We start from the raw sequence: 57,671 nt of genomic DNA, 5'->3' as shown, positions 1-57,671 counted from the left end.
GAAGATGAGGTACGGGGGGAGGACGGATGCCAGTCGTTTTTGATAGAAGCGTCTGAGGTCGAGGGCACCCGGATATGTGTGGTACAGGACAAAACCCGAGATGAAGATGAAGAGCGGGACCGCAAAGTGGGAGAAGATCCCGACCGCCATCCCGAGCGTCGTCAGCAGGGTGAGAGAGTCCATCTCCATAAAGTAGGTCGAGACATGGATGGCGATGACGGCGAGGACCGCCAGGGCTCGTAATATCGTGATCTCGTCGAAGTATCGCATCGGCCGCCCCCCCGTGGTGTCAGGGCCGTGAGGCTATACTGCCAAAAGAGGTGATATAGTTTTTGGGTGCCCGGGGATGGGGCGGGGGGGGAAGAACGGTTCTGATCCGGGTGCAGGGGGATCAGGGGACAGGAGGCTCTCGATATGATCGATCCCGTGACTCCCCGCCTGCCCCCCAGGGATGCCGGGCAGGAACCGTCTATCCAGACAAGAAGATATTCTCTTTGAGATAATGGCGTCCTGCCGAGCGCCCGCACTCTTCGGGGATGAGAATGCAGAAAACCATCGGAGCAAAAAGGAACGGGCCTGAAGGGATTTGAACCCTTGGTCTACGGATTAAGAGTCCGTCGCTATGCCTGACTAAGCTACAGGCCCCTATGCTTTGACTCTCATATGTTAGTTGAACTCGCATATATAAGTTGCGGCGATGGTTAATTATTCGGTCACGACCCACCTGTTTCTAATGGCCGATGCAGCTCAGCCCGGGTCGGCCGGGAAGATAAAATACCTCATCTGCGGCTGCGGGAGCATGGGATACAATATCGTCGAGGAACTCCTCAAAGAGACCGACTCGATACTGATCCTCGATCGAGACGAGAAACGTGTCGAAGATCTCCGCGACCAGAAATATGAAGCAATTGTCCGCGAACTTACGGCGCCGGAGACGCTCGACGACCTCCCCGACCCTGAAGTGGTCTTTGTACTCACCAACGACAAAGACGCCAACCTCGCAGTGGTCAAGAACGCAGAGGCCAAATACCCTGGGGCGCACCTCATCGCCCGCGCCACCGACCCGGTGAGCAAGGATATGCTTGCCAGCGCCGGTGCCGACGTCGTCCTCTACCCTCAGGAAGTCGTGGCCAAAAGCGCCGTTCACCACATCAGGAGACTTTCAGCATCCAGGATTGCACGGAAACTCTACACTCTACTCGGATCATGGCAGGGCACCCTCGGGATCGTCGCCCATACCAACCCTGACCCTGACTCGGTCTCGAGCGCCATGGCGCTTGCGGCGATCGCCCACGAGGCGAGCGGCGGCGCCCTGGAGACCAGGATCCTCTACGACGGGAACGTGGGCCACCAGGAGAACCGCGCCTTCGTCAACCTCCTGGACATCACCATGGAGACGATCACCCCTGAGAACCTGGCCGAATGCGACCACCTTGCGCTCGTCGACTCCTCGGCGCCAGGGGCGAACAATGCCCTTGAACCAGAGACGCGGGTCAACATCATCATCGACCACCACAAGAACGGGTCCCACGACCTCAGCGCCGTGGAGTTCGTCGACATCAGACCGCGCATGGGGGCGACGGCGAGCATCATGACCCAGTACCTCCAGGAACTCGACATCCCGGTGGGCAAGAAGGTGGCGACCGCCCTGCTGTACGGGATTCGGGCCGACACCAGGGACTTCAGGCGCAACATCACGCCCCAGGACCTCAACTACGCCGCCTTCCTCCTCCCGCTCACCGACAAGGAGATCCTGGACAAGATCATGTCGCCGGCGGTCTCGCAGGAGACTCTCGACGTGCTCGGGAACGCGATCAAGGGGCGGGAAGTCGTTTCAGGGTATCTCTTCACGAACGTGGGCTACCTGCGCAACCGCGACGCCGTCCCGCAGGCCGCCGACATCCTCATCAACCTCGAGGGCGTGAACACCGCGATCGTCTACGGGATCACCGACACCCATATCATCATCTCGGCGCGCAACCGCGACATCAGGATCCATATCGGCAAGGTGCTCGAGGAGGCCTTTGCCGGGATCGGGGACGGCGGTGGGCATGCCAACATGGCGGCGGCGGCCATCCCGCTCAACTATTTCTCGCTGGTCAAGGAGAAGGAAGACCTCCTCGAACTGGTCATCGACCCCATCCTCACGAAGTTCAGGCGGATCGTGGGGCTGGAAGACGAGGCGAAGCATGAAGTTTGAGGAGTGGGAGCCACTCTACGAGGAGATCCTGGACTACTTCGCCTTTGACCGGGAAGACGACGAGGAGGCGGCCAGGGTGCTCGCCGGCCTTCTCCCACGCGACGACCTCCCGGCGCTTCGTGCGCTCATCGAAGGAGAGACGGTCACGGTCTGCGGGAACGCCCCCTGTCTCCCCGACGAGATCGGGGAGATCGAAGGGAAGGTGCTCGCCGCCGACGCCGCCGCCGAGGTGCTCTTTGGCCGCGGGGTCAGGCCCGACGCCGTCTTCACCGACCTCGACGGGGCGACCGACGTGCTCCTCGAGATGAACGAGGCCGGGACCATCGTCGTCGTCCATGCCCACGGCGACAACATCCCGCTCGTCCGCCACTGGACGCCGCGGTTTGGCGGGCCCCTGGTCGGGACGACGCAGGCCGCACCCTTCGGGCATGTCCACAACTTCGGCGGGTTCTCTGACGGCGACCGCGCCGCCTTTGCGGCCCATGCCCTGGGGGCGGCCGAGGTGCGCCTGGTCGGGTTCGACCTCGACGACCCTGACGTCGACCCGGTCAAGCGCGGCAAACTGGCCTGGGCGCGCCGTCTCCTCGCCCTCCTTGGTCATGACCTCTGAGGCATTTATTCTGGACGGGTATGTGGACGAGCCGGCCTGTTTCGGCGTCCCGCCCTATATTTCTCCGTATATTCGCTACTGCGCCGGGGTGCTCAGGGACCACGGGTATGCGGTCCGCTACACCACCATCGACGCCGTGCGCGAGGACCCGACGATCCTCCTTGCCGCCGGCAAGGCCGCCCTCCTGCTCGTCATCGCCGGGGTCACGGTGCCTGGCAAATATCTTGCCGGTACGCCCGCGACCCTCACCGAACTCTCCCAGATCGGGACGCTCCTGCGCGGCCCGACGACGGTGATCGGCGGGCCGATCGGGTTTGGGTATGCCCCGCAGGGCGGGGCGAAGGCGGTCGAGGCGGCGGTCGCAGGGTTCGACCATCTGCTCAGGGGCTCGCCGGCGTCCGCCCTCGACGCCCTCCTCTCTGGCGGCGAACCTGAGGGGACGTCGACCTATGCCGAGATCGACCGCTGGAGCGTGCTCGGCGCCGGGGTGGTGGCCGCCCACCCGATGTTCCCGCGGGTGATGGTCGAACTCGAGACCGCCCAGGGGTGTGCCCGTGCGGCATGCGGCGGGTGCTCGTTCTGCACCGAACCCTTCTACGGCCTCCCGCGCTACCGCTCGGTCTCAGGGCTTGCCGCCGAGGTGGCGGCCCTCCACGAGGCCGGGGCCCGCCACTTCAGGCTCGGCCGACAGCCCGACCTCCTCGCCTATGGGACGAGCGGCGAGGCCGAGTTCCCGCGGCCGCGCCCCGACCTCATCGAGGCGCTCTTCACGAAGGTGCGGGCGGCGGCGCCAGACCTTCTGACGCTTCACATCGACAATGTCAATCCTGGCACCATCGCCCACCACGAGGAGGCGAGCCGCGCCGCCCTCCAGGCGGTCGTCGCCGGCCACACCCCAGGCGACGTCGCCGCCTTCGGGATGGAGACCGCCGACCCGGCGGTGATCGCGGCAAACAACCTCAAGGCCCTGCCCGACGCCGTCCTGCGGGCCATCGAGATCGTCAACGAGGTCGGCGGCGCACGCAGGAACGGGGTGCCCGACCTCCTGCCAGGGCTCAACTTCGTCTGCGGGCTTGCCGGCGAGACCCCGGCGACCTACGAGTTGAACCGCGCCTTCCTCCAGCGGGTGCTCGACGCCGGACTCATGGTCCGCCGGGTGAACATCAGGCAACTGATGCCCTTTGCCGGGACCAGGGCCTACGAGGAGCACACTCTGGGCCAGCATGCCCGCGAGTTCCGGGGGTTCAAGGAGTGGGTGCACACGCACTTCGACCTCCCCATGCTCAGGCGGGTCTTCCCGGCCGGCACCCTGCTCAGGGACGTCGGGGTCGAGAAGCCGGGCAAGACAAGTTTCGGGCGGCAGATGGGGTCGTACCCGATCCTGGTCGGCCTCCCGCTCGAGGTCGCCGCCGGCACCGCCCTCGACGCCGTCGTCGTCGGCTGGGGCCACCGTTCCATCACCGCTCTTCCGACGCCGATTCCGGTCAACACCCTCCCGCACACCGCCCTCCGCTGGATACCCGGGCTCGGGAAGAAGCGGGTGGCGACGGTGATCGCCAAACGGCCCTTCAAAGACCTTGCAAGTTTCAGGAAGGTCGCCGGGGAGACCGGGGTCGAGGCCTACCTCGTCTTCGAGTGAGGGGCGTCGCGACGTGATCTCTATCTATGATGATGACCTATACCCTCAGTGGCCTCCAGGCGGCGCAGGGGTTCTGCCCCTGTGGGAGGCCACTTTTTCTTTCGGGATTATGGAAGAACCCCCCAGGTCTGAGGCTCTGCCTGCCATGCCCGCGCCCCCCTGGAGATCACATCAATTGGATCTGATTAATTTTCGATAACATATAGAAATGATTAAATCTATCGATTCAGTATCCTCATCATGGCTCTAAGCATTGTTGAACGGATAAAAGGGTTCCTCATGAACCCGGTAGATACCTTCCAAGCCACAAAAGACGACGACCTTGGTGAGGTGATCACGTATTTCGTCGTCCTCCTCCTCATCAACGCCGTCCTCAGCGGACTGCTGATGATGGTCGGGGTTGGGGCTTTCGCCGACGTACCCGGGATGGGGGCCGGAATCGGCGTCGCTACCGTGATCGTGGCGATCATCGCGGTGATCGTCGCCGGCATCATCGGCATCTTCATCGCCGGGCTGATCCTCCACCTCTTTGTCCTCCTCCTCATCGGCGGGAACGGCGTCGGGCAGAGCATCAAGGCCATGGCATATGGCGCCACCCCCGGCATGCTCCTTGGCTGGATCCCGATCGTCAATCTCCTTGCAGGGCTCTGGTCGGTGGTCCTCTATATCCTCGGGGTCAGGGAACTCCACGAGACCACGACCGGACGGGCTGCGGCCGCCGTCCTCCTGCCGGTGATCATCATCTTTATCCTGGGATTTGTTCTCCTGGCGGCGGTCGTCGCCTACTTTTCGTTCGCCCCGGTGGCCTGAGACCAGGCCCCTTTCTTTTCTGGCGGCAGGGTCCCCTCGTGGAGATGTGGAGGGGTCAGGGGAATGTCTGCCGGCTGAAAATCCGGCGGCTTTCTCGAATCTGCGGGGGTCGGCACGCTCCCCCGCGCCCCCTGCCACACACACGATAGAATCGAGGACAGCAAACCCCTCGTCATGGTCGTCTATGCTGCCTTCCCGGGCCTCTCTTCATCCCAGGGGTCCTGGGCTATCCCTGCTGAACCCGGTCGACACCTTTCTCATCCCCGCCGCCCCCCCCCTCTCCCAGGGAGATGATCCACATGAACGAACCTCCCCTTGCCGGGGTCGGCGAGCGGTGTTTGTCGAGGCGTTCAGGCTGACGATCCGCCTTCTTGCCGTCTCTGGGGCCGGGGGCCGCCGAGTACTTCAAGGCCGACCCTGCCCTCGTCGACGCCTCCTTTGTGGTCCGCCGGGCGCGGGTGGCGGTCCTGGTGCGCAAGGAAGGGGCGTGAGATCCCCTCATATCCTCACCGCCCGATCTTTTTCACAAAATAGTATTCATGGACGAGCACCTCCCTGAGCCACTCGACCTCGTCGGGGACCTCGCCCCTGGTGCAGATCGTCCTGACCAGGTCGCCGTCGTCGTCAAAGCACCGCCCATCCGGGAAGACGAACCCCTGTCTCTCCCGGTCCCATTCGGCGCCGCCCATAAAGGCCCATGCATCGACGTCGACGTTCTCGATCCCTGGGCAGGGGACCCAGACGATAGGCTGGTCCCCGGGCTTCGACTCGCGCCCCACGATCTCCCCGACAAGCCAGGCGCCGCTCGGGTAGATCCCGAACCGGCACCCGTACGGCGCCGCCCAGAAATCGGCGAGGGCGCTCCCCTCGGCGGTGACGACGGTCGTGACGTACTGGTCGAAGAGGACCTCCTTGATGGCGTAGGCCAGGCCCTCGTGGGTGTAGTAAAATCCGTCTTCAAGCCATGCGCCTTCATCCGCGTCCTCCTGGTGCTCGGGCGGGACCAGTCGTTCGAGGACCCGCTCTGCCGGCATCTCTGAGGTGTGGAGGTCGTCTGGCATCACATAGGTTCTCTCGATTACCGGCCTCTCAGGGGAAGTGCATACCCGTGCAAAAAATATGTAGTCCATCTCTGTCATGTCTCCCTGTCCCGGGCTCTGTAGCCGTTCGACCGGTCAGATTCACTGCATAGATGTGTTGATGGGATTGATACTATGCTCGGTGGGGGAAGGCGGGGGGGACGTGCAGGTTCTCAGAAAGGGTGTGGATCCTTGTTCTCCTGGATCTGTCTCCCTCACATCTCCGGCAACCTCTTCGTCCTGCGGATTTTATTCAGGAAAAGAGATACAAAATGCACGGAAAACATAAATCCAAACGATTTGCATTTCTATCATGTCACCTGACATCGTCGAAAACGCGAGAGGGTTCATCATGAATCCGGTAGAGAGTTTCAGGAATACACAAGGTGACGACCTCGGCGAGGTGCTCATATATTTCGTCGCCATCCTCGCGGTGAACGCCGTCCTCATCGGACTCATGACGATGGTAGGGTTCGGGTTGTCGTACGCCGATATCGCCGGCATGGAGAACCTGCCCGGGTCGGAGGCGGTCTCCAGCGTCGGCGCCGGTATTGAGGCAATCGTCGGGACATGTGTCGGCGAGATCGTCGGCCTCGGCGTCATCGCCCTCCTCGTCCACATCCTTGTCGCTCTCCTCGTCGGCGGGAACGGCATCGAAGCGACGGTCAGGGCCCTGGCGTACGCCTCCACCCCCAGCATGCTCTTCGGGTGGATCCCGGTTCTTGGTCCCCTTGCAACGCTCTGGACGGTGGTCCTCGCGGTCGTCGGGATCAGGGAGTGCCACGAGACCACGACCGGGCGGGCGGCGGTCGCGGTCTTTCTGCCGGTGGTCGTCCTCTTCGGGCTCTTCATCGTTTTCGTGGTGATGATCGCCGCGGTGGCGGTCGCCGCCGGTGCGATGGCCTGAGGTGAAGATGGAAGCGCGGGGAGGATCATCTCCTCTGGTTTTTTGTCCGGGTGGCGAGTGGGTCTTTGACTCTTCTTTGAAATGGAAATGAGGGGGGTCCTGGTGAGTCGGGATGTTGCCCGTGGCCGGGATGAACGCACCTGATGGGTGCGGCGTTGGTGGGTGCGATTGTGCGGGAGCGATGGGCCGCCGCTTCAATAGTATGAGATCAGGACTGCAATCTCAGGGGCACCAGCCTGGGGAGGTCTCTTCGCCGAGGGGCGTGCCGCGCCCCGGCACGAGCATAGGGGAAGGCGGTTGAATCAGACTCAAACCAAAAAAACTGAGGGTTCTCTTCGCCGGGGGGCCGCCCCGCCCCCCGAACCCCCGCACGAGGATAGGTCGAGGACGGCAATCTCCTCTTCATGGTCATTTTTTGTGCCGTCCCGGCCCCATCGTGGTCCTGGAGGTCAGGGGACGCCGCGCCCCTGGCGTGAAGGTGTGGGAAGGCGACTGAGTTCCCCTTGCACCGAGAGGAAGTGAAGATTTCTACAGAGCCATTTATTCAAACCTTTTCCAGACCAATGCAACGATATGGGTTTATAAGAAGAAAAAAAATGAATTAAACCAGACAGAGGCCTGAAGAGGAAACTGTATGGCAATGAGCAAGAAACAACTGGAAAAGCAGAATAAAGTGAAGAAGGCCAAGGCAGAAGCTCTCTCAAAGGAGGCGGCCGGGGGCAGCAAGGCCGCCAAGAAGAAGCTCAAGAAACTCAACAAAAAGATCAAGTGAGCCTCTGAAATTTTCAACTATTTTTCTTTTCTTTTAAGGGCCGGAGCGTGAGCGGACAGTCTCGGCGATGGCGAACACGGCGCCCGCCCCCCTCCGGTACCTCGCCGATTCCGGACCGCGGATCGCGGACAAAAAGGAGGCACGCCGCTCAAGGGCTCCTCATTCTCCGCGTGATCAAGGATGAGCTTCCGAAGGCTGTCAAGTATCAGCAGGATAATACGATCTCAGGGAGCAGAACCTGTATGGACACGACCGTCCTTTCCGTCCTGAAGGTCGAAGGAGAATCTAATATCGAATGCCTGGGCAAAGAAGTCGTTGATATTATCATAAACGGGTGCGATATCAGGACAAAGTGATATTGGAAACCCGGCAGCGGAGCCGGAAAATTGCGAGAACCCCTGGGACTATTCTCGCCTTCATTTTGTCTTTGATCGGGAGCAGTATATCTCTGAATTGTCGGCCCTGTAAGATCTGTAGAAACCCTCGCCTTTTGTGTGGGGGATGTGTGTTACCCGGCTTCCCCCCTCTTCGGCCGGGGGCGAGTGCCGCCCGGATCCCCGGGGGCCACGATTGAGTCGGGAAGGCAGAATAGATGACCATGACAGGTGCGTTGCCGTCCACGACCTATCGTGTTCGCGGGAGGCCCGGGGGGCGGCCAGCCCCCCGGTCGAGGAGAGCGTGTAGAATTTCTGGAAGGAAGCACTTCAGTTCGAGGAGATCTTCAACCCTTGAGTGTTTTGGGATATGCTCGTGGTGTGGTCCGGTCACGCCATGATCACCACGATCGTTTCCCATCGATCAGGCGCCACAGGTCGGTCAGCGTCTACGTCCAGGGGAGGACAGTGCCCCTCTGTCAGGACCGCCCGCCCGGAGAGCGGAGGGGGTGGTCCCCTCCCACTCACGCCAGGGCGGCGACCCCGTCGGCCCAGGTCTCGATCGCGTCGCTGATCGCGTCGTCCTCATAACTTGAGATCCGCACCGAGGTGCGGGAGAAGGCGACGAAGTAGACCTCGCCGTTGGCGTCGTGGCACCGCAGGCGACAGGCATACGACTCGCGGTCGGGATCGGCGACCGCGTGCCCGCCGACCGCCGACTCCAGGGCGGTGTTGCCGAGGAGTTCGGTCTTCGCGGCGTCGAACCCTGCAAGCGTCGGGGCCCGTGCCGAGGCATTGCCGATGACCCCGCCGAACTCGTCCTCGTAGACGATCCGTGCGGTGTATGCCTCGGAGGCCTTCTCGACGCCGTCGTGCGACTCGCCGGCGCCCTCCCACGGGGTGCACCCCCACGGGTTGTTCGTCAGGACATTCTCGATGATGCCGTTGAAAGTCTCGGCATCGACGACCGGTGCGGTAAGTGTCCGCACCGACGTCTTGTTGGTCGTGGACAGGACAAAGTCTGCCATTTTTCTCACTCCTGCCAGGACTCCCGGGATGTCACCGGCACACGATCATATTACTCCAAGTAATATTAATCTGACTTGAACGCCATCTCTCTCCCAGGGATGCATGATGGCCGCCGACGAAAACGACCTGCGCGAGACGATCATCAAGACGCACCAGGACGTGCAATGGATCTGCCGGAGCCTTGCGCAGATGGAGAGGCACGACGCCGCGACCGAGGAGCGCCTGCGGGCCCTCGAAAACTGGCGGAGCGAGCGGGCCGGCGAGGAACGGCGCGAGCGGGGGGCCGCCGCCTGGGCCGGCGGGGTGGTGGGGGGGATCGTGGCGGTGATGCTGCGGGCGATGGGGTGGGGATGAGGCCCGTGCATATCGCCGGTGGAATTGGAGAGGGTTTACCATGACAATGATCCAGAAGATCCTCTTTTCACGTTAGGATGAGGGTTTGAACTCTTCATATCACGTAGGAGCCAATACGCAGAGGATAAAAAAATTCTTCTGATGGATCGGCCGCGTCCATCGTCGAGATTCCCCTGCCATCTCGCACCCCCCTGACTCCCACGGACCGGAGATAGGTGGGGGCGGCGAATGGAACACGATCCCCCCTGATTCTCCTCTCTTGAAAAGGGAGAGAGCACGTGACGAGAACGTTTCATCCCATATGCGTGGACCCCGGGGGTTCATGAGCAATTCTACCCCCCCAAAAATCAGACCTTTTCTCGAACAAGTGAGAACTCGTCCCTCTCGCGAGTGACGAGGGCGGAAGGAAGACTGCCACTGATGGTCGAGGGCATCCCAGAACTCTTCAGGCCCCCCCTTTCAAGAGATCGCGATGGAGGTGGAGAAAATATCCTCCTCTTTTCGTTGTGCACCCATGCCTTCATGCCTGCCCGCCCCCCCGGTGGAGGAGAGGGTTCAACGTTCCTCGAAGGAAGCGCTTCGGTTCGAGGAGATGGCCACCCCGGGAGCGTTTTTGGATATGCTCGATCCTGAAACGCCGATTGACCCCCCTCTCTCTCTTTTCGAACCCCCCTGGTGCGGGCGGCACATCTCACTTCACGATCATCACCGGGCAGGCGGCAAGCTGCGCCGTCTTCTGGCTCACACTCCCCATGACGACCCCCTGGAGGGCCCCAAGCCCCCGGCTCCCGATGACGACCAGGTCGGCCCCGACCTTCTCGGCGGTCGCGAGGATCTCGGCGGACGGGTCGCCCATCTCGACCTCCAGGGAGTAGGGGACACCCATCCCCTCGATGAGGTGGAGGACCGGGCCCGCGACCGTCCGGGCGTCCTCCTCGAGGAGGGCGTGGACATCGTAGTTCGCCTTCACGATCCTGGACTGGGCAGGCGGGGCGGCCACGTACACGACCGCGAGCACGGAACCGGGCAGGGCGGCGACCAGACCTGCGGCGGTCTCGGCCGCCCTGATGGCATTCTCCGAGCCGTCCACTGCAAGAAGAACCATATGAAACATAACAACCTCTGAACGCCGGGAGCGTCTCTCTGTGGGATAGAGAGCAACCCGCGGGCATAAAACCATACCGAGCTCGACCAGACCCGGATACGTTAAACCCCACGGAGGCGTATATATACTGCCATCTGCGACCCGGCCGCACCGCACCCTTCCCTGCCCCGCGCCGCCGCCGGCACCCGAGGACTGACCGTGAACCTGCCAATCACCCTGAATCTGCCCGCGCTTAAACAGGCCTGGGTCTCCAACCTCCGCGGCGACACCCTGGCCGGGATGACCGTGGCCCTGGCCCTCATCCCCGAGGCGATCGCCTTCTCGATCATCGCCGGCGTCGACCCGATGGTCGGGCTCTACGCCTCCTTCTGCATCGCCGTGGTCATCGCCTTCGCCGGCGGACGCCCTGGCATGATCTCGGCGGCCACCGGGTCGATGGCCCTGGTCATGGTCGTGCTGGTCCGCGACTACGGGCTCGAATATCTCCTCGCGGCGACCCTCCTCACCGGCGCGATCCAGGTCGTCCTCGGGCGCCTCAAGGTCGGGCGGTTCATCAGGTTCATCCCGTACTCGGTGGTGCTCGGGTTTGTCAACTCCCTGGCGATCCTCATCTTCCTGGCCCAGGTCCCGTTTCTCCTCGGCGGATCCCCGGCCGTCTACGTCATCGCGGCGGCGACCATCGCCACCATCGTCCTCCTCCCCCGCCTCACCACGGCCGTCCCGCCGGCGCTCGTCGCGATCGTCGCGGCGACGGCGGCGGCCATCGCCCTTGACCTCGACGTCCTCAGGGTCGGCGGCATGGGGACGATCACCCAGGCCCTCCCGGCCTTCCATCTCCCTGCCGTCCCGCTCACCCTCGAGACCCTGCTCATCATCCTCCCGTACTCGGCGACGCTCGTCATCGTCGGGATCATCGAGTCCCTCCTCACCGCCTCGATCCTCGACGAGATGACCGATACCGGGAGCGACAAGGACCGGGAGGTGCAGGGCCAGGGGCTTGCCAACTGTGTCGCCGGGGTCTTCGGCGGGATGGCCGGGTGCGCCATGATCGGGCAGTCGGTGATCAATATCAAGTCCGGGGGGTCGGGCCGGCTCTCCACCCTGGTCGCCGGGGTCTTCCTGATGGTGCTCATCATCGTCTTCGGCGACCTCGTCGCCCAGATCCCGATGGCCGCCCTGGTCGGGGTGATGGTCATGGTCGCGGTCGGCACCTTCGAGTGGCAGTCGATCCGCGATCTCCCCAAGATCCCGCGGGGGGACGCGGCGGTGATGCTCCTCACGGTCGCCATCGTGGTCGCCACCCACGACCTTGCGAAGGGCGTCATCGCCGGCGTGATCCTTGCCGCCCTCATCTTCGGCTGGAAGATCTCGGTCATCTCGGCGACGGCGGCCACGAGGGAGGACGGGGTGAAGGTCTACACCGTGAAGGGCCAGCTCTTCTTCGGGACGATGGCGGCATTCCTGGACCTCTTCGACTATGCCGGCGACCCCGAGCAGGTGCGGATCGACTTCTCGCACTCGCATATCTGGGACCAGTCAGGGGTCGAGGCGATCGCCCGCGTCGTCCACCGCTACCAGCAGCAGGGCAAATCGGTGTACGTCGTCGGGCTCAACCCTGAGAGCCAGGAGACGTTGGACCGCGGGTTTTCCTGAGGCACGACGAGAGGAGAGACGAGGGCGGCCAGGCGACGGTGTTTCCCTCTGGTGTCGTGTGCGGAAGGGGGAACAGAGGTCCACCCCCTCTGGAGACCCATGGTCATGTTAAAATCGCGTACGCGTGAACCGGGGGTAGGTGCACTCCAGAAAGATCTCAGGGCCATCTCTCTCCTCGTGCGCCGGCACCCGTCCTCGCGGCTCTCCCCCCGAACCATTTCGAAAGGTTCTCGTGGTCCCCGGCCCTCTCCTCATACATCTGAGAATTGTAGAGATGAATGGGAGATGGAGGTCAGATGTTTTCGTGGACGTGAATGCGAGCACCCGCACGAGCACCGGCAGCTCGCCGAGATCGTGGCCCTGCTCGAAGCCGCCGGAGGCGCGGCCGGAGGCGTGGGCGTGGGCGCGGTCGCGCTTCTCACCGGCGTCAGGGTCCCGCACGGCGAGATCGACTGCGCCGTCCTCACCAGGCGCGGGGTCGTCGTCCTCGAACTGAAGGCCTACACCGGCGAGATCTACGGCCAGGAGAACGGGACCTGGCAGGTGAAGACCGCAGACGGCACCCTCGTCCCCCTCCTGGCCGGGAACCTCATGGCCCAGCTGGAAAAAGAGCGCTACGCCCTCATCGCCGCCCTCGCCCCCCTGGTCCCCGAGTACATCAGGGACTTCGACGGCACCGAGGTCCTTGCCCGCAAGAGCCGCGCCGAGATCGTCGCCGCATGGGGCTATTTCGGGGGCGGCAGCACCTATCCGCCCGGGCAGGTGGACCCTGGCGCCTACCCCTGGTTCGATATCGTGACCCCCGAGACCCTGGTCCCCCGCCTCCGCGAGGTCGACGGCCCGCTCGCCCGTCTCCCCCGCTACCTCGACCCCGCGGTCCATGACCTCATGGCCGCCCTCGTCGACGCCCTCCACCTCGACGAGTACGAGTTTGCGACCGGCGAGGTCGTCGTCCCGGCGCCTCTTCTCCCTGCCGATACGCCCCCGGCAGTCCCTCCTGTCCCCGCCCCTCAAGGGCTGAACGAGTACCACCCGGCCTCGCGCCGCCACGCCCTCATCCTCCTCAAGGGGCAGCTTGCGATGATGGACGCCAACCTCGAGGACGAAGGGACCGAGGTCCCGCCAGGCCCGCAGCGGATCCGCGGGATCGCAGGTTCAGGCAAGACCCGCTTGCTCTGCCAGAAGGCGGCCTCCATGCACGTGCAGCACCCTGACTGGGAGATCGCCCTCGTCTTCCAGACCAGGGCACTGTATGCGATGATCGAAGAACGGGTACGCCGTTCGGTCGCGGGCTTCGGCGGGGTCTGGGACCGCACCAAACTCAGGGTCCTCCATGCCTGGGGGGGCACACGAAGAGAGGGGTTTTACAGTGTGGTGGCGATGGCCCACGGGATCATCCCTGAAAACGTCCGCTCGCTCAGGCAGAAACGGGTCGCCTACTCCCTCCCGCAGGAAGCCCTCGCCTACTGCTGCGCCGACCTCATGGACAGGACCGAGGTCGTCCCCCTCTTCGACGCCGTGCTCATCGACGAAGGCCAGGACCTCGTCGTCGACGACCCGGGCCTCCTCCACCAGGGACGCCAGCCTTTCTACGCCCTCGCCTATGCCGCCCTCAGACCGGTCGACGAGGCCCGCCCGGCTCTCAGGCGTCTCATCTGGGCCTACGACGAGTACCAGAACACCACGACGATGCGGATCCCGACCGCCCCCGCCCTCTTCGGGAACGACCCCGCCCTCAGGCGCTGCGTCTTTGGCACCTATCCCTCGGGGATCAAGAAGAGCGTGGTCATGCGCTCGTGCTGGCGGACGCCGGGCCCGGTGATCACCGCCGCCCACGCCCTCGGGATGGGACTCCTGTATAAAGGCGGGATGATCGCCGGGCCGCGGCGGCGGACCGAGTGGGAGGCCCTGGGCTACCAGGTCGAAGGGGCGTTCCGGTCGCAGCGCCAGGTGACCCTGAGCAGACCGCGGGAACATTCGGGCAACCCGATGCCGAGGATCTGGGACGGCCCGCTCCTCGAACTCAGGACCTTTGCGAGCAGACAGGAAGAACTTGCGTACGTGGCCGAGGCGATCAGGGCCGAGATCCAGGACGAGCACCTCGACCCCTCGGAGAGCATCCTGGTCGTCTCGATGCTCGACGAGGCGGCGCATATCAGAAAGATCGCCGAGGCGATCCACGACGCCGGGGTGAACGTCTACATCTCCTCGGCCCCGGCGATCAACACCTTCTCCTTTGCCGGGCACGAGGCCGACCCCGACCGGTTCAGGGCCGAGTACGCGGTCACGGTCACCGGGGTCAACCGGGCGAAAGGCAACGAGGCCGACCATGTCTACTGCGTGAGTCTCGACTATGTCGCCAGAAACGATGCGAGCGTCGCCCAGAGAAACCGCCTCTCGGTCGGGATGACGCGGACGCGAGCCTGGGTGACCCTGACCGGGACCGGGGACTATCCCCTGTACCGCGAGGTCGAGGCGGTGATCGCGGCCGGCGAAGCGGTCACCTTCACCTACCGCGACCGGGCCGAGCAGACCGGGACCGAAGACGAGGACGGGTCGGTCTCGTACCAGCAGGAGTTGACCTGAGTCTCCCCTCACCTGACGAGGTCGTAGAGGTCGTCGTAATGTTCCGGGCAGAAAGTCCCGTACTCAGGCGAGGGGATCGCGTCCAGTTCCACGACCGAGACCATGGTCTCGCCGCTCGGCACCCGTGCCCTCGCCCCCTTCCCCTGGACGGCGTCCAGCGCCCGCGAGGCATCGCGGCGTATCGCCGCCCCGCCAGTCTCCTTTGCCTCCTCAAGGACCTCCACCGAGCCCGGGGCAAGGGACCTGAGCACAGGGAGGACCGACTCGAAGTAGACCTGGTCGTCGTACCTGAAGAGTTGGATTGCCGGGGCGGTCACGACCTCTCCTATCTGGACCAGGAGACGGTTGACCTTCATCCTCAGGTCGGGGGAGGCGGCGGCGTCGAGACGCTGGAGGTGCAGGAGCGGGATGACCGCCCTGACCCCGAGGCTTGAGAGACGTGCGCCCGCCGCCTTCATGGCCGGGTCGTCGTCGGCACAGGTGAGCACGGTGCGGAGAAACTCGACCTTCTCCCCGAGGTCAGGGTCAGGGACCCCGGTCAGGACCCTCAGGCAGAGGGCCTGCTCGCGAAGGTCGCCCCCCTCGGCCCGCTCGTACAGGGGCTCGACACACTCCTCCCCGGTCGCCTGGAGACATATCGCCGCCGCCCGTTGGCGTTCTCGGTCAGGGGCGGCGATCAGGAGGTCGACGAGGTCGTCGATACCCGGCGGGGTGCTGTAGATCCCGAGAACCTCCCTGACCAGGATCTGATAGTCACGGCGGCTGTTGAAATCATACGGCACTGGATCGAAAATACGTGAAATATCGGATGGCATATACTCTTCCATTCTTCCAGGCCGATATATGTCTTTTTATTTTGATCAGAGGGGTATTCACTCATAGTTCGTACAGGCCCTCTCGCCACCACTTCCCACTTTCGCCCCGCCCACACGCCACACCCCTATATACCCCGGCGGCCACCCCTCCTCCATGACCTCATATCTTCGCGTCGCCGACGAGACGCTCTTTCGCGACCCCGACCTCTTCGAACCCGACCACCTCCCCGAGATCTTCAACCACCGCGACACCCAGATCGAGGAGCTCGCCTTCGCCCTCCGCCCCACCCTCCACGGCGCCCGCCCATTGAACACCATCCTCCAGGGCCCGCCCGGCACCGGCAAGACCACGGCGGTCCGCCTCCTCTTCGCCCAGGTGCGGGAGGCGACGACGCGGGTGGTCCCGGTGCTCGTCTCCTGCCGGACAGAACAGACGGCCTATGCAGTCTTTTCCAGGATCTATCTCGCCCTCTTCGGCCACCCGCCCCCTGCCCACGGGCTCTCCAGCCCGCAGGTCCTCAGCGGGATCGGGCACGCCCTGGCCCGCCGGGGCGAAGTCCTTGTCGTCTGTCTCGACGACGCCTCTTTTCTCGCCCCGCAGGGAGTGCTCAACGACGTCCTCCTCTCCATCCTCCGCCTCCACGAGTCATGCCCTGGCGCACGGACCGGGGTGGTGATGACCGACGCCTCGATGGACCCTGGGCTCGCCGCCACCGCCCTCACCCCCTCGGCCTGTTCGAGTCTCCAGGCCCGCACGATCTTCTTCCCCCCCTACACCGAGGAGGAGGTGCGGGGGATCCTTGCCGACCGCGTGCGGGTCGGGGTGTACCCCGGGGTGGTGGCGCCGGCGGTCCTCGACGTCGCGGCGGCGCAGACGGTGCGGCACGGCGACCTGCGGGCGGGGTTGCGTCTTGTGAAAGAGGCGGTGTATCGTGCCGAGCGTGCCGGACGCTCGGAGGTGGTGCCCGAAGACGTGACGGCGGCGGCCGGGCGCTCGGTACGTCTGGGGCTTGCCGGGGCGGTGGGGGGCCTCCTTGCCGCCGACCGGACGGTGCTCTCGGTGCTCGTCAGGATGGCGGCCGAGGGAGATGAGACGACCTCGGGACTGGTCTATAGGGCGGTCACGGCGCTCGTGCCGATGAGTTACTCGACCTTTTACGAACGGGTGCGCCGGCTTGAGGAGGCCGGACTGGTCTGGACGCGGCGGCGACAGAAGGGCCGGGGGTGGACGCGAGAGATCGTGGTCGCCGACGGGGTGGCCGAGGCATCTGTCAGGTCGCCCACACTGCCCATGCCGAGGGGGGTCGCTGAGCCCGAGAGGAGATAGCCTCCGGGCGCTCGGCACCATTATCGTCCACCCGGCCCGATGCATACCCAGATATCGTGCTCAGTCTCGAACTTGTCCTTGTCGGTATTGCGGTGCTCTTTCTCATCAGTATCATCGCCAACAAATTTGCAGAACGCCTCGGCGTCCCGGCCCTCCTCATCTTCCTTGCCGTCGGGATGCTCGCGGGCTCGGAAGGTCCTGGGGGGATCCCCTTCGACGACCCGGGGCTTGCGCAGACTGTCGGGATCGTCGCCCTCGCCTACATCCTCTTCTCTGGGGGGTTCGACACCAGGTGGGAGGAGGTCAGGCCTGTCCTCTGGCAGGGGATCGCCCTCTCGACCGTCGGCGTCGTCCTGACCGCCCTGCTCCTCGGCGGGTTTGCGGTCCTGGTCCTGGGGTTCCCGCCCCTGACCGCCCTCCTCCTCGGGGCGGTCGTCTCCTCCACCGATGCGGCGGCGGTCTTCTCGGTCCTGCGGATGGCGCGGGCGCGCCTGAAAGGGCACCTGCGGCCCTTGCTTGAGTTCGAGTCTGGGAGCAACGACCCCATGGCGGTCCTCCTGACCACCGGGGTCATCTCCTTGATCCTCACTCCCGGCGCCTCGATCTTCTCACTCGTCCCGATGTTTGTGCAGCAGATGGCGGTCGGGGGGCTCATGGGGTATGGCCTGGGGATGGTCGTCGTCTATCTTATCAACCGCCTGAAACTCGAATCTGAAGGACTGTACCCGGTGTTCACCTTCACGATGGTCCCGATGACCTATGGGCTGACCTCTCTCCTCGGGGGCAACGGGTTTATTGCGGTCTATATCGCCGGACTGGTCGTGGGCAACAACGACATTGTATACAAGAAGAGTCTGATCAGGTTCCATGACGGGATCGCCTGGCTCATGCAGATCCTGATGTTCCTTGCGCTGGGGCTCCTCGTCTTCCCTTCGGCGCTCATCGCGGCGGCGGTGCCGGGGATGCTCACCGCCCTCTTCCTGCTCCTGGTCGCCCGCCCGCTTGCGGTCATGGTCACCCTTCTCCCCTGGAAGATGCCGGTGCGCGAGAAGGCCCTGGTCTCCTGGGTCGGGCTGCGTGGAGCGGTGCCGATCATCCTTGCGACCTATCCTCTCGTGGCCGGGGTGCCTGGTGCGGAGACGATCTTCAACATGGTCTTCTTCATCGTCCTGGTCTCGGCGCTGGTGCATGGGACGTCGATCCCCTCGGTCGCAAGGTGGCTGGGGCTTGCGGCCCCGGTGGGGGGGACACACCGGCTCTCCCACGAGCTCGAGGCCGACCCCGACGCCCGGAGCGCTTTTCTCGACCTGGTCATCCCTTCCGGGGCGGCGTCGGTGGGCAGGCAGGTCGTCGACCTCGGGTTGCCGAAGGGGGCGCTCATCATCCTCATCCAGAAGGGTGCCGACCGGTTTGTCCCGAGCGGGGGCACGGTCATCGAGGCCGGCGACTCGCTCCTCCTCCTGACGACCGACGACCTTGCGGCGGCGGTCCGGGCGACTTTGCTCGATCCCGAGGAGGGAGGCGGTGGGGAGGGGCGGGCCGGTGTGCGCCGGGAGGTCGGCAAGGGGGCATGACGGGGGCGCCTCCTCAGTGGAAAAAAAATCTGTGATTTTTCGGCTCTGTAGAAGTTCTCTTGATTGGATCTCTTATGCGGGGGACTCGCCGCCCCCCGGCCCCTCCGCCCCACGATAGATAGGTCGAGGACGGCACTCCCTCTTCATGGATTTTGCATATGCCTTCCCGGCTCACTCTTCATCCCGGGGGTCCGGGCGGCACGCGCCCCCGGCGTGATTGTGTGGGAAGGCGATTGAGTCGCCCTTACACCGAGAGGAAGTGAGGGGCTCTACAAAGCCGGACGGTTATCTCTGGCAGGGGGCGTGCGGCCTCCCGGCCCCTCCGCACGAGGATAGGCAGAGGATGATCATTGATTGTGCCTTCCCGGCCCTCTTCTTCATCTGGGGTCAGGGGGAAACGAACGAGAGTGAGTTCAAGAAAATCTCTGATCTTTGAAGTGTGCGTGGAGTGAAGATAAGACGACGAAGTCTTTGAGTGCGGGGGTATGCGTTTCAAAAGATGAGTGGACGGCACCATGGACCCGACGCGGCCCAGGGACCTTCGGCTCCTGGTATTCTTATCAGAAGGGGTCATCCCCACACGCTCCTGCCCTCCTCCTCATCGATTGAGGCGATGGATGCCAATGAGGAGATCCCGGCTCTGTAGAATCGGGCATGAACCTTTGGTTCTGAGGTGCGCTACGGCGTGTGGGCGGGACCCCAATCCTCGCGACAGGACCTTTGAACGGTCTGGTTTCATCGCCGCCCCCTGGCTATCCTCGTCCGTGGGGGTCCGGGGGCAGCGCCCCCGGCGCGAGATTGCGGGAAAGTTTTCTATCCTCCGTGTATCGGTGAGACGTGTGTCACCCGCCTTCCTACCCCTTTGACCTGGGGCGCGTGCCGCCCGGACCCCCGGGATGGCGATGGGGACGGGAAGGTGGAGTTGAGATCAGGAAGACAGGACACACTCCTCCGCCACTCTTCATCGACGGGGGGGTCAGGGGGACGACTGGACAGAGTCGAGAAAATCGGCTCTGTAGAAACCCTCACCCAGTATGGGTACGACCGAGAGGAGGATAGGAGTGGGAAGGCAGGATGGACGGAGATAACAAGGGGACTGCAGTTCTCGACCTATCGTGTGAAGGAGTGTGAGCGGAGCGAACTTGAGAAGATCTCTGATCTTCGAGCAGTCGAGAAAGCCGGATGATTTCGAGTGGCACGCCCCCGCCAGAAAGAGACATCCTAAGGGTTTTCTACAGAACCGAAAATCTATGATTTTCGAGCCGTTGAGAAGACTCTGAGGTCTTCGAATGGCAAGTCCCTTGGTCGAGGATCGCGTGTAGAATTTCTGGAAGAGAGCACTTCGGTTCGAGGAGATCTTCAACCCCGGAGAGTTTCGGGATGCTCGAAGAGTGGCAGGCGGTCGATCTACATTGGATGCCCTTCATCAGATCGGGACGCTCTCTGATCTTCTGGATACAAAAAAAACCGACATTGGAGAGGTGAGGATTGGAGTATTGCCCCTCTCCAATTGCACCGGTGATGTCGGCATCCCGACGAAATGGCATTATCGGGCGGTGCATGGAACACCCATTGATTGATGGTTGCTCTGGAGATTTGAAAACGAAAATCGTACGTCTCTTCTCTGTCCGCACTTTTTGCGTTCGTGTCCCACCTCCTTCATGAGTGATATGCGGGGGCATCACGCCCCACAATTGACCACTTGTTTCTGTGTGCTATTATATATGTTGGGATATGGCGCCGGGGTGGGTCAGATCTCCGCTGTTTTTTCTTCTCGCGCTCTCCTCGTCAGGACGGCGCTCCTGCCTGGCACCGTCCTGATCGCGGTTGTCTCTCTGGTTCGTTTCCCTTTCTTCGTCGCGCGCGCTTTTTCCTCTCAGAACGGGCAGAAGAGGAGGGAGATGATCAGCGTGAGCACGATCCAGAGGGCGAAGAGGATCTTGAGGAGTATGCCGTGTTCGGCCCCGGCGAGAAGGCATACGATGAACATCAGCCCGAATATGAGAACAAGGTCCATGAGGTTTCATTCTTTTCTGGTTGGAAGGGGGTGCCGGTCGGGGCAAGGGACGGAGAGGGTTTTGATCTGTGTGAAGTTCTCGTGTTGGCGGCGATTTCGACATGGACTTGGTGATGCTGACATATTCCAGGCTTCAGTCTCTCCTGGGTTATCTCGTCAACTGCGACCATACCGCAGGGGTCGAGGGCATGACTCACTCTCTGGCTACAATCTCGTCCCGGATCTCTCCGAGGAGGAGCACGCCGATCATCAGGAGGAGCACACCTACGAGGCTCCCGACGATGAGGGTGATCCCCGCGGGGAGGACTCCCCCAAGGTCGAAGAAAGCCACGATGGCGACAATGCAGATCAAGACCACACTTGACGTCTTTTCATCGATCATGATTGGAGATGACTCGCACGGTAATATAAATTCATCGAGATGGTCGCCATAATCATCACCTCTGATGGTATCGAATTGAAAGATATGGCCCCTTCGCCCTCGCCCCTCTGCAATCTGCAACGAGTCCCTGCTCATCTCCATGCAGATAGCGGTGCAGACAGACACTGGCGGAGATGGGTTTCGGCATGGTCCTTGCATGCATCGAGGCGGTCAAAGGCACGGTGCGCGACACTCCGGGAGCGTCGATCATCGTAAATCTCTCTGGCGGGCCACGCGAGATCCTGGTCGCCCTCACCGTCGCGTCCGTAAGCCATGCGCCACTGATCGCTCAGTTCACCTCATATTCAGATGTGAGCCGGCACCTCTCTGCGATCGATCTCCCCTCCCTCACCTCGCCGCTCAGGGGCCGGGAGCTGGAGGTCCTCCAGGACATCCAGGACTTCGGCCCCACCTCGATCTCAGATATCGCACAACGTGTGCAGATCTCTGAAAGTTCAGCCTCGCGATATTGTGCGCGGTTGCTCTCGAACCGATTGATCGACCAGACTGCACAGGGGAAGAGCAAATGCGCACTGGTCAGGCCGTCTGCGAGGGTGGTCCTCTCGATCTGTCGGAAGCCCTGAGCCGGTCGGGGAGAGATGGGGGAGAGCACCCGCGCGAGGGTGTCTGCCTGGTCGTTGCATACAATCGCCGTCAGAGGGGCGCCGGTCAGGATCGGGTCCGCTCACCCCACCCCTCGCCCCGTGTTCCCCTCCCGCACCAGTCCGGCATAACACCGCTCGCAGAGCACCACATGCCCGTCGGCCGAGCGAAAGACCGCCCGGCCCTCGCCGCAGACACCGCATCGCCCCAGGTCGGTGCGCACCCGCGTGAACTCCCGGTGGTCCAGGACACCGGGGAGCAGGACAGGCGGGCGTGCACTGGTGCACCGGATTGCACCGGGGTGCACTCTGGTATTGTCGATGAACGGAGAGGATGTATGGCCGTGATTGTGGATCACCGACCTCTCGCCAGGTTTTTCCCCGTCACGTGCACCCGCACCCCGATCGCACACACCCATACCCTCAGACCCTGACCGATCAGAGGCGGGGTGTGTGCTCCCGATCTGGTGCAATCTAGTACTATGAGAGAGAGAGATCTCTCTCCTCTCTTTAGAATAGGTACTCTGGGGCCGTTCCTCCGTCTTCTTCTCCTGCACATCTGCGGTGCCATCCCGGTGCATCCTGGGTGCACATGTGCCATCGTCGTCATCGTCGCCGTCGTCTGGCAGGTCAGGGTCGAGCCAGACATATGCCCCCCCTGTCCACCGCCGGTAGGCCACGAGGTCGAAAGAGAACTGGTGCTCGCGCCTTCTGACCATGGAGCCGTCGACCTCCTCGGAGATGAGAGTGTCTGCGAACCCGACCGCCGGACACTTCTCCAGGAGCCCTGAGTAGGTCGAGCCGCCGTTGTTGTAGCCGTGGAGGATCCGGCGGGTCTGGTGATACGAGAGCCCGAGGGCGTCCTGGAGCATCCTGACCGTGAAGACGTCCCAGCCCATGGTGGCGACGGTCTCGAGGGCGGCCGACTCGTTCTTCGTCAGTTTGGTCTCCTGCCCCCCGGCCTCGCCGTTGATCGCGGCGTAGATCCGCGCCGCCGTCTCGAAGTCCTCGCGACTTGCCCGGATCCCGCCCTCGTAGGGCTCGCGCTGGAACCGGTGCAGCAATGCCGAGGCCTTGACGAGGTCGAAGAGGATGCCGGGGTTCCGGCGGTTGGCGGCCGAGGAGAACTGCACGGCCTCGGCGTACGGGATCGAGACGTGGAGGCGCTCCTCCTTGAGGACCTCCCAGACCGCCTGGCAGACGGCGAGGGCCGGGTCTTCGGCGTCCTCGTTCTCTGCCTCCTCGGCCTCCTTCTGTTTCCGGTGCCTGAGCACCCGCTCGTCCTGCTCGGTCGAGTCGTCGATCCAGGTGGTGAGCATGCGGTTCATCACCTGGTCGTCGCCTGAGTCCTCGACCTTGGCAAGCCACCAGACGCAGCGCTCTGGGATGCGGCAGACCTGGAGTTTGCGGTCGGTGGTGAGGGTCTGGTGCTCGATCCCTTCTCTGAAGTTGGCGGTGGCGGCCTTGAGCACCTCCTGGAGGTCGTCGGAGAGCGAGACGTCGTCGAAGAGGAAGACGGTCCCTGGCCGCAGGTCTGTTTTGTAGTAGAGCGCTTTGTCAGAGACGGTGCCTGCAAGACGATACGCCGCCGGGACCTGCTTGAGCATGGTGGTGCAGGCGTGGCTCTTGCCTTTGCCAGAGTTCCCTGAGACCGAGACGTGCAACCCACTCGTGTTCTCGACCGACTGCGAGGCCAGGGACATCACCAGGCACTCGGCGACGATGCGGTCGCCGACGTGCTCGCGGGCGAAGGTGTCGAGGAGGAAGCCGAGGGGGTCGCCCTCGGCGAGGACCGCCATCGCCTCCTCCCTGAGCGCCGGGTCGGGATCTGGTGCCGGCGGAGGAGGAGGAGGGGGTGGAGCCTCCTTCTTCCGCCTCCTTGTCTCGTACTTCCCGCGCAACTCAGGCCACCGCTGCGTCCCGCCGCCGCACGAGGCGTGGTGGCACCCGGCATGGATCGCGCCAGACGGGAACTGGACCGCGAAGGCCCCGTCATGGTGGGCGCTACTGAACGGGCAGTCCTCGAGGACGTAGAGCGTCCCGCCCTGCCAGGGTTTGGCGGTGCGGACGCCGATCCCGTGCTCGCGGAGCCAGGTGCCGAGGTCGAGGGGCTTCCCCCGCTTCGGTGCGGGCGGCGGTGTCGGGGCGTCGACCGGGAGGAGGGCGGCGACCTTCATGAGCACTTCATCGCCGACGACTTCAGGGTGCTCGGGCACGGCGAGGACCTGTGCCCGCCGGTGCGGGCGCTCGGTGGTGTGGTCGCCCTTGCGCGAGGTCGTGCCGTAGAGTTTCCAGATCCTGGCGGCATTGTAGTTCGCCGTGTCGACGGTGACGACCTCGTCCGAGAAGAGGGCGTCAAGGGTGACGAGCACGGCCTTCACCAGGGCGGTCGCCGCCTCGTCGTTGGCGAGGTCGATCCGATACAAAAGATGGGCGCCGTTGCCTGAGTCGGCCTTGATCGGATCGGAAAACCCCTGCCCCGCGAGCCAGCGAGCGATCACCCCGGCACGCTCCAGCGCCGCCTCGTGCTCATCCTCGGTCGAGGAGACCCCGCTCGGGCGCACCGGATCGAGGTCTATGGGGAGCCAGCGGCGGCGGACGATGTCGGCGTCGGCGGTGGTGGGGTCGCTCCTGGTCAACCGCATCTTCACGCGGTTTGCCCGCCTCGCGAGCAGGGCCGGGTCGACCTTGTTCAGGGTGACGTACGTCCCCTTCATCTCGGGATCGGCATCGAGCGCCGCGGCGGCGTTCGCCAACTTCGCAAAGTCGTCGAAGTAGCCGGAGTGCGTGAACCGGTCGGCAAGGGCACGGAGTTCCACGACGCCGCCCTCAGGGAAGAGGGCGGCGAGGGCCGAGGGGATCATGGACACCCCTCCGGGATCAGTGGGAAGAGCGGCGCCGAAGCCGCTTCCCCGCGGACAACCCGCTGCACGCTCACCAGCGGCACGATGAAGTGCCCGGCGACCGTGAAGACCGTCACCGCACGTTCAAACACGTTCATCGCCGCGTGCCCCACGATCATCACCTGCCCGCTCATGTCGCCGTCCGCCTCGCTCGTCACCTCGACCGTCGTCACCGGGACCGTGCGCCCTGAAGAGAGGAGGGGCCGCACGTCCTCGGCCGCGACCAGAAAATGCCGATCGCCAAGGAAGAGGTGGAGCCCGCCATCGGCGCCAGGACAGAGTCTCCCGTTCATACCGTTCATGCCTCCCCCCTCCGTGCCATCACCGTCACCGCGTAGGAATGCCTCCCACTCCGTCGCACATACACCTCGTCGAGCGCCCTGCCACGGCACCTGACCGCTGAAGCCACCACCGTCGGGATGAGGTGGAGCGGGATCAGATCGATCGTCTTTATATCCCTGGAGGCCAAGGATGAAGTGGCAGTCGTCGCAGATCCGGTGTTGGCGCACAGGTGGTCACGGGGGCTGCCGTCCGTTTTGTCCTGTGCGTGGTATATCGCAGTCATATCCTTCGAGCGGTTCTTCGTCCCCGAAAACTCCGGAGACCTTTGAGAATATTTTTCCATAGTTTTTCGTTCCTCCAGTGCGGACGCCGCCGTCTCGTGCACGCCGTCGCCGCACTGAGTAGAGCGAGGAAGCGGCCGGATAAAAAGACGAGGTGAATGGGGGCTGGAAGTCTGGAAGTCGAAGAGGGGAGCGGGAATTTCTTCATGAGAGGGGTGCGGGGGTCTCGTGCCGGGGGACTGCCGCCCCCGGACCCCTGACGTGGCGATTGGTCGGGGATCGCCGAAGGTGGATCTGAGGAGGGTCATCTGATATGGATCGGGTGCCCTGCGGTCTCTGAACAATCTTCATGAGAAGTGTGCGAGCATCTCGTGCCGGGGGACTGCCGCCCCCGGACCCCCGACGAATGGCGATTGGTCGCGGATGGCAGAGCAGTAGATCTGATGAGTATTCTCCAGTTTTGATCGGGGCGCTCGCCGTCTCCGTCAATCTTCATGATGGGGGGCTCAAGGGTCGCAAGGCCCCACGAACCCCGTCGAGGTGCGATTGGCCGGGCATCGCTGAAGTCGGATCTGAGGAGGGTCATCAATTCTGGATCGAGTGCCGGGGGACACCGCCCCCGGACCCCCGGCGGATGGCGATGGGTCGGGGATCGCTGAAGTCGGATCTGAGGAGGATCATCTATTCTGGATCGGGTGCCTGCCGTCTGCTTCAATCCTCATGAGAAGGGTTTGCCGTCATTCTCCCCATCGTGTGGCGGGGGGACCGGGGGGCGGCGAGCCCCCCGGCAGAAGGTTCGAGAGGGGGTTCAGGCTTCAGAGGGTTTTTGGATATGCTCATCACGAGACGTGTACGGCCGTCTCTCGCCGGGGGACTGCCGCCCCCGGACCCCGGCGGATGGCGATTGGTCGGGGATCGCTGAAGTTGGATCAGATGGGTGTCATCTGTTCTGGATCGAGCGTGTGCCGACCCCGACCAATCTTCATGAGACGTGTGCGAGCATCTCGTGCCGGGGGACGTGCCGCCCCCGGACCCCGGCGGATGGCGATTGGTCGGGGATCGCTGAAGTTGGATCAGATGAGGGTCACCTGATTTTGATCGGGGGCGTACCGTCTCCTGTCAATCTTCATGATGAGGGGCTCAAGGGACCGACAGGTCCCATGAACCCCATCGCGAGAAGAGGTCGCCCCCTCATTCCTCTCCGAAGAATAGAAACCTACTATATATATTATGAAATTCCAGATCCTCATAGACCCCCATGTCGTGCGGACTCACCGAAGAGACTCTCTTTATTCTGAATCTACTTTATAAACGGAGAAGCGTACGATCCGATAAAGGATATCACTCGGAAAAATTAAAAAAATTGTACATAAAAAAATTTCCAGGCCGCGATCATCTCTCATTCAAAAAAGCCCTGAAAATATTGCTGAACGAAGGATATATTACAAAAATCGCAAAAAAAGAAGACAAATATTACATTTCCACCATCACTATGGCGGTCGTGGCACTGGAAAACCATGGATATGCCGCGTCAAAGGGTCTGGAATACTGACCTTCGGAACAATGCACAAAATTTTTATCACCCCCGACAATAGTAGTGATCACCGCGTGTGATGCATCAGTCTGCATGGGTTCCACCAGGACTGAATGTGAAGATCATTCCCATCAAAAAATGTGATAACTATGATTCGTCCGTTTGAAGGGGTGTTTGGGAACACCTGTGAATTACGGCTTCTCGAATTCCTCTTACCACTTGAAGGCATGGAGTTCAACATCACTGAACTCTCAGAAGAAGCAGGCGTGAGCAGGAACACCGTCGGGAAGGTGGTCAGGAAGTTTGTCGAGTGGGGTATCCTTACCGCCAGCACCGCCCAGATCCCGAAATACTCGCTGAACCCGGCGTCGCCGATCGTCCGGTCACTTGATACCCTGAACAATTCGTTGATCGGCCGGATGCTTGGCGACGAGACCGTTCAGGAGATTCATGACTATGTTCGGGAACATGCGTCCGCCGTTGATTTCTCAGATATTGAGACCTCGACTGAAGAAGAGTGGAGGAACTTCCCTGTCAGGCCTGCGGCAGGGAACGGATGGGGTGCCGGGGACGGGTGGTGCGTTGGTGAACCCCACTCGCTCTCCCCTGCTCCCCCGTATGAAACCGCAGACGATTATGACAGAGGATTTCCCGGATATATCCAGTAGAAGATAGATACCCATGTCAAAAGATGATTTCTTCAGAAAAGAATTGGTCGTAGAACTGCGGCGGATAGAACTCATGATGAAAAAGGCGGAAACGGTAGAGAAGAAACTCTACTATTTTTCCGCCGCCTATGGGATCACCAGCCGGACGCTGAGATATTCTTTTGCGGAAGATTATCTTCTGGCCGACTTTGTTCTGAATACCAGTTATAACGGACTGATGGAACGGTTCAAACGCCTTCGTTCTGGAGACACCACGGTCGAACTCGAACCAGTTCATTTTGAACGTATCCAGGAAGGTCTGAAGATGCTTGCCGATGCATTTGAATCGGAAACTTCGGTTCTCGTCCCTCTGGAACGGATCCTGACGGCGATGTATGCAACGACTGGACCTGGAAATTATCTGCGTGAGAAAGGGCTGTTAAATCTTTAATTCGATTCTGTTGGAATGCTCTTCTCGGGTGAGAATGGAGGGGACCGACCTTATCCCCCCCCTCTCCTGAGACTGCAAAGGGCGGGGAGGTGCTCGCCTGCGGTCGTCATACCACAGGATACGGACCGCAACCCCCGGCGTGGCGAATGGTCGAGGGCCGCCGAAGTTGGATCTGGTGAGGCTCATCTATTCTGGATCGCGTGCCCGCCGTCTGCTTCAATCTTCACGAGAAGGGGTTACCGTCATTCTCCCAATCGTGTGGCGGGGGGACCGGGGGGCGGCGAGCCCCCCGGCAGAAGATATGCATTCAAAATTCATACCAGGGGGCTCGGGGACCGACAGGCCCAATGAGCCCCTTTGAGATGCGATTGGTGGAGGGTGGCTGAAGTCAGATCTGATGAAGATCATCTATTCTGGATCGCGTGCCCGCCATCTGATTCAATCCTCATGAGAAGCATGCGGGCGCCTCGCGCCGGGGGGAGACCCCCCGGAACCCCCACGGCGAAGATAGCCGAGGGGCGGCGAGGTGCCTGGTTCCATCCCCCTCCCTGTCATGGGGAGAGGAATCGAGGTTTTCAACAGAGTCGAACGCATATCTTTCGCCGAGAAGTGGCCGCCCCTGTGTCCCCCGGCGGCGATTTTCGGGGGCCGGATGAAGGATGGATCGGATGAGCACCATCTTTTTGATCGCCTCCCTATCGTCCTCCACCAATCTTCACGATGGGACGGTTCCCCTCTTCACGCCTCCTTAATCTCCAGCGTCGTGAGCACATCGGTCCTCGTCACAATCCCGACCAACTCCCCCGCCTCCATCACCGGGATCCGCCCGATCCCCGACCTCGACATGATCTTCATCGCCTCGGTCAGCGGCGACGAGGGTTTGAGCATCATCACCTCCTTTGACATCAGGTCACGCACCTGCATCGCCTCGCGGTCGATCGGCGGGGCGGCATGGACATCGCCGAGCGTCACCATCCCGATGACCTCCCCGTGCTCCACCACCGGAAACCCCAGATGCTTCGTCTCGTACATCATCGCCACCACCTCCATCACCGGCTGGTCAGGACGCACCGTCGTCACCGGCGCACTCATCACGTCCTTGACCACCACATCCTTGAGCAAGAAATTATACCTGACCGCCGTCGCCTCCTGGTTCGCCCCGATATAAATGAAAAAGGCGATGATGACCAGGATCGGACTGAGGATCAAAAACCCGAAGATCCCGAAGAAGACCGCAAACCCCCGCCCCACGTCGGCGGCGATCTTTGTCGCCTGGTGCAAGGGCATCTTCTTTGCCAGCCACGCCCGCAGCACCCTACCCCCGTCCATCGGGAACGCCGGGAGCAGATTGAACAGGAAGAGGATGATGTTGAGGAGCGCCAGGTAGCCGAAGAAGAAGACGAGCACCCCGGCCACGCCCTCGTCCACCGCCCCCGCCGTCGCCGCCGCCGCGATCCCGTAGGTGATCGCCAGAAAAATCCCGCCGATCGCCCCGCTCGTCAACGGCCCCACCAGGGCCATCGGGAGCTCCACCTTCGGGTCAGGCATCTCCTCCTCCATCGACGCCACCCCGCCGAAGATGAGGAGCGTGATCGAATGGATCCTGATCCCCTTCGACTTCGCCACCAGCGAATGCGCCAGTTCATGGACCAGCACCCCGGCGAAAAGCCCGAGCACCACCAGCGTCCCGAGGATATAGGGCATCCACCCCTGGAGATAGAGGGTCATCGTGATCTCGAGCCCGAACAGACTTGCCAGCAACTGGGTCGTGAGCACGATCTGGCTGCCGATGATCCAGGCGAAGAGCGGGATGACCAGGAGAAACGTCCAGTGAAGATAGATAGGAATACCAAATAGGTGCCCGATCCTGAGGGATCCGTTCATGGCGAATGATAGAGTTTTTAATGTTTATAGTCTATACCTTGAACCGATAGTGATGAAGACACAGGTCACAGATCTCTTTGGGATGAACGTCTACACCGAGAAGGCGGTTTACATCGGAGACGTCGACGACGTCCTGATCGACATCGACGGCAAGAAGATCGAGTCGCTCGCCGTCGGCAACCTCAACCCCGAGATCGCCGATCCCAGAGGCCACCGCGGCTACCTCATCCCTTACCGGATCATCAAGGTCATCGGCGACATCATCATCATCCGCCACGTCGCCGGGGCGTTCAGGAAGGCAGCGGCCAGCAACGATATCGTGGAAGCGTAATCCCGGGTCTCCGGCGTCGCACATGGACACCCACGAGATCTTTTCCACCCTTGCCATCTTTCCTCCGGTGATCCTCAGGCTCGACGGCCGGGCCTTTCACCGCCTGACCCGCACCTGCGTCAAACCCTTCGACGACCGGTTCCACGCGGCGATGGTCGGGACCTGCCGGCGTCTCCTCGCCGAGAGCGGGCTCAACCCGGTCTTTGGGTATACGTTCTCAGACGAGATCAGTCTCTATTTTGCCGACCTGCCCTTCGGCGGACGGGTCGAGAAACTCGATTCGGTCGCCGCCTCGTACGCCGCGAGCGCCTTCACCCTCGAGGCCGGGCTCGACGCACCGGTCGCCTTCGACAGCCGGGTGATCCCGACGACCCAGGCCCATACCCAGGACTACCTGGCCATGCGCCAGGCCGAGGCGTGGCGCAACCACATCAACGCCTACTGCCAGGCCGCCCTCCTCGACGAGGGGCTCACCCCCCGCAAGGTCGGCGCACGCCTGAAAGGGATGAACGCCGCCGGGATGCACGAGATGATGTTTGCACGCGGGGTCAACCTTGCCGAAACTCCGGCCTGGCAGCGGCGCGGCACCCTGGTCAGGCACGGACAATATACAAAAGAGGGAATGGACCCCAGGACCGGCGAGCGGGTCGTCGTCGAACGCCGACGGATCGACGCCGACGAGGCCCTCCCGCTCTTCTCGGCCCCAGAGGGGCATCAGTATCTTCGGTCACTCCTCGGCGAGTGAGAGCCCCATCGTCATTGCGACGCCTTCGACCTCCCACTCGGCGGTGAATGCCCATTCGTTTTTGAGTCCGGCGCCGTCGTGGATGTCGAGGCCCGTGGCCCGCACCTCGCCGCCGATCCCCTCAGCCCAGGTCTGGAGGAGCCCGGCGACCCGTGCGTCGTCGACGCCGATCTCGGCGGCGATATGGTCGTCGACCTTGAGATCGTGCTGTTTGCGCATGTCCTGGAGACGCCTGATCGCCTCGCGGGCAAACCCTTCGGCCTCGATCTCGGGCGTGAGGTTGACGTCGACGTAGACCGTGGCGTCGTCCATCCCGGCAGAGAAGATCCCGTCAGGCATGGCCTCGACAAAGGTGACCATCTCGGGGGTCACCTCGATCTCGCCGAGGGTTGCGGTCCCTGACTCGGCCAGGGCGGCCCTGAGGGCGGTACCGTCGGCCGCCTCGATCGCCGCCCTGACCTTTGGCCCCTCGCGCCCGAACTTCGGGCCGATCGCCCGCATCACGGCCTCGGCCTGCCACCCGATACGCTCCCAGTGCCCGCCGACGACCGTGACCGCCTTCGCGTTCGCACGCGAGGTGCAGAGCCCGTTGAGCCGCACGACCGCCGCCTTGACCTCTTCTGAATCCGTGGCCACGACCACCTCGGCGACAGGCCAGCGGAGTTTGCGTTTTCCGTCCTGGCGTGCGGTGGCGGCGGCGTCGTCGAAGGCTTGCACCACTGCCATCGCCGCTTCCAGGTCTCTGTCGACGAGGGCGGCGTCGGTCTCCGGCCAGTCGAGCATGTGCACGCTCTCTGGGTCGCCCTCGCACCGCAGGTTCTGGTAGATCGCCTCGGTGAGGTGCGGGGTGAAGGGTGCATAGAGTTGCACGAGCCTCCTGAGGACGTAGTAGACCGTCTCGTAGGCGCACTGTTTCTCGGGAGCGTCCTCGTCGAGCCACATCCGCGGGCGCACGATCTGGAGGTACCACCTGGAGAAGTCTTCGAGCACGAAGGTGACGAGGGCCCGCGTGATCTTGTGGAGGGTGTAGTCCTCGAAGTCGGCGTTCACCTCCTGGCAGAGGGTGTTGACCCGCGAGAGGATCCACCGGTCTTCGTCTGGCATCTGGTCCCCGTCGAGCCGTGCCTTCACGGCTTCCTCGTCCCAGACGCCCTCGGCCGTGGTCGCGGGGGCGAAGTTGTCGAGGGCCATGTACGGGAGCGGGAACCGGTAGACGTTCCAGAGGATGTTGAGCGCACGGTTGACCGTCTTGACCCCGTCCCAGTTGAACTTCATGTCGTCCCAGGGGGCGTTGGCCCAGAGGACATAGAGACGGAGGACGTCGACCCCGAACGTCTCGATCACTTCTGAGGGAACGACGACGTTGCCAAGGCTCTTGGACATCTTCTTGCCTGTCGAGTCGAGGGCGAACCCGTGCATGAGCACCGACTTATACGGCGCCCGACCGAAGGCGACCATGGAGGCGCCGAGCTGCGAGTAGAACCAGCCGCGGGTCTGGTCCTGGCCTTCGGTGATGAAGTCGGCAGGCCAGTATTTCTCGAACTCCGCTTTGTTGCCAGGGAACCCGAGGGTGGCCCAGGAAGCGACCGCCGAGTCGAACCAGACGTCGAAGATGTCGGAGACGCGGTGCATGGTCCCGCCGCACGAGCACGGGACGGTGACCGCGTCGACGTACGGGCGGTGCGGGTCTTTGACGGTCTGCCCGCTGGCGGCTTCGAGTTCTTCGACCGAGGCGTAGACCTCGCGGTGGTCGCAGGTGTCGCACTGCCAGACCGGGATCGGGATGCCCCAGTAGCGCTGGCGGGAGACGCACCAGTCACGGGCCTCTTTGACCCAGTCGTGGAACCTGGCGCTGCCTGCCCAGTCGGGGTGCCACTCGACTTTGTCGATTTCGGCGAGGAGGTCGTCGCGCATCTCCGAGGCCTTGATGAACCACTGTTCGGTGGCGCGGTAGATGATCGGGGTCTTGCACCGCCAGCAGTGGCCGTAGCGGTGGGTGATCTTGCCTTCGTGGAGGAGGTGGTCGCCGAGGGCGTCGAGGACCTGCTGGTTGGTGGCCGGGTCTTTGACGTAGAGTCCTTCGAAGGCGCCGGCCTTCCTGGTGTAGCGTCCGCTGCCGTCGACGGGACAGAAGATGGGGAGGCCTTCGCGTATCCCGGTGAGGAAGTCGTCCCAGCCGTGGCCTGGTGCGGTGTGGACGAGCCCGGTGTTTTCGAGGGCGACGTAGTCGGCGAGGACGACGCGGTGCGGGATCTCGGCCTGGATGGGGACCTGTCCGACGAGCGGGGACTCGTATTCGGTGCCGACGAGGTCGGTGCCGGGCAGGGTTTTGATGAGGTCGTAGTCTTGGTATTTCCCTTTCTTGAGCACGCTCTCGACGAGGTCTTTGGCGATCCAGAGGTTCTCCTCGCGGCCGTCTTTGCGGGCGGCGACGAGGGCGTAGGTGATCTTTTTGTGGACGGCGATGGCGACGTTCGCCGGGAGGGTCCAGGGGGTGGTGGTCCAGATGACGAGGTATTCGTTCTCGGCGCCCTTGACCGGGAACTTGACGAAGATCGAGGGGTCGACGGCGTCGTCGTATTCGACTTCTGAGTCGGCGATCGCCGTCTCGCACCTGGGGCACCAGTTCACGACGCGGTGGCCGCGTTCGAGTTTTCCGTTCTTCTCGGCTTCTTTGAGGGTCCACCAGGCCGCTTCGATATATTCTTTCTTGAGGGTCTGGTAGGGGTGGTCGAAGTCGAGCCAGATGCCGAGGTCTCTGAACTGGTCCGACATCTCGTCCATCTTGGTGAGGGCGTACTCACGGCAGCGTTCGATGAACCGGTCGATGCCGTAGGCTTCGATGTCTTTTTTCGAGGCGAACCCGAGTTCGTGTTCGACCTGGACTTCGATGGGGAGGCCGTGCATGTCGTAGCCGGCCCGCTCGATGACGTTCATCCCGCGCATCCTCTTCTGGCGGAGGATGGCGTCTTTGATGATCTTGTTCCAGGCGGTGCCCAGGTGGATGTGCCCGGTGGTGTAGGGCGGGCCGTCCACGAAGAAGAACTGTGTGCCCGACTGTCGGAGATCTTTTACGGCGTGGTAGGTGTCGTGTTCCTGCCAGAATTTCTGGGCAGAGGCCTCGACTGCCTGTGCGTCATAGCTGCTGGTTACCTCTTTCACCTCTATCCCTCTCCCCGCCCGGTGGGGGGCGGGTGTTCATGAGGAGTAAAATGCGTCTTTGGAGCCAAAGTAGTTTTTCAATGGGGTGGCTGATGGTGGTCTGGTGGGGGTCGGCTGATTTGGATCTCCCTGCCGTGGGGTGTTCATTCTCTGCCGGGGGACGTGCCGCCCCCGGACCCCCGGCGTGGCGATAGGTCGGGGATGGTTGAGAGGTGGACCTGGTGAGGGACACGCTCTGGTGTTCCGGGGGTCTGCCGTCCCCTCTATTCGCCATGAGAGGGGATCAGGGGGCCGGGAGGCCCCGTGATCCCCTAGGACGGTGAGGGGGAAGAGGAGGATGGGCCTGGTGAGGGGCGGCTGATTTGAATGGGGTGGATGTCGTCTGGTTCAATCTTCATGGATAGTGTACGGCCGTCTCTCGCCGGGGGACGTGCCGCCCCCGGGCCCCCGGCGTGGGCGAGTGGTCGGGGATGGCCGAGAGGTGGACCTGGTGAGGGTCGACTGATTTGAACGGGGTGGATGTCGTCTGGTTTGGATCTTTTTAGAGTGGGCTGGTCTCTCTCCGCCGGGGGGCTGAGAGGTAGACCTGGTGAGGGGCGGCTGATTTGAACGGGGGGCTTGCCGTCTGGTTCACTCTTCATGGATAGTGTACGGCCGTCTCTCGCCGGGGGACGTGCCGCCCCCGGACCCCCGGCAAGGGCGATTGGTGGGGGATGGTTGAGAGGGGGATCTGGTGCGGGACACGCTCTGGTGTTCCGGGGGTCTGCCGTCCCGCTCCGCTCTTCATGCGACATGTCATCAATCCGAGAGCATCAATCCGAGAGGAGTGAGTTCAGTTTTTCGACCGACATGTCGGCCTGTTTTAAAATATGTGAGAGGGTGGAACGTTTCACCGGGGTGTGCGCCGGGACGGTCAGTTTCAGGGTCGTGTCAGGGAGATGCTTGTGCAGGCGGATATGAGCGCCCCGCTGGCGGACCACCACCCATCCGTCCCTCTGGAGGGCGGTGATGATTCTGTCATAATTGAGGACCGGCACTTTGTTCATACCGCGATCTCGATCTGCTCGGCATTCTCGCTCAGGACACAGTCGTCCTCGACCGTCTCCAGGTAGAGGTCAATCGCCTCCCTGATATTGCGGAGTGCGTCTTCCCTGGTGTCGCCCTCGCTGATACACCCCGGAAGACCGGGGACATAGATCGTATATCCCCCTTCGTCGCTCGGTTCCAACACGACACGCAGTTTCATACTTCTCACTCCTCGCCGGCGGATATATACGTGCGGGTGTGGCGGGCGAGGGGATGGCATTCTTCATCGGGCTCTCATGAACGGTCGGCTCGTGAGATGATCATGGGGGCTCTTCCCTGGGTGGTGGTCTGGTGGGGGTCGGCTGATTTGAACGGGGTGGAGTTCATGCCGTTTGGATCTTTTCGGGGTGTGTCGCCGCCTCCGCAGGGGGACGTGCCGTCCCCGGACCCCCGGCGTGGCGATAGGTCGGAGATGGTTGAGAGGTGTGGTGAAGGACACGCTCTGGTGTTCCGGGGGACTGCCGCGCCCTCCATTCGCCATGAGAGGGGATCAGGGGGCCGGGAGGCCCCGTGATCCCCCAGGACGGTGAAGGGGAAGAGGAGGATGGGCCTGGTGAATGGTGGCTGATTTGAACGGGGTGGGGGTCGTGCCGTTTGGATCTTTTCGGAGTGTGTCGCCGTCTCCGCCGGGGGACTGCCGCCCCCGGACCCCCGGCGAATGGCGAGTGGTGGGGAATCGCTGAAGTTGGATCAGATGGAGTTCGTCTATTCTGGATCAAGCGTGTGCCTTCTGCTTCAATCTTCACGAGAAGTGTGTCGCTGTCTCTCGCCGGGGGACGAGTGCCCCCGCTCCCCCGGCGTGGCGATAGGTCGGGGGTGGTTGAGAGGTGGACCTGGTGCGGGACACGCTCTGGTGTTCCGGGGGTCTGCCGCTCCCTCCATTCGCCATGAGAGGGGATCAGGGGGCCGGGAGGCCCCGTGATCCCCCAGGACGGTGCAGGGGTAGGAGGAGGATGGACCTGGTGAGGGTGCCCGGGCCTCTCCCCTCGCATGCCGTTCATTCCATGGCCATCGACGCCCGTGAATCTCTTCAGGCCCGATACCAGGAGATCAATGCGCTCTCTGATCCTGTCATGACGGCCCGACGAAAATCAAAAAAATATATAAATATCAAAATCCATTTCCGCGAATCTCACCATATCGACGGGAACGGCGTCCCCGCCATCCCTGGCGACGCTGGTTTTCAGTTGTCGAGGAGGTCTGAAATGAATACGGTCCTTTCTTCTGGAAAAAAAGGAGTGATTTCTCTTGTTCTGCTCGCCGCCCTGATCATTCTTGTCCATCCGGTCGCCGCCGGCGAAGAGGGCGCAGGGCCGCCTGAGACGTATTCGCCTGAGGCATGTCCGTCACCCCTGCCGCTTGAGAACTTCACGCACCCGAGAGACTGGTATATCTCTGCGACCGGCACCGGGAACTACACCACTCTCCATGAGATCCCTGAGATCGGCGCAGGCGACACCATCCATCTCTGGGGCGTGGAGAACCACACCTACGACGGCGGGATCGCCATCGACGCACCCGACGTCACCGTCACACGCTGGGAGGGATCGCCCGTCCAACCGCTCGTCACCAGCGCTGGCAACACCACGCCAGCGTTCACCGTCACCGCCGACCACGCCACCTTCCTCGACCTCGACATCTCGGGGAACCGGTTGAATTATGATAATAGCCGCGGTGCCGGGATCAATGCCGCCGGAGATCCTGGGGCCCCTCTGAGGGGCCTCACCATCATCGACTGCACTTTTGCCGGGAACGCCGTTGAAGGGAACACTACACGCGGCGGTGCGCTCTACACCGAGTACGTCGACGACCTCCAGGTGGAGAGGACGGCATTCCGCGGCAACTTCGTAGCAGGGGGGCCTGGCGGCGGGGTATACATATGGAGATGCGAGAACGCCACGTTCACCGACACCGGTTTCATCTCCAACCGTGCAATGGCCCCCTATGGCGGCGGGGCATACTTCAATGAGTCGAGGAACGCGGCGTTTACCAACGTCACATTCTTCGACAACTACGTGTGGGGGTGCGCTGGCGGGGCGCGCTTTGAGCACTGCGATGCCGCCACCTTCACCGACACCGTCTTCATCGACAACGAGGCACTTTCGAACTGCGGTGGGGCAGAATTCGAGGACTGCGATGCCCTCGCCCTCACCGACACCTCCTTCACCGGCAACGAGGCATGGGGGTCCGCTGGAGGGGCACGCTTCTGGAAATGCCATAACACCACACTCACCGGCACCACCGTCACCGGCAACACAGCAACAAAGTGGTACGGCGGCGGGGTGGACTTCTCCTTCTGCGAGAATGTCACGGTCGCCGCCACCACCTTCACCGCCAACAGCGCACGATACGGTGGCGGGATCTACTTTGCGGGGTGCGAAAATGCCACAGTCACCACCACTTCCTTCATCGACAACACCGCACAACTCGGCGGCGGGGCGTACTTCAGATGGTGCGATGCCCCTGTCCTCATCACCTCTACTACCTTTACCAACAACACCGCCAGGGAGGCCGGCGGCGGGGCAGGCTTTGAGGAGTGTACAGACGTCATGCTCGCCGACTGCCGCCTCGACAACCCCACCAACCTCTATGCAGAGACCTCTGCCGGCGTCCTCAACACCACCCGCACCCCCGGCACGAACATCGCCGGAGGACCGTACCTCGGCGGCAACCTCTGGCTGCGTGACCCCGCCCAGAACATCTCTGAGTGGGGCATCGACGCCGACGGCGACGGGATCTGCGACCTGCCGCTGGCCATCGACGGCTTTGGCACCGATTATCTCCCGCTGGTCTCCGCACCCTGAGCGGTGGAGGGCACAGAAGGGGCAGGGGGGTACCGCGCTCTGGCAGGCCCCTGGCCCTTCAAAGCCTCCTATGGGGGTTGATGACCCCCCCTCGCGGTGGCGACAGGCAGTGGGGCGCTGAAGCGAGGGCCTGGTGGAGATCCCGCACTTTTCTCTGAGGGGTGATTGTCGTCTCGCCCCCCCCCCTCTTCATGACAGGTGCTCGATGGGGTTGACGGATATTTAGCCATCCTCATCCCTTTTTTATCATTTCAATTATCTCTGACATTCTTGAATGTCTATTGCGCCAATCTGAATGAATTTTTGCTCATTCCGATTTCTCTTGAAGGATCTGAGCTAAAATAAAAAGTTATAAATGTCATAGAATTAAATTTCGCGAATCTTAACGCTTCGACAGGAACTTCCTTGCCTCATACCTGATGAGGCTCGCGTTTGGTTCTTGAGGAGGTCTGAAATGAACAAAAATCCCCCCTCCCGGAAAAATGTAACTCTTTTCATCGTTCTACTCACTGTCCTGATCTGTTTTGTCCTGCCGGTCGCCGGCGGCGAAAAAGACGCAGGGCCGCTTGAAACTCGTGCGCCACCTGAACTGCCTGCGAACATCACGAACACCTCGGCTCCGGCGTTCACCCTCGCGCTCGCCGCCGAACCGCCCGCCGGCCCGGTGCCGCTCACGGTCAGGTTCACCGGCGCGGCCGCGGGCCTCGCGGTCGACCTCTGGGAGTGGACGGTCGACGGCGTCGTCGCGGCCGACGAGAACGAATCGATCTTCACCCACACGTTCCACACGCCCGGCACCCACGTCGTCGGCCTCACTGCGGTCAACGAGAGTGCGTCCGTCACGAACGCCTCTTCGGTCGAGATCGTCGCGGAGGAGCACGTCACCGCCCCGCCACCGGTCGTCATGGCCGACCCCCCTGACCCCCCTGCGGGCACTCACCCGAGGGACTGGTACGTCTCCCCGGTGCCGGGCACCGGCAACCCCCAGGGGTATACAAATGTCACCCGTCTCCTTGATATCCCCGACCTCGGCGCGGGCGACACCGTCCATGTCTGGGGCGCGGCCGGGCATACGTACGAGGGCGGGACCGTCATCAACGCTCCCGACGTCACCGTGAAACGCTGGGAAGGTTCGCCCGTCCAGCCGCTCATCACCAGCGCCCGCACCACCGCCCCGGCGTTCACCGTGAAGGCGGACAACGCCACGTTCTTCGACCTCAACATCTCTGATAACCAGTTTAACGGGAACGGCGCCGCTATCAACGCCGTCGGAGAAAATGATAATAACCACCTGAAGCGCCTCACCATCACGAACTGCACCTTTGTCGGGAACAAGGTGAGCGGTGCGGGTGAAAATGCCGGCGGTGCGCTCCGTGGTCAGTACATCGACGACCTCTTGATAGAGGGGACGACGTTCACCAACAACACTGCCTGGCCCTACAATGGCGGGGCGTCGTTCGGGTACTGTCGCAACATCACGCTCGCCAACACCACCTTCACCAGGAATCATGCGACAAATGGCGGCGGCGTCGGGTTCTACGAGTGCGATAATACCACGCTCACCGGCGTCACCTTCACCGAGAATGATGCAGATTACGGCGGCGGTGCGTATCTCGTGAATTGCGAGGCCGCCACGCTCGCCGACACCACCTTCACCAGGAATGATGCAGATTACGGTGGCGGCGTCGGATTCAGCGGTTCCCATGATGCCGTGCTCACCAACGCCACCTTCACCGACAACACCGCACACAACGGCGGCGGGGCATACTTCATGAGTTCCAACAACCCCTCGCTCACCGGCACCACCTTCACCGACAACAACGCCACGGAGTTCGGCGGCGGGGCATACTTCGATAAATGCCAGAATCCCACGCTCCCCGGCACCACCTTCACCGGCAACAACGCAGACAGGTACGGCGGCGGGGCGTACTTCGGGCGGTGCGATGCCGCCACGCTCCCCGGCACCACCTTCACCGGCAACAACGCAGACAGGTACGGCGGCGCATACTTCGAGAACTGCAATGCCGCCACGCTCGCCGACACCACCTTCACCAGGAACCATGCGTCAAATGGTGGCGGCGTCGGATTCAGCGGTTCCCGTGATGCCGTGCTCACCAACGCCACCTTCACCGACAACACCGCGGCCAACGGCGGCGGGGCATACTTCATGAGTTCCCCGAACGCCGCGCTCACCGGCACCACCTTCACCGACAACAACGCCACGGAGTACGGCGGCGGCGCATATTTCTACGGCTGCGATGCCGCCACGCTCACCGGCACCATCTTCACCGACAACACCGCCAACAAGAATGGCGGCGGGGTACTTTTCAATTCCTGCAATGCCGCCACCGTCACCAACTGCCGCTTCGACAACCCCATAAATCTCTATATGTATAATTCCGACGCCGTCTTCAACACCACCCGTACTCCTGGCACCAACATCGCGGGCGGGCCGTACCTCGGCGGCAACCTCTGGCTCCAGGATCCCGCCCATAACATCTCGGAGTGGGGCGCGGACGCCGACTTCGACGGCATCTGCGACGAGAACCTGACCATCACCGGCTTCACCACCTACTTCGGCACCGACCACCTCCCGCTGAAGTGCGGCGGCGGGACGGTGCAGATCAACGCCACGCCTTCCGCCGACGGCGCCTTCGTCTTCGTCGACGACACCAACACCACCCGCACCGCGAACCGCACCTTCTACCTCCCGGTCGGGAACCACACGGTCTCGGTGCAGAAGGAGGGTTTCTTCACCGGTGAGCAGGACGTCAACGTCACCGCCGGCGAGAACGACCCCCTCACCTTCGATCTCAGAGAGATCAACCATCCGATGGACTGGTACGTCTCGACGATCAGGGGTGACGAGAACCTCACCAGTCTCCTAGAGATCACCGACCTCGGTGCGGGCGACACCGTCCATGTCTGGGGCGTGGCCGGGCATACGTACGAGGGCGGGGTCGTCATCAACGCATCAGATGTGACGGTCACGCGGTGGGAAGGCTCGCCGGTGCAGCCGCTCATCACCAGCGCCAGCAACACCACGTCGGCCTTCACCCTCACCGTGAAGGCGGACAACGCCACGTTCCGCGACCTCAACATCTCACGGAACCAGTTGAACGGCAACGGCGCCGGGATCAACGTCGTCGGGAATCCAGGAAACCACCTGAAGCGCCTCACCATCACCGACTGCACCTTTGCCGGGAACGAAGTGAACGGGCAATTTACATGCGGCGGTGCGCTCCATGCCCGGTACGTCGACGACCTCCTGGTGGAGGGGACGACGTTCACCGGCAACCGCGCAGACGAGGACGGCGGCGGGGCATGCATCCTATACTGCACTGCCGCCACGATCACCAACGTCACCTTCACCGGCAACACCGCAGACAATGACGGCGGCGGGGCATACTTCTACGACTGCTATCCCGCCACGCTCCCCGGCACAAAATTCACCTCCAACACCGCAACCCGCGGCGGTGGGGCATACGTCTCGGGGTGCATGAACGCCACGCTCCCCGGCACCACCTTCACCGACAACGGTGCGAACTACGGCGGCGGGGCATTTTTCGATACCTGCGATGTCGCCATGCTCACCGGCACCCCCTTCACCGACAACAACGCCACGGTGTACGGCGGCGGGGTATTGTTCTTCGACTCCGATTTCGTCACGCTCACCAACGCCACCTTCACCGGCAACACGGCGACCGACGGCGGCGGGGCATACTTCGAAGAGTTCTACAACGCCACGATCACCAACTGCCGCTTCGACAACCCGACCAACATCTATGCAAAGAGTTCCACCGCCGCCGCCCTCAACGGCACCTACGCCCCCGGCACCAACATCGCGGGCGGGCCGAACCTCGGCGGCAACCTCTGGCTCCAGGATCCCGCCCAGAACATCTCCGAGTGGGGCGCGGACGCCGACTTTGACGGCATCTGCGACGAGACCCTGACCATCACCGGCTTCGGCACCGACGCCCTCCCGCTGAAGTGCGGCGGCGGCACGGTGCAGATCAACGCCACCCCCGCCGACGTCTTCGTCTTCGTCGACGACACCAACACCACCCGCACCGCGAACCGCACCTTCTACCTCCGGGTCGGGAACCGCACGGTCTTTGTGCAGAAGGACGGGGTCTCCTCTGAAGTGAAGGAGGTCGACATCGTCCCGGGCGAGAACGACCCTCTCTCCTTCGACCTCAACCAGAGTGTCGAACACCCGACCGACTGGTACGTCTCGAAGGTCGGCGGCGGCGAGAACCTCACCAGTCTCCTTGATATCCCCGACCTCGGCGCGGGTGACACCGTCCATGTCTGGGGCGTGGCCGGGCATACGTACGAGGGCGGGGTCGTCATCAACGCATCAGATGTGACGGTCACGCGGTGGGAAGGTTCGCCCGTCCAGCCGCTCATCACCAGCACCTCCGGCGTGTCGGCGTTCAGCGTCACCGCCGACAACGCCACCTTCCGCGACCTCAACATCTCACGGAACCGGTTGAACAACAAGTACGGCGCCGGGATCAACGCCGCCGGAAAAAATGAAAATACCCCCCTGAAGCGCCTCACTGTCACCGACTGCACCTTCACCGGGAACGAAGTGAAAGGGACATCCATATCCGGCGGTGCGCTCTCTGCCAGGTACGTCAACGACTTCCTGGTGGCGGGAACGAAGTTCACCGGCAACACTGCAGACAGGGGTGGCGGCGTATTCTTCTGGGACTCCCACAACGCCACGCTCACCAACGCCACCTTCACCGGCAACACCGCAGATCACTGGGGCGGCGGGGCATACATCTACAACTGCGATGCCGCTACGCTCACCGCCACCACCTTCACCGGCAACACCGCAGACGACGGCGGCGGCGGGGCATTGTTCTATGACTGCGATGCCACTACCATCACCAACTGCCGCTTCGACAACCCCACCAACATCTATGCACGCGGATCCACCGCCGTCCTCAACGGCACCTACGCCCCCGGCACCACCATCGCGGGCGGGCCGTACCTCGGCGGCAACCTCTGGCTCAACGACACCGCCCAGAACATCTCCGAATGGGGCGCGGACGCCGACTTTGACGGCATCTGCGACCAGGCGCTGACCATCACCGGCTTCGGCACCGACGCCCTCCCGCTCGTGTACGGCGGGACGGTGCAGATCAACGCCACGCCCGCCGACGCCTTCGTCTTCGTCGACGACACGAACACCACCCGCACCGCGAACCGCACCTTCTACCTCAAGGTCGGGGGGCACACGGTCTCGGTGCAGAAGGACGGAGTCTCCTCTGAAGTGAAGGAGGTCGCCATCGTCCCGGGCGAGAACGATCCCCTCACCTTTGCCCTCAGAGAACCTGTCGAGCATCCGACCGACTGGTACGTCTCGAAGGTCGGCGGCGACGAGAACCTCACCAGTCTCCTGGAGATCCCCGACCTCGGCGCGGGCGACACCGTCCATGTCTGGGGCGTGGCCGGGCATACGTACGAGGGCGGAGTCGTCATCAACGCATCGAACGTCACCGTGAAACGCTGGGAGGGCTCGCCCGTCCAGCCGCTCATCACCAGCGCCAGCACCACCGCCCCGGCGTTCAGCGTGAACGCGGACAACACCACCTTCCTCGACCTCAACATCTCGCGGAACCGCCTGGACTTTGATAGAAGCAGCGGCGCCGGGATCAACGCCGTAGGGACTTATGATGATCCCTTACAGCGTCTCACCATCACGAACTGCACCTTCACCGGGAACGCCGTGAACGGGACCGGTACAGAAGGCGGTGCGCTCTATGCCAGGTTCGTCGCCGACCTCCTGGTGGAGGGGACGACGTTCGCCGACAACACCGCAGACTACGGTGGCGGGGCATGCATCCGGTACTGCACTGCCGCCACGCTCCCCGGCACCACCCTTGCCGACAACACCGCACAGTTCGGCGGCGGCCTCTTCGTCCAGGCCACCGACAACCTCTTGGTCGAGGGAACAGGATTCACCGGCAACACCGCGGAATTCGGCGGCGGGGCAAGCATCGAGAACTGCAATGCCGCCACGTTCACCGACATCACCCTTGCCGACAACAGCGCAACCTACAACGGCGGCGGGGCAGATTTCATGGGTTCCGACGGCGTTACGCTCACTAACGCCACCGTCACCGGCAACACCGCGGAAAGCGGGTGCGGCGGCGGGGCATGCTTCGATAACTGCCAGAATCCCACGTTCACCGGCACCACCCTTGCCGGCAACACCGCACGATACGGCGGCGGGGCATACTTCGGGATGTGCACGAACGCCTTGCTCACCGGCACCGCCCTCACCGGCAACACCGCGACCGACGGCGGCGGCGGGGCATACTTCTACGATTCCACGAACGCCACGCTCACCAACTGCCGCTTCGACAACCCCACCAACATCTATGCGTATGATTCCACCGCCGCCGCCCTCAACGGCACCTACGCCCCCGGCACCACCATCGCGGGCGGCCCCTTCCTCGGCGGCAACCTCTGGCTCAACGACACCGCCCAGAACATCTCGGAGTGGGGCACCGACGCCGACTTCGACGGCATCTGCGATGAGAACCTGACCATCAACAACAGCGACAACAGCCTCTTCGGCACCGACCACCTCCCGCTCATATATGGCGGGACGGTGCAGATCAACGCCACGCCTTCCGCCGACGGCGCCTTCGTCTTCGTCGACGACACCAACACCACCCGCACCGCGAACCGCACCTTCTACCTCCGGGTCGGGAACCACACGGTCTCGGTGCAGAAGGACGGAGTCTCCTCTGCCACGAAGCGGGTCACCATCGCCCCGGGCGAGAACGATCCTCTCTCCTTCGACCTCAACCAGAGTGTCGAACACCCGACCGACTGGTACGTCTCGAAGGTCGGCGGCGACGAGAACCTCACCAGTCTCCTTGATATCCCTGACCTCGGCGAGGGCGACACCGTCCATGTCTGGGGCGTGGCCGGGCATACGTACGAGGGCGGAGTCGTCATCAACGCATCGAACGTGACGGTCACGCGGTGGGAGGGATCGCCCGTCCAGCCGCTCATCACCAGCGCTCCCTACACCGCACCGGCGTTCACCGTGAACGCGGACAACACCACCTTCCTCGACCTCAATATCTCTCGAAACCGGCTGAGATCTAATTATGATGACGGCGCCGGGATCAACGCCAGGGGGGCCTATGAATCCCACTTAAAGCGTCTCGCCATCACGAACTGCACCTTCACCGGGAACGCGGTTGAAGGGAAAAATGCACACGGCGGTGCGCTCTATGCCGAGTTCGTCGACGATATCCTGGTCGAGGGGGCGACGTTCACCGGCAACACCGCAAAAGACGGTTGCGGCGGCGGGGCATACTTCGTCTCCTGCACTGCGCCCACCCTCGCCAGCACCTCCTTCAACAACAACGCCGCAGACAGGTTCGGCGGCGGGGCCCACTTCTTTTGGTGCACGAACGCCTTGCTCACCACCACCACCTTCACCGACAACACGGCGACCGACGGCGGTGGCGGGGCATACTTCTACGATTCCACGAACGCCACGCTCACCACCACCACTCTCACCGGCAACACCGCGACCAACGGCGGCGGCGCAAGTTTCAGGGACTCTAAGAACGCCACCGTCACCAACTGCCGCTTCGACAACCCGACCAACATCTATGCAAAGAGTTCCACCGCCGCCGCCCTCAACGGCACCTACGCCCCCGGCACCAACATCGCGGGCGGGCCGAACCTCGGCGGCAACCTCTGGCTCAACGACACCGCCCAGAACATCTCCGAGTGGGGCGCCGACGCCGACTTTGACGGCATCTGCGACGAGACCCTGACCATCACCGGCTTCGGCACCGACGCCCTCCCGCTCATATACGGCGGGACGGTGCAGATCAACGCCACGCCTTCCGATGCTTTCGTCTTCGTCGACGACACGAACACCACCCGCACCGCGAACCGCACCTTCTACCTCCCGGTCGGGAACCGCACGGTCTTTGTGCAGAAGGATGGGGTCTCCTCTGAAGTGAAGGAGGTCGCCATCGTCCCGGGCGAGAACGATCCTCTCTCCTTCACCCTCACAGAGCCCGTCGAGCATCCGACCGACTGGTACATCTCGAAGGTCGTCGGCGGCGAGAACCTCACCAGTCTCCTTGATATCCCCGACCTCGGCGCGGGCGACACCGTCCATATCTGGGGCGTGGCCGGGCACGCGTACGATAGCGGGACCGTCATCGACGCCCCCAACGTGACGGTCAAGCGCTGGGAGGGATCGCCCGTCCAGCCGCTCATCACCAACATCTCCGGCACCACGCCGGCGTTCAGCGTCACCGCCGACAACGCCACGTTCCGCGACCTCAACATCTCGCGGAACCAGTTGAACGGCAAAGGCGCCGCTATCAACGCCAGTGGCGCCTATGAATCCCACTTACAGCACCTCACCATCGCCGACTGCACCTTTGACGGGAACATGGCGGATCAAGCCGGCGGGGCCCTCTCTGCCTGGTACGTCGACGACCTCCTGGTGGAAGGGGCGGTGTTCACCGACAACACCGCATCCAACCACGGCGGCGGCGCCTACTTCAATAACTGCCAGAATCCCACGCTCACCACCACCGCCTTCGCCAACAACAGCGCAACCTACAACGGCGGCGGGGCAGAGTTCTATTCATGCGAAGACGCCGCACTCACCGCCATCACCTTCATCAACAACACCGCACCCTACGGTGGCGGGGCATGCTTCTGGTATTCCGAGGACGCCACGCTCACCAACACCACCTTCACCGACAACAAGGCAAGTCAATACGGCGGCGGCGCATTCTTCATCTTCTCCATTAACGCTGTGTACACCAACACCACCTTCGCCGACAACAAGGCAGGTCAATACGGCGGCGGGGCATTCATCTACATATGCGATGCCGCTACGCTCACCGGCACCGCTCTCACCGGCAACAACGCCACGGAGTTCGGCGGCGGGGCATTCATCTACAAGTCCCGGAACGCCACGCTCACCGGCACCGCTCTCACCGGCAACACCGCAGACGAAGGCGGCGGGGCATACTTCATGAGTTCCCCGAACGCCACGCTCACCAACGCCACCTTCACCGGCAACACCGCAGACGAAGGCGGCGGGGCATACTTCATGAGTTCCCCGAACGCCACGCTCACCACCACCGCTCTCACCGGCAACACCGCAGACGAAGGCGGTGGCGGGGCATACTTCAACGAGTCCCACAACGCCACCATCGTCAACTGCCGCCTCGACAACCCCACCAACATCTATGCGTATGAATCCACCGCCGCCGCCCTCAACGGCACCTACGCCCCCGGCACCACCATCGCGGGTGGGCCGTATCTGGGCGGCAACCTCTGGCTCAACGGCACCGACCAGAACCTCTCTGAGTGGGGCGCCGACGTCGACTGCGACGGTATCTGCGACGAGACCCTGACCATCACCGGCTTCGGCACCGACGAACTCCCGCTGGTGGACGGCGGGAACCGCGGCACGGCGCTGATCCGCGCCTCGGCGTACGGCGGGTTCGTGTACGTCGACGGGGTGAACACCACCCGGACCGCCGACTCGTTCGCGCCCGTACCCCGTGCGGTGGTGAGGGCCGACGATCCCACCCCGCCTTCTGATGCCTTCTTCATCCCCGCGGGCACCCACACCATCGAGATCGTCGGGCCGATGACCTATGGGCGGGCGTCGGTCGACCTCCTGGCCGGCACCACCGAGCGGGTGACCGTCGAGGTCAACGAGGTCGACATTGAGGGCTATGCCGCGCCCAGGCAGGGCCCTGCACCCCTCAACGTCTCCTTCGACACCGAGTGTACGGATCCCTGGCCCGACCGTCTCGTCTGGACGTTCGGCGACGGCGACGAATCGAACCCGTGCCCCGGGCCGTCCCATGTCTATGAGAAGGCCGGGACGTACACCGCCACCCTGACCGCCGCATGGGGGGAGACGAGCGACCTTGTCACTCTCGTCCGCACGGTCGAGATCGTCGTCGGCATGTCTGAACCGCTCCTCATCCTCTCCGCCACCGAGGGCAACGCACCCTTCACCCTCGACGTCAATGTCAGCAGCGGCGGTACGCCCGAAAGGTGGGACCTCGACCTCGGCGACGGCCGGCAGGTGAATGGCACGAGCCCGGCCGAGATCAACCGGAGCGTCACCTACGATACCCCGGGCACCTACCCGATCACGCTCACGGTGAGCACCGGCGAGGTCACCAACGCCACCACCAGGACGGTCACCGTCCTCGCCCCGCCTGTCGCCGCCTTCGACCTCTCACCCCGTGAAGGCAACGCCCCGCTGGACGTCGGCTTCACCGACACCTCGACCGGGGACATCACCGCATGGTCATGGGACTTCGGCGACGGGGCCACGTCGACCGATCCCTCTCCCACCCACCGCTACGAGCGGGGCGGCACCTACACCGTGCAGTTGACCGTCTCCAATGCCTACGGTTCGTCGACCGCCGAGCAGAGTGTTGTGGTCTCGACGCCCGGACCCGGCGGCAGGAGTTCGCCCTCATCCGGCGGCGGTTCGACTACCTCGGCCGGGTCGGCAGGAACGATCCTGGCCGGCGACACCGCCTCGCTCGTGCTCCATGACTCGGCCATCTATGAGGTGCGGGTGACGGCCGCGGAGACGATCCCGAAGGTCATGGTCACTATCGGGAAGACGGCCCGGCCTTCAGGCGTCGAGGCGCCGGCCGGCACGGTCTACGAGTACGACGAGGTGACGCTCTATCACACGACCGAGGATGCGATCGAGGGCGCCCTCCTCCTCTTCAAAGTCCCGAAGACGTGGCTCGAAGAGCACGGTCTCACACCCGCCGACGTGGTGCTGTACCGGTATCACGACGACGAGTGGCAGGCCCTTCCGAACGAGGTCGTCAGGGAGGACGAGACCTTCTGGCACTTCTCGGCAAAGAGTGCGGGCTTCTCGCTCTTTGCGATCGGCGGCGACCCCTCGCCGGTCGAGACCCCGGTGATGACCCCTGGCGCACCGGTCGAGACACCGGCACCGATCACGCCGTCCCCGCCGGCGGCGGGCCCGACGCCCGCCGGGACCGAACCTCCCTTCCTCATGATGGTGCTTGTCGTTGCCGCGGCGGTCGCCCTCTTCGTCGTCGGCATGGTGGTGTGGAGGAGGAGATAACCCTCCCACCTTTTTTTGGAATGGGTCTTCTATTCTGATCGTCGGTCTGTTCTCTCGCACTGATCTTCATGAAAAGGCCGGATGGTGATCTCGTGAGGATGACTCTGAGAGAAGGGTGGGGAGTCTGTGGGAACCTCCCATGGGGCGAGTCAGAGGTATTGCGAAACAGGTGCCTTGCTTAGACCTCGACCTCGATCTGCTCGGCATTTTCGCTCAGATCGGGTTTCTCCTCTATTGCTTCAAGATAGAAGTCGATTGCATCCCCGATATATTCCAGCGCTTCTTCCTTTGTATCGCCTGTACTGAGACAACCAGGGAGGCTTGGTACATACACGGTATATCCTCCTTTGTCGTTGGGTGCAAGCACGACATTCAGTCTCATATCATGTAATCTCAACTGGTGAGAGATATAGGGAGAGGTCGGTCTCTGGGCCATTCACCCCCCGGTCCAGCACCGAATGCTCCTGACCGGGTCCCCGTCGGCGCTGAGATATTCCTCGGTCCCGTCGGTGTAGACGGCGACGGCGTCGGCGCACGGGAAATAGTAGCCGCCCGGATGGTCGTTCTGCCAGTCGAGGTTGATCCAGTACTCGGTCCCGAGGAGCCCTTCCCGGCAGTGGTACCAGATGGTCGTGCACTGGTAGCGGTCGCAGACATAGTGGGCGGCGCCTTTGAGGTCTTCGTAGTGGTCGCCGACATAGATCTCTGAGAAGGCGTGGCCGTTGCCGTAGCCGTCGTAGGCGGCGACGACCCGCGCCTCGCCCCCGATCGCCGCCATCAGGGCGGTCATGAGCACGGCGAAGTCGTCGCAGTCGCCTTTGAGCCCGACCTCGATGGTCCGACTTGCCGGGGAGAAGTAGTCGGTGCCCAGGGGGTCTTCGACATAGGTCCATTGGTCATAGACGGCTTCCCAGACGTCGCAGGCCTGGGCGATGTTGAACTCGCCGGTGTTCTCGGGGTTGACGAGGGTGAGGGCGAAGTCTCGGGTGGCCGGGTCCTGGTAGTCGGTGGCGTCCTGGATCGCCGCCCCGACCTCGGTGGTCCATCCGTCGTCGTCGATGGCAAATAGGAGGACGAAGATGAAGCAGAAGCCGATGCCGAGGCATGCCCAGAGGAGGGGGTGGCTGCGGTCGAGGAGGGAGTTTTTCTTTGCGGGTGCGGGAGCGGGTGCAGGTGCGTAGGCGGCGTCCCCCTCGTCCTCGTGCCTGGTGGCCGCCCCGCACCTGGTGCAATACTGGGTGTCGTCCTCGATTTTGGCCCCGCACTTTCGGCAGTACATGGTTCACACCCTCTTTTTGACGACCAGGGTGTCGGTGGCCATGTCGTGGAGTCCCTGTTTTTTCTGGGTGAGTGCGATGATGATGAAGACCGGGAAAAAGAGTCCTGAAAGTTGTTTGCCGATAAATCGGCCGGTGGCGCGGCCGAAGGTGATCCGCTCGCCGTCGGCGTCGGTGACCGCGATCCCGAGGGCCCGTTTCCCGACGGTGGCCTGGCGGGGAGAGCTCTCCAGGTAGGCGCAGTAGAAGTAGAACGTGGTGAAACTGAGGATATAGATGAGGGGTTCGATCATGATGAGCAGCGAGATGATCTGCGAGGGTTCCATGAATGCTCCAAGGACGATGAAGACCATCATGATCAGCAGGAAGGATACTGCGACGAAGATGAGAGCGTCCACGATATATGCCACGAACCGTCTGATGAACCCGGCGTATTCGACGGGCTCTTCATCGGCCTGGAGGACGGCGGCGCCGAGGCGTCTCCCGCATGAGGAGCAGTAGAGGGAGTCGTCAGGGAGGGGCTCGCCGCAGGTCTGGCAGTACATAATGATGAGATGAATTTTTCAGGATCTATATGTGGATGATCATTCTGGTCTGCCCGGGGAGGAGGGGGGGCACTCCTCTTTTGCGGTGGGGGAGTCATCGACCTGGGTTCTCTCCTCGTGTGTGGGGAGCACTTCACGTCATGGGCGGCGAGGTGGAGAGGGGTGGTTCATCCCCACGCGTGTGGGGAACACGCCACCCAAACGATACGAAGGGGGCGATGAGGCGGTTCATCCCCACGCGTGTGGGGAACACGGGTTCACCCCTGGCGACGAGGGAGATGTGTTCGGTTCATCCCCACGCGTGTGGGGAACACATGAGGTTACGGAGTCCTGAGATGCCGCGAATCGGTTCATCCCCACGCGTGTGGGGAACACCTTCCTCCTTCGTGATGAGTTCGCCCTGATACCGGTTCATCCCCACGCGTGTGGGGAACACAGCGACGCAAGAGCGTGATACGAAATTTTGGTCGGTTCATCCCCACGCGTGTGGGGAACACTTGAGCCGGGATCTGGTAGAGAAGCGGGACGTCGGTTCATCCCCACGCGTGTGGGGAACACGCGTCGGAGCATGGGATTGACGTGCGCCTGAACGGTTCATCCCCACGCGTGTGGGGAACACGCGTCGGAGCATGGGATTGACGTGCGCCTGAACGGTTCATCCCCACGCGTGTGGGGAACACTATAGGGTCCACCCACCGATCCCACACGTCCCCGGTTCATCCCCACGCGTGTGGGGAACACAACGCATAGCCCTTCCCTGGAGCGATGATGTTCGGTTCATCCCCACGCGTGTGGGGAACACAGAGCATTTGTCGCCTGGTTTCGCCGCGCCTGCGGTTCATCCCCACGCGTGTGGGGAACACTTCCCGAACGGGAACTCAATCCATTTCGCGCACGGTTCATCCCCACGCGTGTGGGGAACACGGAGACGGTGCAGGCAATGCGGGGGGGATTAGCGGTTCATCCCCACGCGTGTGGGGAACACCGCAGAACCCTGTCGAGAACTTTCTAGAGGATCGGTTCATCCCCACGCGTGTGGGGAACACCTCGTGAGGGCGGCCCGACCTGCGGGAGCCCCAGGTTCATCCCCACGCGTGTGGGGAACACGCGTCGTCGCACGACATCGTGACGCCTGATGTCGGTTCATCCCCACGCGTGTGGGGAACACTTCCCCCGGCGTCAGCGTGCGACCAAGATACCCGGTTCATCCCCACGCGTGTGGGGAACACCTGACCTGTCCGCACTGCGGCGCCTCGTTTGACGGTTCATCCCCACGCGTGTGGGGAACACCGTCACGTACGGGGTCAGACCTCGGAATAGTTCGGTTCATCCCCACGCGTGTGGGGAACACGCCCATACAACGGGCCAACACAAAGGCACTGTCGGTTCATCCCCACGCGTGTGGGGAACACGTTGATGCGATCCAGATATTTGCCGTACGCCTGCGGTTCATCCCCACGCGTGTGGGGAACACGGGGGCGATCACCTGGCCGAACACTGAAGCGACGGTTCATCCCCACGCGTGTGGGGAACACGTTGAGGTGAATTATGGTGTTTGCGTAAGCCCCGGTTCATCCCCACGCGTGTGGGGAACACGAAAATTGAGATAGGAGAGTCTGCGAGGAGCTCGGTTCATCCCCACGCGTGTGGGGAACACTCCTCACGCTGACCACCGCACCGGCGATGCACCGGTTCATCCCCACGCGTGTGGGGAACACGGAAGCGGCTATTTCGACCTCCTCACTGACGACGGTTCATCCCCACGCGTGTGGGGAACACTCTTTCCGTCCTGCGCTCGGGGGGACCTCTGGCGGTTCATCCCCACGCGTGTGGGGAACACTCGACCCGGCGCTCTCGTTCGGCGTCGGTGATCGGTTCATCCCCACGCGTGTGGGGAACACCGTCGCTCACCTCCCGCGTCTCGATGAGATTCCGGTTCATCCCCACGCGTGTGGGGAACACTGGATATCTCCCCTGAGGCGCGACCCGTCCGGCGGTTCATCCCCACGCGTGTGGGGAACACTCTACTCGTTATCATCCCCGGAAAGAACCTTCCTTCCTACTGCCCCTTTCGACCCCGGAGGATCCCGGCACCCCTGCGCCAGCGCACCAGACGAGAACCCTGCGGCATCATATCTCACTATAGAAGAGCAATGAGATGAACCTTCTGACTTCGCCGCCTCTCATCTCTGGCAACGTTTCGGGGCCGTGGAGAGATGAGAGGGTTCCGCCATACCTGGAGGTGCCGCAGAAAAGAATCGTGCTCATGTCCATGCCGGGTGGACCCGGGAATGCGGACCGGTGCATGGACGGGACGCCCCTCAGAGAAGAGCGCGTGGAGGAAGAGGGCGAGGCGTCGTGATCATTTCGTCCATATCTCTCTCGTGCGCTTTTTTTTGGAGACGTGCCGTCGCCGGCGTGCGTCCTCTCCGCCTGGAATCCGGTCGTCCCGCGTTCCCGCCCCCTCCTCTCAGGGGAAATACTATCTTTTTGAAGGGCAATGTCACTTCATGGACAAAGAGTTGATCGAGAAGGCCTTCGAGGAGTTCGGGATCACCACCGGGATCCGCTGCGAGGAGGCATTCGCCATCTGCGAAAAGTACGATATCCCTAAGATGGACATCGCCAGGTACTGCAACCGCCACGACCCGAAGATCAAGATCCACGCCTGCCAGCTTGGTTGCTTCAAATGAGTCTCTTTCTTGAGGTGGTGCCGGTCGAAGAGGCGGTCGAGGTGGCACGCTCGATCGCCCCCGAGGTCGGCACCGAAGAGGTGGGGCTTGAGGACGCTCTCCACCGGGTGCTTGCCGAGGACGTCACCGCCGCCGCCGACCTTCCCGGTTTCGACCGCTCGGTGGTGGACGGGTATGCCGTGACCGCCAGGGACACCACCGGGGCCTCAGAGGCATTGCCCGCGATGCTCAGCCTCAAGGGACGAGTCGAGATGGGCCAGGCGCCGCCCGGCACGGTGGAGAGCGGGACCTGCTGGTACATCCCGACCGGCGGAGTGCTGCCGCCGGGCGCCGACGCCGTCGCCATGGTCGAGTATTCCGAGACGCTGGAAGACGAGGTGCTCGTCCACCATGCGGTGGCGCCGGGCGAGAACGTCCTCAGTCATGACGAGGACTTTGCCGCCGGTGCGGTCGTCCTCCCGGCGGGCCGGCGGCTCACCCCGCAGGACCTCGGGGTGCTCGCCTCGGCAGGCGTGACCCGCGTGCCGGTGAAGAAGGTCCCGGTCGTGGGGGTCATCTCGACCGGGAACGAGGTGGTGCCTGCCGACACTCCCCTCGCCCCAGGACGCGTGCGGGACGCCAACTCGTATCTCTGCGCCGGGTTCGCCCGCGAGCACGGGTGCGAGGCAAAGCGCTACGGGATCATCAAGGACGACCCCGCCCTCCTCAGACCGGTCCTCACGCAGGCGGTCGAGGAGTGCGACCTTGTCCTCATCTCTGGGGGATCGTCCAAGGACGTGCGTGACATGAGCGCCGGAGTCATCGGCGAACTTGGTACGGTGCTCGTGCACGGGATCGCCCTTTCGCCGGGCAAACCGACGATCCTCGGCCGCGTCGAGACGACGCCGGTCATCGGTCTGCCCGGGCATCCGGGCTCGGCCTACATCGTCCTCACCACCGTCGTCGCCCCGCTCCTCGCCCGTGCCGCCGGTGCCCCGGTGGCAGCGCGGCGGGTGCGGGTGCGCCTGGCCGCGAACATCCCCTCGGCGAAAGGCCGGGAGGACCATGTGCGGGTGAAAGTCGAGGCCGGCGAGGCGGTCCCGGTCTTTGGGAAGTCGGGACTCCTCAACACTCTGGTCAGGAGCGACGGCGTCGTCGTCGTCCCGGCGACCAGGGAAGGATTTGAAGAGGGCGACGAGGTGGAGGTGGTCCTGTGGTAAGGCGCTACCTCGACCTCGTCTCCCTCGCACGGGCGCTTGAGATCGTGCGAGACGAGTGCGGCGGCCGCCCCGGAACCGAGACGGTCCCGCTCGACGAGGCCTCGGGCCGGGTGACCGCAGCCCCGATCTTCGCACGCTTCTCGGTGCCTGGCGTCCACCTCTCGGCGATGGACGGGATCGCCGTCCGGAGTGCGGACACGACCGGTGCGAGCGAGACGCGGGCGGTCACTCTTCCGGACGCCCTGCGGGTGAACACCGGCAACCTGGTCCCAAACGAGTACGACGCCGTCGTGATGATCGAGGACGTCTGGCTCGGCGAGGACGGGACCTACACCATCAGGAAACCGGCCGCACCCTGGCAGCATATCCGTCCGGTGGGCGAGGACATCGGGGAGTCTGAGATGATCCTCCCGTCCCTGCACACGGTCAGGCCCCACGAACTCGGGGCCCTGGCGGCCTACGGGGTGACCGAGATGCCGGTGCTCGCCCTCCGCGCCGGGATCATCCCGACAGGGAGCGAACTGGTGCCCCCAGGCACGAGGCCGGGGGCCGGGCAGACGGTGGAGAGCAACTCGCTCATGGCCGCCGCCCACCTGCGGTCGCTTGGGGTGACGCCGACAAGGTACGGGATCGTCCCAGACGAACCCGACCTGATCAGGGCGGCGATCGAGAAGGGGATCGAGGAGAACGACCTCCTCATCGTCTCGGCCGGGTCGTCGGCAGGGACGCGGGACTTCACCGCCTCGCTCATCGACGAGTTCGGCGAGGTGCTGGTGCACGGGGTCGGGATCAAACCGGCCAAGCCGGTGATCATCGGAAAGATCCGGGGCAAACCGGTCATCGGGCTGCCTGGGTATCCGCTGGCGGCCTTCACGATCCTGCGCGAGGTGATCACCCCGCTCGTCGCCGGCTACGGGTTCCCGGTCCCTGACCCGGAGACCGTCGAGGCGACGCTCACCACCACGCTCCACTCTGACATCGGGACCGACGAGTTCGTCCTGCTCTCGGTGGGCCGGATCGGGGATTCCTGGGTGGCCGTCCCGCAGTCGCGGGGGGCCGGGGTCCAGATGAGTGCGGTGCGGGCGAACGCCCTGATGACCATCCCGTCGGCGAAAGAAGGGGTCGAGGCCGGCGAGGCGGTCACGGCCAGGCTGATGGTCCCGCGCCGGCAGGCAAAAGAGGCCGTCCTGGTCACCGGGAGTCATGACCCGGCCCTCGACTCGCTTGCCGACCTGGTGAGGCCGCAGGGCGTGGAGGTCCACTCCACCCATGTCGGGTCGATGGGCGGTCTGCTCACTCTCAAGAAGCGGCAGTGTCATGCGGCGCCGATGCATCTGCTGGGCGCCGACGGGGAGTACAACCTCCCGTATCTGAAGAAATATATGCCGAACGAAGACCTGGTCTGTGTCTGCGTGGCCGAGCGTGAGCAGGGGCTCATCGCCAGGGACCCGGTCGAGTTCGAGGATCTCCCGACGTTGCGGTATGCGAACCGGCAGAAGGGGTCGGGGACCAGGATCCTCCTCGACCATCTTCTCAGGGAGGAGGGGACCGACCCGGCGACCATCGCGGGCTACGACCGGGAGTTCACGACCCATCTCGGCGTCGCCCTGGCCGTGCGGTCGGGGGAGGCCGAGTGCGGGATGGGAGTGTACTCGGCGGCGAAGGCGCTCGGTCTGGCCTTCACGCCGGTCGCCACCGAGCGCTACGAACTGGTGCTCCGTGCCGAGACTCTCGACGACCCGCGGGTCGCCGCCCTCCTCAGGGCGGTCTCGTCCGAGGAGTTCAAAGGGGTGCTCACCGCCCTCGGGGGCTACCGGGTCAGTGAGACAGGCGTGCGGCGCGTACTGCCGTGAGCACGGCCTCTTCAGGGGTGGAGCACGGGAAGACGCCGTCGATCTCCCAGGTCTTCACCCCGAAGACCGATTTTTTCATCTTGAGCGCAAGGGCGATCTCGGAGAGCGTGCCGTATTCCCCGCCGACGGCGACGACGGCGTCGGCCGAACTGACGACCAGGGTGTTCCTCGCATGTCCCAGGTCGCTCCTCACCACGACGTCGACGTACGGGTTCTCGCCATTGGTCCCTGAGATGATCCCGACGGTGGTCCCGCCGCCCTCTTTTGCCCCCCGGCATGCGGCTTCCATGACGCCGCCGAGCCCTCCGCAGACGACGATGGCTCCGTTCTGTGCAAGGAGGTAGCCGACGGTCTCGGCGGCCTCGACCTCTTCTGGCGATGCGTTACTGGCACCGATGACTGCGATCTGCATGGTTGCGATCTTGGGCGGTAGAGATGTAAATTCTTCTTGGTGTGTATGGGGGGGGGCGCAATTGAGGTGTGGGGGGTGTACCTCTCCTTGTTCGCCGGGGGACTCCGCCCCCGGACCCCGCCGCGGCGATAGGCGGGGGATGGGGTTCTGTGGATCTGATGAGGGTCTTTCTGTTCTGATCTGGTGAGTGTCTTCTCATCATCCGCCGGGGGCCTTGCCCCCGGACCCCCGCCGTGGCGATTGGCGGGGGATGGGGTTCTGTGGATCTGGTGAAGGTCACCCAATTCTGATCAGGGGGGTGGTGTTCCTGCGTGATCTTCATGAGGAGGCGATCGAGGAGGATCAGGTACGTGTCTTCTCATCATCCGCCGGGGGACTCCGCCCCCGGACCCCCGGCGTGGCGATTGGTTGGAGGACGGCATCAGGTGGATCTGGTGAGGGTCTTCCTCTTTCGATCCGCGTTCTGCCGTCCTCGCCCAATCTTCATCACGAGGAGCGAAGGGGGCCGAAAGGCCACCGAGCACCGTCGTTGAGTGATCGTGGAGATGACTGAGGTGGATCT

Annotated in this window: 41 protein-coding genes, 1 tRNA gene and 1 CRISPR repeat array (1 of these 43 running past the window's edge); of the genes, 23 read left to right on the top strand and 19 right to left on the bottom strand. The window is 63.2% G+C overall.

What is annotated here, in order from left to right; translation table 11 throughout:
- Together J2129_RS08070 and J2129_RS08065 are read right to left on the bottom strand one after the other, a co-directional pair.
- Nucleotides 1–270, bottom strand: the 5' end (the start) of a protein-coding gene (locus tag J2129_RS08070) for an acyltransferase (protein ID WP_209630381.1). 828 nt of this gene lie to the left of the window's left edge; the window shows 270 of its 1,098 coding nt (coding positions 1–270); its start codon is at nt 268–270; its stop codon lies off the left edge, out of view.
- Between the two features lie 301 nt (nt 271–571).
- Nucleotides 572–645 (bottom strand) — tRNA-Lys (locus tag J2129_RS08065).
- An 88-nt stretch (nt 646–733) separates the two neighbouring features.
- Here J2129_RS08065 and J2129_RS08060 point away from each other — a divergent pair.
- The 4 genes from J2129_RS08060 to J2129_RS08045 all read left to right on the top strand — a co-directional run bounded on the left by J2129_RS08060 (nt 734) and on the right by J2129_RS08045 (nt 5,259).
- Nucleotides 734–2,200 (top strand): DHH family phosphoesterase, encoded by a 1,467-nt coding sequence (locus J2129_RS08060; RefSeq protein WP_245320686.1) that lies wholly within the window; start codon nt 734–736, stop codon nt 2,198–2,200.
- Nucleotides 2,190–2,810: a 6-hydroxymethylpterin diphosphokinase MptE-like protein gene (locus tag J2129_RS08055; protein WP_209630379.1), complete on the top strand. Its 621-nt coding sequence runs from the start codon at nt 2,190–2,192 to the stop codon at nt 2,808–2,810. Before J2129_RS08060 ends, J2129_RS08055 begins: the two co-directional genes overlap by 11 nt.
- Nucleotides 2,800–4,449, top strand: coding sequence for a radical SAM protein (locus tag J2129_RS08050; protein WP_209630378.1), 1,650 nt, complete (start codon nt 2,800–2,802; stop codon nt 4,447–4,449). The genes J2129_RS08055 and J2129_RS08050 overlap by 11 nt, the downstream gene beginning before the upstream one ends.
- A gap of 279 nt (nt 4,450–4,728) precedes the next feature.
- A complete protein-coding gene (locus tag J2129_RS08045; RefSeq protein WP_209630377.1) occupies nt 4,729–5,259 on the top strand; it encodes a YIP1 family protein in 531 nt (176 codons plus the stop codon).
- Nucleotides 5,260–5,765: 506 nt separating this feature from the next.
- Here the strand turns inward: J2129_RS08045 and J2129_RS08040 are convergent.
- Entirely contained in the window at nt 5,766–6,389 is a 624-nt protein-coding gene (locus J2129_RS08040) for a hypothetical protein (protein ID WP_209630376.1), read from the bottom strand.
- A 301-nt stretch (nt 6,390–6,690) separates the two neighbouring features.
- On the opposite strand from J2129_RS08040, the gene J2129_RS08035 reads away from it, so the two are divergent.
- The 3 genes from J2129_RS08035 to J2129_RS08025 all read left to right on the top strand — a co-directional run bounded on the left by J2129_RS08035 (nt 6,691) and on the right by J2129_RS08025 (nt 8,373).
- Entirely contained in the window at nt 6,691–7,245 is a 555-nt protein-coding gene (locus tag J2129_RS08035; RefSeq protein ID WP_209630375.1) for a YIP1 family protein, read from the top strand.
- Nucleotides 7,246–7,879: 634 nt separating this feature from the next.
- The gene (locus tag J2129_RS08030) at nt 7,880–8,017 is read left to right on the top strand and encodes a hypothetical protein (protein WP_209630374.1); all 138 of its coding nucleotides are present in this window, start codon (nt 7,880–7,882) and stop codon (nt 8,015–8,017) included.
- 170 nt (nt 8,018–8,187) lie between these two features.
- Nucleotides 8,188–8,373 carry a hypothetical protein gene (locus J2129_RS08025; RefSeq protein ID WP_209630373.1) on the top strand — a complete coding sequence of 62 codons (186 nt, stop codon included), beginning with the start codon at nt 8,188–8,190 and terminating at the stop codon, nt 8,371–8,373.
- A 542-nt stretch (nt 8,374–8,915) separates the two neighbouring features.
- On the opposite strand, the gene J2129_RS08020 is transcribed toward J2129_RS08025, so the two are convergent.
- A complete protein-coding gene (locus J2129_RS08020) occupies nt 8,916–9,419 on the bottom strand; it encodes a hypothetical protein (protein ID WP_209630372.1) in 504 nt (167 codons plus the stop codon).
- A gap of 106 nt (nt 9,420–9,525) precedes the next feature.
- Between J2129_RS08020 and J2129_RS08015 the strand changes: the two genes are divergently transcribed.
- Complete coding sequence (locus J2129_RS08015; protein WP_209630371.1) at nt 9,526–9,774, top strand: hypothetical protein; 249 nt, start codon at nt 9,526–9,528, stop codon at nt 9,772–9,774.
- A gap of 691 nt (nt 9,775–10,465) precedes the next feature.
- Here the strand turns inward: J2129_RS08015 and J2129_RS08010 are convergent.
- Nucleotides 10,466–10,879 carry a universal stress protein gene (locus J2129_RS08010; protein ID WP_245320684.1) on the bottom strand — a complete coding sequence of 138 codons (414 nt, stop codon included), beginning with the start codon at nt 10,877–10,879 and terminating at the stop codon, nt 10,466–10,468.
- A gap of 204 nt (nt 10,880–11,083) precedes the next feature.
- Here J2129_RS08010 and J2129_RS08005 point away from each other — a divergent pair, with 204 nt between their 5' ends.
- Together J2129_RS08005 and J2129_RS08000 are read left to right on the top strand one after the other, a co-directional pair.
- The gene (locus J2129_RS08005) at nt 11,084–12,532 is read left to right on the top strand and encodes a SulP family inorganic anion transporter (RefSeq protein ID WP_348632339.1); all 1,449 of its coding nucleotides are present in this window, start codon (nt 11,084–11,086) and stop codon (nt 12,530–12,532) included.
- A 285-nt stretch (nt 12,533–12,817) separates the two neighbouring features.
- Nucleotides 12,818–15,118 (top strand): nuclease-related domain-containing DEAD/DEAH box helicase, encoded by a 2,301-nt coding sequence (locus J2129_RS08000; protein WP_209630369.1) that lies wholly within the window; start codon nt 12,818–12,820, stop codon nt 15,116–15,118.
- Nucleotides 15,119–15,126: 8 nt separating this feature from the next.
- On the opposite strand, the gene J2129_RS07995 is transcribed toward J2129_RS08000, so the two are convergent.
- Entirely contained in the window at nt 15,127–15,933 is an 807-nt protein-coding gene (locus tag J2129_RS07995) for a hypothetical protein (protein ID WP_209630368.1), read from the bottom strand.
- Between the two features lie 154 nt (nt 15,934–16,087).
- On the opposite strand from J2129_RS07995, the gene J2129_RS07990 reads away from it, so the two are divergent.
- From J2129_RS07990 to J2129_RS07980, 3 genes are all read left to right on the top strand, one after another.
- Complete coding sequence (locus J2129_RS07990) at nt 16,088–17,260, top strand: AAA family ATPase (RefSeq protein WP_209630367.1); 1,173 nt, start codon at nt 16,088–16,090, stop codon at nt 17,258–17,260.
- 56 nt (nt 17,261–17,316) lie between these two features.
- Entirely contained in the window at nt 17,317–18,834 is a 1,518-nt protein-coding gene (locus J2129_RS07985; RefSeq protein ID WP_348632312.1) for a potassium/proton antiporter, read from the top strand.
- Nucleotides 18,835–19,750: 916 nt separating this feature from the next.
- Entirely contained in the window at nt 19,751–20,020 is a 270-nt protein-coding gene (locus tag J2129_RS07980; protein ID WP_209630366.1) for a hypothetical protein, read from the top strand.
- A gap of 690 nt (nt 20,021–20,710) precedes the next feature.
- Here J2129_RS07980 and J2129_RS07975 read toward each other — a convergent pair.
- The gene (locus J2129_RS07975) at nt 20,711–20,851 is read right to left on the bottom strand and encodes a hypothetical protein (RefSeq protein WP_209630365.1); all 141 of its coding nucleotides are present in this window, start codon (nt 20,849–20,851) and stop codon (nt 20,711–20,713) included.
- Between the two features lie 193 nt (nt 20,852–21,044).
- Entirely contained in the window at nt 21,045–21,203 is a 159-nt protein-coding gene (locus J2129_RS07970) for a hypothetical protein (RefSeq protein WP_209630364.1), read from the bottom strand.
- Nucleotides 21,204–21,418: 215 nt separating this feature from the next.
- On the opposite strand from J2129_RS07970, the gene J2129_RS07965 reads away from it, so the two are divergent.
- A complete protein-coding gene (locus J2129_RS07965; RefSeq protein ID WP_209630363.1) occupies nt 21,419–21,856 on the top strand; it encodes a winged helix-turn-helix transcriptional regulator in 438 nt (145 codons plus the stop codon).
- Nucleotides 21,857–21,957: 101 nt separating this feature from the next.
- Here J2129_RS07965 and J2129_RS07960 read toward each other — a convergent pair whose 3' ends face one another.
- From J2129_RS07960 to J2129_RS07950, 3 genes are read right to left on the bottom strand one after another with little or no spacing between them, the layout of a single operon-like run.
- A complete protein-coding gene (locus J2129_RS07960; protein ID WP_209630362.1) occupies nt 21,958–24,738 on the bottom strand; it encodes a hypothetical protein in 2,781 nt (926 codons plus the stop codon).
- Entirely contained in the window at nt 24,735–25,070 is a 336-nt protein-coding gene (locus J2129_RS07955; protein ID WP_209630361.1) for a hypothetical protein, read from the bottom strand. Before J2129_RS07955 ends, J2129_RS07960 begins: the two co-directional genes overlap by 4 nt.
- A gap of 5 nt (nt 25,071–25,075) precedes the next feature.
- Complete coding sequence (locus J2129_RS07950) at nt 25,076–25,402, bottom strand: hypothetical protein (RefSeq protein ID WP_209630360.1); 327 nt, start codon at nt 25,400–25,402, stop codon at nt 25,076–25,078.
- Nucleotides 25,403–27,023: 1,621 nt separating this feature from the next.
- Between J2129_RS07950 and J2129_RS07945 the strand changes: the two genes are divergently transcribed.
- Nucleotides 27,024–27,542 carry a winged helix-turn-helix domain-containing protein gene (locus J2129_RS07945; RefSeq protein WP_209630359.1) on the top strand — a complete coding sequence of 173 codons (519 nt, stop codon included), beginning with the start codon at nt 27,024–27,026 and terminating at the stop codon, nt 27,540–27,542.
- Nucleotides 27,543–27,555: 13 nt separating this feature from the next.
- On the top strand, nt 27,556–27,972 hold the full coding sequence (locus J2129_RS07940; protein WP_209630358.1) for a hypothetical protein: 417 nt from the start codon (nt 27,556–27,558) through the stop codon (nt 27,970–27,972).
- A 738-nt stretch (nt 27,973–28,710) separates the two neighbouring features.
- Here the strand turns inward: J2129_RS07940 and J2129_RS07935 are convergent.
- Nucleotides 28,711–29,856 carry a CBS domain-containing protein gene (locus J2129_RS07935; protein WP_209630357.1) on the bottom strand — a complete coding sequence of 382 codons (1,146 nt, stop codon included), beginning with the start codon at nt 29,854–29,856 and terminating at the stop codon, nt 28,711–28,713.
- 52 nt (nt 29,857–29,908) lie between these two features.
- Here J2129_RS07935 and J2129_RS07930 point away from each other — a divergent pair, with 52 nt between their 5' ends.
- Together J2129_RS07930 and J2129_RS07925 are read left to right on the top strand one after the other, a co-directional pair.
- Nucleotides 29,909–30,187: a PRC-barrel domain-containing protein gene (locus J2129_RS07930; RefSeq protein WP_209630356.1), complete on the top strand. Its 279-nt coding sequence runs from the start codon at nt 29,909–29,911 to the stop codon at nt 30,185–30,187.
- Nucleotides 30,188–30,209: 22 nt separating this feature from the next.
- Complete coding sequence (locus J2129_RS07925; protein WP_209630355.1) at nt 30,210–30,932, top strand: tRNA(His) guanylyltransferase Thg1 family protein; 723 nt, start codon at nt 30,210–30,212, stop codon at nt 30,930–30,932.
- Here J2129_RS07925 and ileS read toward each other — a convergent pair.
- The 3 genes from ileS to J2129_RS07910 form a co-directional block, all read right to left on the bottom strand.
- On the bottom strand, nt 30,915–34,094 hold the full coding sequence (ileS, locus tag J2129_RS07920) for an isoleucine--tRNA ligase (RefSeq protein ID WP_209630354.1): 3,180 nt from the start codon (nt 34,092–34,094) through the stop codon (nt 30,915–30,917). The genes J2129_RS07925 and ileS overlap by 18 nt on opposite strands.
- Before the next feature lie 812 nt (nt 34,095–34,906).
- Entirely contained in the window at nt 34,907–35,140 is a 234-nt protein-coding gene (locus tag J2129_RS07915; protein WP_209630353.1) for a type II toxin-antitoxin system HicA family toxin, read from the bottom strand.
- The gene (locus tag J2129_RS07910) at nt 35,137–35,340 is read right to left on the bottom strand and encodes a type II toxin-antitoxin system HicB family antitoxin (RefSeq protein WP_209630352.1); all 204 of its coding nucleotides are present in this window, start codon (nt 35,338–35,340) and stop codon (nt 35,137–35,139) included. Before J2129_RS07910 ends, J2129_RS07915 begins: the two co-directional genes overlap by 4 nt.
- A 1,045-nt stretch (nt 35,341–36,385) precedes the next feature.
- Here J2129_RS07910 and J2129_RS07905 point away from each other — a divergent pair.
- Together J2129_RS07905 and J2129_RS07900 are read left to right on the top strand one after the other, a co-directional pair.
- The gene (locus J2129_RS07905; RefSeq protein ID WP_209630351.1) at nt 36,386–37,984 is read left to right on the top strand and encodes a right-handed parallel beta-helix repeat-containing protein; all 1,599 of its coding nucleotides are present in this window, start codon (nt 36,386–36,388) and stop codon (nt 37,982–37,984) included.
- A gap of 454 nt (nt 37,985–38,438) precedes the next feature.
- Nucleotides 38,439–49,130 carry a right-handed parallel beta-helix repeat-containing protein gene (locus J2129_RS07900; protein ID WP_209630350.1) on the top strand — a complete coding sequence of 3,564 codons (10,692 nt, stop codon included), beginning with the start codon at nt 38,439–38,441 and terminating at the stop codon, nt 49,128–49,130.
- A gap of 178 nt (nt 49,131–49,308) precedes the next feature.
- Here the strand turns inward: J2129_RS07900 and J2129_RS07895 are convergent, their stop codons facing one another.
- Genes J2129_RS07895 through J2129_RS07885 form a run of 3 tightly spaced genes read right to left on the bottom strand, consistent with a single transcriptional unit; the run spans nt 49,309 to nt 50,952 of the window.
- Nucleotides 49,309–49,512 carry a type II toxin-antitoxin system HicB family antitoxin gene (locus J2129_RS07895; protein ID WP_209630349.1) on the bottom strand — a complete coding sequence of 68 codons (204 nt, stop codon included), beginning with the start codon at nt 49,510–49,512 and terminating at the stop codon, nt 49,309–49,311.
- Between the two features lie 54 nt (nt 49,513–49,566).
- Nucleotides 49,567–50,409: a transglutaminase domain-containing protein gene (locus J2129_RS07890; RefSeq protein ID WP_209630348.1), complete on the bottom strand. Its 843-nt coding sequence runs from the start codon at nt 50,407–50,409 to the stop codon at nt 49,567–49,569.
- A 3-nt stretch (nt 50,410–50,412) separates the two neighbouring features.
- Nucleotides 50,413–50,952 carry an RDD family protein gene (locus J2129_RS07885; RefSeq protein WP_209630347.1) on the bottom strand — a complete coding sequence of 180 codons (540 nt, stop codon included), beginning with the start codon at nt 50,950–50,952 and terminating at the stop codon, nt 50,413–50,415.
- Between the two features lie 103 nt (nt 50,953–51,055).
- Nucleotides 51,056–52,975: direct repeats of the CRISPR family, unit length 29 nt; unit sequence CGGTTCATCCCCACGCGTGTGGGGAACAC.
- Between the two features lie 487 nt (nt 52,976–53,462).
- Here J2129_RS07885 and J2129_RS07880 point away from each other — a divergent pair.
- From J2129_RS07880 to J2129_RS07870, 3 genes are read left to right on the top strand one after another with little or no spacing between them, the layout of a single operon-like run.
- On the top strand, nt 53,463–53,645 hold the full coding sequence (locus J2129_RS07880) for a hypothetical protein (protein ID WP_209630346.1): 183 nt from the start codon (nt 53,463–53,465) through the stop codon (nt 53,643–53,645).
- Nucleotides 53,642–54,844: a gephyrin-like molybdotransferase Glp gene (gene glp, locus J2129_RS07875; protein WP_209630345.1), complete on the top strand. Its 1,203-nt coding sequence runs from the start codon at nt 53,642–53,644 to the stop codon at nt 54,842–54,844. The genes J2129_RS07880 and glp overlap by 4 nt, the downstream gene beginning before the upstream one ends.
- Nucleotides 54,838–56,697: a molybdopterin biosynthesis protein gene (locus tag J2129_RS07870; RefSeq protein ID WP_209630344.1), complete on the top strand. Its 1,860-nt coding sequence runs from the start codon at nt 54,838–54,840 to the stop codon at nt 56,695–56,697. Before glp ends, J2129_RS07870 begins: the two co-directional genes overlap by 7 nt.
- Here the strand turns inward: J2129_RS07870 and J2129_RS07865 are convergent.
- Complete coding sequence (locus tag J2129_RS07865; RefSeq protein ID WP_209630343.1) at nt 56,663–57,109, bottom strand: TIGR00725 family protein; 447 nt, start codon at nt 57,107–57,109, stop codon at nt 56,663–56,665. The genes J2129_RS07870 and J2129_RS07865 overlap by 35 nt on opposite strands.
- Between the last annotated feature and the right edge of the window lie 562 nt (nt 57,110–57,671).

The organism is Methanofollis sp. W23 (assembly GCF_017875325.1).
Lineage (GTDB): Archaea > Halobacteriota > Methanomicrobia > Methanomicrobiales > Methanofollaceae > Methanofollis.
This window is presented reverse-complemented; position numbering and strand designations above follow the sequence as displayed.

Coding starts and splice junctions, on each gene's coding strand:
- J2129_RS07940 (WP_209630358.1), top strand. CDS start 27,556: ATGTCAAAAGATGATTTCTTCAGAAAAGAATTGGTCGTAGAACTGCGG.
- J2129_RS07910 (WP_209630352.1), bottom strand. CDS start 35,340: ATGAAACTGCGTGTCGTGTTGGAACCGAGCGACGAAGGGGGATATACG.
- J2129_RS07945 (WP_209630359.1), top strand. CDS start 27,024: ATGATTCGTCCGTTTGAAGGGGTGTTTGGGAACACCTGTGAATTACGG.
- J2129_RS08055 (WP_209630379.1), top strand. CDS start 2,190: ATGAAGTTTGAGGAGTGGGAGCCACTCTACGAGGAGATCCTGGACTAC.
- J2129_RS07900 (WP_209630350.1), top strand. CDS start 38,439: ATGAACAAAAATCCCCCCTCCCGGAAAAATGTAACTCTTTTCATCGTT.
- J2129_RS07960 (WP_209630362.1), bottom strand. CDS start 24,738: ATGATCCCCTCGGCCCTCGCCGCCCTCTTCCCTGAGGGCGGCGTCGTG.
- J2129_RS07885 (WP_209630347.1), bottom strand. CDS start 50,952: ATGTACTGCCAGACCTGCGGCGAGCCCCTCCCTGACGACTCCCTCTAC.
- J2129_RS07905 (WP_209630351.1), top strand. CDS start 36,386: ATGAATACGGTCCTTTCTTCTGGAAAAAAAGGAGTGATTTCTCTTGTT.
- glp (WP_209630345.1), top strand. CDS start 53,642: ATGAGTCTCTTTCTTGAGGTGGTGCCGGTCGAAGAGGCGGTCGAGGTG.
- J2129_RS08035 (WP_209630375.1), top strand. CDS start 6,691: ATGAATCCGGTAGAGAGTTTCAGGAATACACAAGGTGACGACCTCGGC.
- J2129_RS07950 (WP_209630360.1), bottom strand. CDS start 25,402: ATGGAAAAATATTCTCAAAGGTCTCCGGAGTTTTCGGGGACGAAGAAC.
- J2129_RS07915 (WP_209630353.1), bottom strand. CDS start 35,140: ATGAACAAAGTGCCGGTCCTCAATTATGACAGAATCATCACCGCCCTC.
- J2129_RS07930 (WP_209630356.1), top strand. CDS start 29,909: ATGAAGACACAGGTCACAGATCTCTTTGGGATGAACGTCTACACCGAG.
- J2129_RS08010 (WP_245320684.1), bottom strand. CDS start 10,879: ATGGTTCTTCTTGCAGTGGACGGCTCGGAGAATGCCATCAGGGCGGCC.
- J2129_RS07895 (WP_209630349.1), bottom strand. CDS start 49,512: ATGAGACTGAATGTCGTGCTTGCACCCAACGACAAAGGAGGATATACC.
- J2129_RS07935 (WP_209630357.1), bottom strand. CDS start 29,856: ATGAACGGATCCCTCAGGATCGGGCACCTATTTGGTATTCCTATCTAT.
- J2129_RS08040 (WP_209630376.1), bottom strand. CDS start 6,389: ATGGACTACATATTTTTTGCACGGGTATGCACTTCCCCTGAGAGGCCG.
- J2129_RS07890 (WP_209630348.1), bottom strand. CDS start 50,409: ATGTACTGCCGAAAGTGCGGGGCCAAAATCGAGGACGACACCCAGTAT.
- J2129_RS08015 (WP_209630371.1), top strand. CDS start 9,526: ATGGCCGCCGACGAAAACGACCTGCGCGAGACGATCATCAAGACGCAC.
- J2129_RS07975 (WP_209630365.1), bottom strand. CDS start 20,851: ATGGACCTTGTTCTCATATTCGGGCTGATGTTCATCGTATGCCTTCTC.
- J2129_RS07925 (WP_209630355.1), top strand. CDS start 30,210: ATGGACACCCACGAGATCTTTTCCACCCTTGCCATCTTTCCTCCGGTG.
- J2129_RS08000 (WP_209630369.1), top strand. CDS start 12,818: ATGGAGGTCAGATGTTTTCGTGGACGTGAATGCGAGCACCCGCACGAG.
- J2129_RS08020 (WP_209630372.1), bottom strand. CDS start 9,419: ATGGCAGACTTTGTCCTGTCCACGACCAACAAGACGTCGGTGCGGACA.
- J2129_RS08030 (WP_209630374.1), top strand. CDS start 7,880: ATGGCAATGAGCAAGAAACAACTGGAAAAGCAGAATAAAGTGAAGAAG.
- J2129_RS08060 (WP_245320686.1), top strand. CDS start 734: ATGGCCGATGCAGCTCAGCCCGGGTCGGCCGGGAAGATAAAATACCTC.
- J2129_RS07995 (WP_209630368.1), bottom strand. CDS start 15,933: ATGCCATCCGATATTTCACGTATTTTCGATCCAGTGCCGTATGATTTC.
- J2129_RS07990 (WP_209630367.1), top strand. CDS start 16,088: ATGACCTCATATCTTCGCGTCGCCGACGAGACGCTCTTTCGCGACCCC.
- J2129_RS07880 (WP_209630346.1), top strand. CDS start 53,463: ATGGACAAAGAGTTGATCGAGAAGGCCTTCGAGGAGTTCGGGATCACC.
- J2129_RS07865 (WP_209630343.1), bottom strand. CDS start 57,109: ATGCAGATCGCAGTCATCGGTGCCAGTAACGCATCGCCAGAAGAGGTC.
- J2129_RS07955 (WP_209630361.1), bottom strand. CDS start 25,070: ATGAACGGGAGACTCTGTCCTGGCGCCGATGGCGGGCTCCACCTCTTC.
- J2129_RS08050 (WP_209630378.1), top strand. CDS start 2,800: ATGACCTCTGAGGCATTTATTCTGGACGGGTATGTGGACGAGCCGGCC.
- J2129_RS07965 (WP_209630363.1), top strand. CDS start 21,419: ATGGTCCTTGCATGCATCGAGGCGGTCAAAGGCACGGTGCGCGACACT.
- J2129_RS08045 (WP_209630377.1), top strand. CDS start 4,729: ATGAACCCGGTAGATACCTTCCAAGCCACAAAAGACGACGACCTTGGT.